Annotated in this window: 54 protein-coding genes, 1 pseudogene and 1 riboswitch (1 of these 56 cut by a window edge); of the genes and pseudogenes, 37 read left to right on the plus strand and 18 right to left on the minus strand. The window is 70.2% G+C overall.

Annotation, left to right across the window (positions count from 1 at the left end; genetic code table 11):
- Positions 1–106: 106 nt before the first annotated feature.
- The 8 genes from ACFVH2_RS10790 (at position 107) to purB (ending at position 10,985) form a co-directional block, all read left to right on the plus strand.
- The gene (locus ACFVH2_RS10790) at positions 107–1,351 is read left to right on the plus strand and encodes a glycosyltransferase (protein ID WP_378425610.1); all 1,245 of its coding nucleotides are present in this window, start codon (positions 107–109) and stop codon (positions 1,349–1,351) included.
- Positions 1,348–3,552 carry a glycosyltransferase family 39 protein gene (locus ACFVH2_RS10795; RefSeq protein WP_378425608.1) on the plus strand — a complete coding sequence of 735 codons (2,205 nt, stop codon included), beginning with the start codon at positions 1,348–1,350 and terminating at the stop codon, positions 3,550–3,552. Before ACFVH2_RS10790 ends, ACFVH2_RS10795 begins: the two co-directional genes overlap by 4 nt.
- Before the next feature lie 10 nt (positions 3,553–3,562).
- Positions 3,563–4,816, plus strand: a complete 1,254-nt coding sequence (gene purD, locus ACFVH2_RS10800) for a phosphoribosylamine--glycine ligase (protein ID WP_378425606.1) — start codon at positions 3,563–3,565, stop codon at positions 4,814–4,816.
- A 295-nt stretch (positions 4,817–5,111) separates the two neighbouring features.
- On the plus strand, positions 5,112–5,627 hold the full coding sequence (locus ACFVH2_RS10805; RefSeq protein WP_378425604.1) for an OsmC family protein: 516 nt from the start codon (positions 5,112–5,114) through the stop codon (positions 5,625–5,627).
- A gap of 577 nt (positions 5,628–6,204) precedes the next feature.
- Positions 6,205–7,554, plus strand: a complete 1,350-nt coding sequence (locus tag ACFVH2_RS10810) for a GMC oxidoreductase (protein WP_378425720.1) — start codon at positions 6,205–6,207, stop codon at positions 7,552–7,554.
- A gap of 135 nt (positions 7,555–7,689) precedes the next feature.
- Positions 7,690–8,850: a pyridoxal phosphate-dependent aminotransferase gene (locus ACFVH2_RS10815; protein WP_378425602.1), complete on the plus strand. Its 1,161-nt coding sequence runs from the start codon at positions 7,690–7,692 to the stop codon at positions 8,848–8,850.
- 59 nt (positions 8,851–8,909) lie between these two features.
- Positions 8,910–9,521 carry a TetR/AcrR family transcriptional regulator gene (locus tag ACFVH2_RS10820; RefSeq protein ID WP_378425601.1) on the plus strand — a complete coding sequence of 204 codons (612 nt, stop codon included), beginning with the start codon at positions 8,910–8,912 and terminating at the stop codon, positions 9,519–9,521.
- Positions 9,522–9,563: 42 nt separating this feature from the next.
- Positions 9,564–10,985 (plus strand): adenylosuccinate lyase, encoded by a 1,422-nt coding sequence (gene purB / locus ACFVH2_RS10825; RefSeq protein ID WP_378425599.1) that lies wholly within the window; start codon positions 9,564–9,566, stop codon positions 10,983–10,985.
- A gap of 104 nt (positions 10,986–11,089) precedes the next feature.
- Here purB and ACFVH2_RS10830 read toward each other — a convergent pair whose 3' ends face one another.
- From ACFVH2_RS10830 to ACFVH2_RS10845, 4 genes are all read right to left on the minus strand, one after another.
- Positions 11,090–11,530: an SRPBCC domain-containing protein gene (locus tag ACFVH2_RS10830; protein ID WP_378425597.1), complete on the minus strand. Its 441-nt coding sequence runs from the start codon at positions 11,528–11,530 to the stop codon at positions 11,090–11,092.
- 87 nt (positions 11,531–11,617) lie between these two features.
- Complete coding sequence (locus tag ACFVH2_RS10835; RefSeq protein ID WP_378425595.1) at positions 11,618–11,956, minus strand: ArsR/SmtB family transcription factor; 339 nt, start codon at positions 11,954–11,956, stop codon at positions 11,618–11,620.
- The gene (locus ACFVH2_RS10840) at positions 11,953–12,417 is read right to left on the minus strand and encodes an SRPBCC domain-containing protein (protein WP_378425593.1); all 465 of its coding nucleotides are present in this window, start codon (positions 12,415–12,417) and stop codon (positions 11,953–11,955) included. The genes ACFVH2_RS10835 and ACFVH2_RS10840 overlap by 4 nt, the downstream gene beginning before the upstream one ends.
- A 162-nt stretch (positions 12,418–12,579) precedes the next feature.
- The gene (locus ACFVH2_RS10845) at positions 12,580–13,005 is read right to left on the minus strand and encodes a MarR family winged helix-turn-helix transcriptional regulator (RefSeq protein WP_378425591.1); all 426 of its coding nucleotides are present in this window, start codon (positions 13,003–13,005) and stop codon (positions 12,580–12,582) included.
- Between the two features lie 174 nt (positions 13,006–13,179).
- Here ACFVH2_RS10845 and ACFVH2_RS10850 point away from each other — a divergent pair, with 174 nt between their 5' ends.
- Genes ACFVH2_RS10850 through ACFVH2_RS10860 form a run of 3 tightly spaced genes read left to right on the plus strand, consistent with a single transcriptional unit; the run spans position 13,180 to position 16,928 of the window.
- Complete coding sequence (locus tag ACFVH2_RS10850; RefSeq protein ID WP_378425589.1) at positions 13,180–14,295, plus strand: agmatine/peptidylarginine deiminase; 1,116 nt, start codon at positions 13,180–13,182, stop codon at positions 14,293–14,295.
- A gap of 43 nt (positions 14,296–14,338) precedes the next feature.
- Positions 14,339–14,923, plus strand: a complete 585-nt coding sequence (locus ACFVH2_RS10855; RefSeq protein ID WP_378425587.1) for a TetR/AcrR family transcriptional regulator — start codon at positions 14,339–14,341, stop codon at positions 14,921–14,923.
- 58 nt (positions 14,924–14,981) lie between these two features.
- Positions 14,982–16,928 (plus strand): ABC transporter ATP-binding protein, encoded by a 1,947-nt coding sequence (locus tag ACFVH2_RS10860; RefSeq protein ID WP_378425585.1) that lies wholly within the window; start codon positions 14,982–14,984, stop codon positions 16,926–16,928.
- Here ACFVH2_RS10860 and ACFVH2_RS10865 read toward each other — a convergent pair.
- A pseudogene (locus ACFVH2_RS10865) lies at positions 16,845–18,251 on the minus strand (FAD-dependent oxidoreductase); the annotation flags it as partial. The gene ACFVH2_RS10860 and the pseudogene ACFVH2_RS10865 overlap by 84 nt on opposite strands.
- A 109-nt stretch (positions 18,252–18,360) precedes the next feature.
- On the opposite strand from ACFVH2_RS10865, the gene ACFVH2_RS10870 reads away from it, so the two are divergent.
- Both ACFVH2_RS10870 and ACFVH2_RS10875 read left to right on the plus strand, forming a co-directional pair.
- Entirely contained in the window at positions 18,361–18,813 is a 453-nt protein-coding gene (locus ACFVH2_RS10870) for an HIT family protein (protein ID WP_378425584.1), read from the plus strand.
- An 8-nt stretch (positions 18,814–18,821) separates the two neighbouring features.
- Positions 18,822–19,832 carry a 1-aminocyclopropane-1-carboxylate deaminase/D-cysteine desulfhydrase gene (locus ACFVH2_RS10875; protein ID WP_378425582.1) on the plus strand — a complete coding sequence of 337 codons (1,011 nt, stop codon included), beginning with the start codon at positions 18,822–18,824 and terminating at the stop codon, positions 19,830–19,832.
- Between the two features lie 24 nt (positions 19,833–19,856).
- Here ACFVH2_RS10875 and ACFVH2_RS10880 read toward each other — a convergent pair whose 3' ends face one another.
- The 6 genes from ACFVH2_RS10880 to ACFVH2_RS10905 all read right to left on the minus strand — a co-directional run bounded on the left by ACFVH2_RS10880 (position 19,857) and on the right by ACFVH2_RS10905 (position 25,309).
- Complete coding sequence (locus tag ACFVH2_RS10880; protein ID WP_378425580.1) at positions 19,857–21,275, minus strand: aldehyde dehydrogenase family protein; 1,419 nt, start codon at positions 21,273–21,275, stop codon at positions 19,857–19,859.
- Between the two features lie 147 nt (positions 21,276–21,422).
- The gene (locus tag ACFVH2_RS10885; protein WP_378425578.1) at positions 21,423–21,719 is read right to left on the minus strand and encodes a SelT/SelW/SelH family protein; all 297 of its coding nucleotides are present in this window, start codon (positions 21,717–21,719) and stop codon (positions 21,423–21,425) included.
- Entirely contained in the window at positions 21,716–22,456 is a 741-nt protein-coding gene (locus ACFVH2_RS10890) for a ferredoxin (RefSeq protein ID WP_378425576.1), read from the minus strand. Before ACFVH2_RS10890 ends, ACFVH2_RS10885 begins: the two co-directional genes overlap by 4 nt.
- Positions 22,453–23,265, minus strand: a complete 813-nt coding sequence (locus tag ACFVH2_RS10895; RefSeq protein WP_378425574.1) for an ABC transporter ATP-binding protein — start codon at positions 23,263–23,265, stop codon at positions 22,453–22,455. Before ACFVH2_RS10895 ends, ACFVH2_RS10890 begins: the two co-directional genes overlap by 4 nt.
- Positions 23,262–24,320 (minus strand): FecCD family ABC transporter permease, encoded by a 1,059-nt coding sequence (locus tag ACFVH2_RS10900; RefSeq protein ID WP_378425572.1) that lies wholly within the window; start codon positions 24,318–24,320, stop codon positions 23,262–23,264. The genes ACFVH2_RS10895 and ACFVH2_RS10900 overlap by 4 nt, the downstream gene beginning before the upstream one ends.
- A complete protein-coding gene (locus tag ACFVH2_RS10905; RefSeq protein WP_378425571.1) occupies positions 24,317–25,309 on the minus strand; it encodes an ABC transporter substrate-binding protein in 993 nt (330 codons plus the stop codon). Before ACFVH2_RS10905 ends, ACFVH2_RS10900 begins: the two co-directional genes overlap by 4 nt.
- A gap of 30 nt (positions 25,310–25,339) precedes the next feature.
- A riboswitch (cobalamin riboswitch) is annotated at positions 25,340–25,524 on the minus strand.
- A gap of 68 nt (positions 25,525–25,592) precedes the next feature.
- On the opposite strand from ACFVH2_RS10905, the gene ACFVH2_RS10910 reads away from it, so the two are divergent.
- Positions 25,593–26,474, plus strand: coding sequence for a phosphoribosylaminoimidazolesuccinocarboxamide synthase (locus tag ACFVH2_RS10910; RefSeq protein ID WP_378425569.1), 882 nt, complete (start codon positions 25,593–25,595; stop codon positions 26,472–26,474).
- Positions 26,475–26,511: 37 nt separating this feature from the next.
- The gene (locus ACFVH2_RS10915) at positions 26,512–28,668 is read left to right on the plus strand and encodes a S9 family peptidase (RefSeq protein WP_378425567.1); all 2,157 of its coding nucleotides are present in this window, start codon (positions 26,512–26,514) and stop codon (positions 28,666–28,668) included.
- 78 nt (positions 28,669–28,746) lie between these two features.
- Here the strand turns inward: ACFVH2_RS10915 and ACFVH2_RS10920 are convergent, their stop codons facing one another.
- A complete protein-coding gene (locus ACFVH2_RS10920; protein WP_378425566.1) occupies positions 28,747–29,367 on the minus strand; it encodes a TetR/AcrR family transcriptional regulator in 621 nt (206 codons plus the stop codon).
- A gap of 90 nt (positions 29,368–29,457) precedes the next feature.
- On the opposite strand from ACFVH2_RS10920, the gene ACFVH2_RS10925 reads away from it, so the two are divergent.
- Genes ACFVH2_RS10925 through ACFVH2_RS10935 form a run of 3 tightly spaced genes read left to right on the plus strand, consistent with a single transcriptional unit; the run spans position 29,458 to position 32,334 of the window.
- Positions 29,458–30,240 (plus strand): SDR family oxidoreductase, encoded by a 783-nt coding sequence (locus ACFVH2_RS10925; protein ID WP_378425564.1) that lies wholly within the window; start codon positions 29,458–29,460, stop codon positions 30,238–30,240.
- 46 nt (positions 30,241–30,286) lie between these two features.
- The gene (locus ACFVH2_RS10930; protein WP_378425562.1) at positions 30,287–31,354 is read left to right on the plus strand and encodes a dihydrodipicolinate reductase; all 1,068 of its coding nucleotides are present in this window, start codon (positions 30,287–30,289) and stop codon (positions 31,352–31,354) included.
- Positions 31,351–32,334 carry an NAD-dependent epimerase/dehydratase family protein gene (locus tag ACFVH2_RS10935; RefSeq protein WP_378425560.1) on the plus strand — a complete coding sequence of 328 codons (984 nt, stop codon included), beginning with the start codon at positions 31,351–31,353 and terminating at the stop codon, positions 32,332–32,334. The genes ACFVH2_RS10930 and ACFVH2_RS10935 overlap by 4 nt, the downstream gene beginning before the upstream one ends.
- Here the strand turns inward: ACFVH2_RS10935 and ACFVH2_RS10940 are convergent.
- Together ACFVH2_RS10940 and ACFVH2_RS10945 are read right to left on the minus strand one after the other, a co-directional pair.
- The gene (locus ACFVH2_RS10940) at positions 32,319–33,008 is read right to left on the minus strand and encodes a response regulator (RefSeq protein WP_378425558.1); all 690 of its coding nucleotides are present in this window, start codon (positions 33,006–33,008) and stop codon (positions 32,319–32,321) included. The two genes, ACFVH2_RS10935 and ACFVH2_RS10940, sit on opposite strands and share 16 nt — an antisense overlap.
- Positions 33,005–34,573: an ATP-binding protein gene (locus tag ACFVH2_RS10945; RefSeq protein WP_378425557.1), complete on the minus strand. Its 1,569-nt coding sequence runs from the start codon at positions 34,571–34,573 to the stop codon at positions 33,005–33,007. The genes ACFVH2_RS10940 and ACFVH2_RS10945 overlap by 4 nt, the downstream gene beginning before the upstream one ends.
- Before the next feature lie 124 nt (positions 34,574–34,697).
- On the opposite strand from ACFVH2_RS10945, the gene ACFVH2_RS10950 reads away from it, so the two are divergent.
- Positions 34,698–36,116, plus strand: a complete 1,419-nt coding sequence (locus tag ACFVH2_RS10950; protein ID WP_378425555.1) for a cation:dicarboxylate symporter family transporter — start codon at positions 34,698–34,700, stop codon at positions 36,114–36,116.
- Positions 36,113–36,607, plus strand: coding sequence for a glutathione peroxidase (locus ACFVH2_RS10955; RefSeq protein WP_378425553.1), 495 nt, complete (start codon positions 36,113–36,115; stop codon positions 36,605–36,607). Before ACFVH2_RS10950 ends, ACFVH2_RS10955 begins: the two co-directional genes overlap by 4 nt.
- Positions 36,608–36,661: 54 nt before the next feature.
- Here the strand turns inward: ACFVH2_RS10955 and ACFVH2_RS10960 are convergent, their stop codons facing one another.
- Positions 36,662–37,228, minus strand: coding sequence for a TetR/AcrR family transcriptional regulator (locus ACFVH2_RS10960; RefSeq protein ID WP_378425551.1), 567 nt, complete (start codon positions 37,226–37,228; stop codon positions 36,662–36,664).
- Between the two features lie 80 nt (positions 37,229–37,308).
- On the opposite strand from ACFVH2_RS10960, the gene ACFVH2_RS10965 reads away from it, so the two are divergent.
- The 3 genes from ACFVH2_RS10965 to ACFVH2_RS10975 all read left to right on the plus strand — a co-directional run bounded on the left by ACFVH2_RS10965 (position 37,309) and on the right by ACFVH2_RS10975 (position 38,964).
- Entirely contained in the window at positions 37,309–37,677 is a 369-nt protein-coding gene (locus ACFVH2_RS10965; protein WP_378475702.1) for a DUF4267 domain-containing protein, read from the plus strand.
- A 68-nt stretch (positions 37,678–37,745) separates the two neighbouring features.
- Positions 37,746–38,174, plus strand: coding sequence for a cupin domain-containing protein (locus tag ACFVH2_RS10970; RefSeq protein WP_378425718.1), 429 nt, complete (start codon positions 37,746–37,748; stop codon positions 38,172–38,174).
- 88 nt (positions 38,175–38,262) lie between these two features.
- Positions 38,263–38,964, plus strand: a complete 702-nt coding sequence (locus tag ACFVH2_RS10975; RefSeq protein WP_378425548.1) for a DUF2334 domain-containing protein — start codon at positions 38,263–38,265, stop codon at positions 38,962–38,964.
- A 12-nt stretch (positions 38,965–38,976) separates the two neighbouring features.
- Here ACFVH2_RS10975 and ACFVH2_RS10980 read toward each other — a convergent pair whose 3' ends face one another.
- Positions 38,977–39,624 carry an MBL fold metallo-hydrolase gene (locus tag ACFVH2_RS10980; RefSeq protein ID WP_378425546.1) on the minus strand — a complete coding sequence of 216 codons (648 nt, stop codon included), beginning with the start codon at positions 39,622–39,624 and terminating at the stop codon, positions 38,977–38,979.
- A gap of 210 nt (positions 39,625–39,834) precedes the next feature.
- On the opposite strand from ACFVH2_RS10980, the gene purS reads away from it, so the two are divergent.
- From purS to ACFVH2_RS11005, 5 genes are all read left to right on the plus strand, one after another.
- Positions 39,835–40,074 carry a phosphoribosylformylglycinamidine synthase subunit PurS gene (gene purS / locus ACFVH2_RS10985; protein WP_142096470.1) on the plus strand — a complete coding sequence of 80 codons (240 nt, stop codon included), beginning with the start codon at positions 39,835–39,837 and terminating at the stop codon, positions 40,072–40,074.
- Positions 40,071–40,748 (plus strand): phosphoribosylformylglycinamidine synthase subunit PurQ, encoded by a 678-nt coding sequence (gene purQ / locus ACFVH2_RS10990; RefSeq protein WP_378425543.1) that lies wholly within the window; start codon positions 40,071–40,073, stop codon positions 40,746–40,748. Before purS ends, purQ begins: the two co-directional genes overlap by 4 nt.
- 70 nt (positions 40,749–40,818) lie before the next feature.
- Entirely contained in the window at positions 40,819–41,901 is a 1,083-nt protein-coding gene (locus ACFVH2_RS10995; RefSeq protein WP_378425541.1) for a dihydrodipicolinate reductase, read from the plus strand.
- A 51-nt stretch (positions 41,902–41,952) separates the two neighbouring features.
- Positions 41,953–43,050 carry a dihydrodipicolinate reductase gene (locus tag ACFVH2_RS11000; protein ID WP_378425540.1) on the plus strand — a complete coding sequence of 366 codons (1,098 nt, stop codon included), beginning with the start codon at positions 41,953–41,955 and terminating at the stop codon, positions 43,048–43,050.
- Positions 43,051–43,068: 18 nt separating this feature from the next.
- Positions 43,069–43,551 (plus strand): carboxymuconolactone decarboxylase family protein, encoded by a 483-nt coding sequence (locus ACFVH2_RS11005; RefSeq protein ID WP_378425538.1) that lies wholly within the window; start codon positions 43,069–43,071, stop codon positions 43,549–43,551.
- 3 nt (positions 43,552–43,554) lie between these two features.
- Here ACFVH2_RS11005 and ACFVH2_RS11010 read toward each other — a convergent pair whose 3' ends face one another.
- Both ACFVH2_RS11010 and ACFVH2_RS11015 read right to left on the minus strand, forming a co-directional pair.
- Entirely contained in the window at positions 43,555–44,274 is a 720-nt protein-coding gene (locus tag ACFVH2_RS11010) for a DUF1361 domain-containing protein (RefSeq protein WP_378425536.1), read from the minus strand.
- Positions 44,275–44,309: 35 nt separating this feature from the next.
- A complete protein-coding gene (locus ACFVH2_RS11015; protein ID WP_378425534.1) occupies positions 44,310–45,269 on the minus strand; it encodes a Dyp-type peroxidase in 960 nt (319 codons plus the stop codon).
- Positions 45,270–45,359: 90 nt separating this feature from the next.
- Here ACFVH2_RS11015 and ACFVH2_RS11020 point away from each other — a divergent pair, with 90 nt between their 5' ends.
- From ACFVH2_RS11020 to purF, 9 genes are all read left to right on the plus strand, one after another.
- Positions 45,360–45,713 (plus strand): VOC family protein, encoded by a 354-nt coding sequence (locus ACFVH2_RS11020; protein WP_378425532.1) that lies wholly within the window; start codon positions 45,360–45,362, stop codon positions 45,711–45,713.
- Positions 45,714–45,774: 61 nt separating this feature from the next.
- Entirely contained in the window at positions 45,775–47,061 is a 1,287-nt protein-coding gene (locus tag ACFVH2_RS11025) for a M18 family aminopeptidase (protein ID WP_378425530.1), read from the plus strand.
- A 185-nt stretch (positions 47,062–47,246) separates the two neighbouring features.
- A complete protein-coding gene (locus tag ACFVH2_RS11030; RefSeq protein ID WP_378425528.1) occupies positions 47,247–48,614 on the plus strand; it encodes a DUF4185 domain-containing protein in 1,368 nt (455 codons plus the stop codon).
- Positions 48,615–48,792: 178 nt separating this feature from the next.
- On the plus strand, positions 48,793–51,072 hold the full coding sequence (purL, locus tag ACFVH2_RS11035; protein WP_378425526.1) for a phosphoribosylformylglycinamidine synthase subunit PurL: 2,280 nt from the start codon (positions 48,793–48,795) through the stop codon (positions 51,070–51,072).
- A gap of 72 nt (positions 51,073–51,144) precedes the next feature.
- Entirely contained in the window at positions 51,145–52,884 is a 1,740-nt protein-coding gene (locus ACFVH2_RS11040; RefSeq protein WP_378425716.1) for an alpha/beta hydrolase, read from the plus strand.
- An 83-nt stretch (positions 52,885–52,967) separates the two neighbouring features.
- The gene (locus ACFVH2_RS11045; protein ID WP_378475703.1) at positions 52,968–53,558 is read left to right on the plus strand and encodes a GNAT family N-acetyltransferase; all 591 of its coding nucleotides are present in this window, start codon (positions 52,968–52,970) and stop codon (positions 53,556–53,558) included.
- A gap of 50 nt (positions 53,559–53,608) precedes the next feature.
- On the plus strand, positions 53,609–54,280 hold the full coding sequence (locus ACFVH2_RS11050; RefSeq protein WP_378425522.1) for a CPBP family intramembrane glutamic endopeptidase: 672 nt from the start codon (positions 53,609–53,611) through the stop codon (positions 54,278–54,280).
- The gene (locus tag ACFVH2_RS11055) at positions 54,277–54,663 is read left to right on the plus strand and encodes a sterol carrier family protein (protein WP_378425520.1); all 387 of its coding nucleotides are present in this window, start codon (positions 54,277–54,279) and stop codon (positions 54,661–54,663) included. The genes ACFVH2_RS11050 and ACFVH2_RS11055 overlap by 4 nt, the downstream gene beginning before the upstream one ends.
- Positions 54,664–54,769: 106 nt before the next feature.
- On the plus strand, positions 54,770–56,300 hold the 5' portion of the coding sequence (gene purF / locus ACFVH2_RS11060; protein ID WP_378425518.1) for an amidophosphoribosyltransferase. The gene runs 77 nt beyond the window's last position; 1,531 of the gene's 1,608 nt are visible here — the first part of the coding sequence; it begins with the start codon at positions 54,770–54,772; the stop codon falls past the right edge of the window.

Genomic DNA, 56,300 nt, shown 5'->3' on the forward strand with positions numbered 1-56,300 from the left:
CTTACGGAGGCCCGGGCATCCGTAAGCGCACCACTGCGCGGAGCGCACAGGAAGTTGCCAGCTGCACTCCAGTCAGGCCCCAGGTTCCGCCGACAGGGTGATCCTCATGACGAACTCGCTTGTCGGCGGCGCTGTCGGACGCCCCGAAACCGCGGTGTCCCGCGACGTGGCGACCCTGACACTGGACGTGGTGATCCCGGTGTACAACGAGGAGCGGGACCTCGAGCGCTGCGTGCGCAGGCTGCGCGAGTACCTGGACGGATCCGTTCCCTATCCGAGCAGGATCACCGTCGCGGACAACGCCAGCACCGACACCACGCTCGCGGTCGCGAATCGGCTGGCGGAGGAGCTCGACTCCGTCCGGGTGGTGCACCTCGACGAGAAGGGGCGCGGCCGGGCCCTGCGCGCCGTGTGGAGTGCCTCGGACGCGGAGGTCGTCGCGTACATGGACGTCGACCTGTCCACCGACCTCAATGCGCTGCTGCCGCTGGTGGCGCCGCTGGTGTCGGGGCACTCCGACGTCGCGATCGGCTCGCGGCTCACGCGTTCCTCGCGGGTGGTGCGCGGCCCGAAGCGGGAGGTGATCTCCCGCTGCTACAACCTCATCCTGCGCGGCGCGCTGCGGGCGAAGTTCTCCGACGCCCAGTGCGGATTCAAGGCGATGCGCACCGACGTCGCCCGTCAGCTGCTGCCGCTGGTGCAGGACACCGGCTGGTTCTTCGACACCGAACTCCTGGTGCTCGCCGAGCGGGTCGGCCTGCGGATCCACGAGGTGCCGGTGGACTGGGTCGACGACCCCGACAGCACGGTCGACATCGTCGCGACCGCGGTCGCCGACCTGAAGGGCGTGCTGCGGGTGGGCCGCGCGCTGGCGACCGGCTCGCTGCCGGTCGCCGCGCTGCGCACCAGCCTCGGCCGGGAACCGCTGGTGCCGGGGGTGCCGCACGGCATGGTCGGCCAGCTGGTCCGGTTCGCGGTGATCGGCGTGGCGTCCACGGTCGCGTACGCGCTGCTGTACCTGCTGATGCACCCGCTGTTCGGAGCACAGGCCGCGAACTTCGTCGCGCTGCTCGTGACCGCGATCTTCAACACGGCGGCGAACCGGGCTTTCACGTTCGGCGTCCGCGGGCCGGAGGGCGCGGCCAAGCATCAGCTGCAGGGCCTCGCGGTGTTCGCGTTCGGCCTCTTGCTGACCAGCGGGTCGCTGTTCGTCCTGCACGCGACTCGGCCCGACGCCTCCAAGCATCTCGAGCTGGCCGTGCTGGTGATCGCCAATCTCGTTGCCACGCTGACCCGTTTCATCGCCCTGCGATGGGTGTTCCGTAATCACGACAAGGGAGTCGCACTGTGACCACGGCCGAGATCGACACCGACGCAGCGCATCCTGCCGCGCCGGCCACTCCGATCGAGGGCGACGCGCCGAAGCGCCGCGACTGGGAGCCCTGGGCGGTCGCAGTCCTACTGATCGGGACCGCGGTGGCGTACCTGTGGGGTCTCGGTGCGTCCGGCTGGGCCAACTCGTTCTATTCCGCTGCAGTGCAGGCTGGTTCGGTGTCGTGGAAGGCCTTCTTCTTCGGCTCGTCGGACGCCGCGAACTCGATCACCGTGGACAAGCCGCCCGCCTCGCTCTGGCTGATGTCGCTGTCGGTGCGGGCCTTCGGACTGAGCTCGTGGGCGATCCTGGTGCCGCAGGCGCTGATGGGTGTCGCGTCCGTCGCCCTGCTGTGGGCGACGGTTCGCCGGCACTTCGGTGCGGCCGCCGGACTGCTCGCGGGCCTGGTGCTGGCGTTGACGCCGGTGGCCGTGCTGATGTTCCGCTTCAACAACCCCGACGCACTGCTGGTGCTGCTGACCCTCGCGGCGGCGTGGGCGCTCTTGCGCGGCGTCGAGGACGGGCGGACCCGTTGGCTGGTGCTGACCGGCGTCTTCGTCGGCTTGGGCTTCCTCACCAAGCAACTCCAGGTGATGCTGGTGGTGCCGCCGCTCGCGCTGACCTACCTGCTGTTCGGGCCGCCGCGGCTCGGCAAGCGGATCGCCCAACTGTTCGCGGCCCTGGCCGCGATGGTCGTCGCGGCGGGCTGGTGGCTGCTGGCCGTGGAACTGTGGCCCGCGAACTCGCGGCCGTGGATCGGTGGCTCGCAGGAGAACTCGATTCTCGAGCTCACGCTCGGCTACAACGGCCTCGGCCGGCTCAACGGCAACGAGCGCGGCAGCGTCGGGGGCGGCGGCCGTTCCTTCGGTGCGCTGGCGGACGCGACCGCGGGCGGGGCCAACCCCGGTGCCGCGATGCCCGGCGGCCTGCCGCCGATGCCCGGCGGCCTGCCGCCGATGCCCGGCGGCCTGCCGCCCGGCGGACCCGGCGGGGGCGGCATGTGGGGGAGCACCGGCATCACCCGCATGTTCGAGCCCGCGCAGGGCGGGCAGATCGCCTGGCTGATCCCGGCGGCCCTGATCCTCGGGATTCTCGGAATCATCCTGCGCGGCAGACTGACCCGTATCGACGTCCCGCGCGCGTCCCTGGTGCTCTTCGGTTCGTGGCTGCTCACCTCGGGCCTGGTGTTCAGCTTCATGGCCGGGATCTTCCACTCCTACTACACGGTGGCGCTGGCCCCGCAGATCGGCGCCCTCGTCGGTGCCGGCGCGGTGCTCGCGTGGCGCAGCCGGGGTACTGGGTGGGTGCGTGTGGTCTCGGCGCTGACCATGCTCGTGACTGCGTGGTGGTCGTGGGAGCTGTTGGGTCGCAGCCCGGCGTTCCTGCCGTGGCTGCGCTGGGCGGTGCTGGTGGTCGGTGTGGTCGCGGCGGTCGCGCTGCTGCTTCCCCGGCTGACCGGCCGGCTGGCGGCGGCGTCGGTGCTGGCGGTGACGGTGGCGGCGCTGGCCGGTCCGACGGCATACGCGGTCGACACCGTCGGCACCCCGCATGCCGGCGCGTTGAACACGGCCGGCCCGGCGGTCAACGGCGGCGGCTTCGGAGGGTTCGGTGGCCGGGGCGGGATCGAGGCCATGCTCGAGAGCGGCCGGATCCCTGCAAGCATGTTCCCGGGTGGCGAGGTCCCGAGCGCCGCGCAGCTGAGCGAGATGTTCGCCGGCGCCGGTCCCGGTGCGGGTGGGCGTGGCATGGGCGGGCACGGCGCGGGCTTCGGCGGCGAGGGCGGCTTCGGCGGCGCGGCGGGCAACCTGCTGCGGGGCAGCGAGCCGGGACCGGAACTGACCGCGCTGCTCACGTCCGGCGCGGACCGCTACACCTGGGTCGCCGCGGCCATCGGGTCCAACAGTGCGTCCGGGTACCAGCTGGCCACCGAGAAGCCGGTGATGCCGATCGGCGGCTTCAACGGCAGCGATCCCTCGCCCACGTTGGCGCAGTTCCAGCAGTACGTCGACGCGGGCAAGATCCACTACTTCATCGCCGGCGGCGGGATGGGCGGCGGCATGGGAGGGGCGGGTACGGCCTCCTCGATCAGCACGTGGGTGTCGGAGCACTTCACCTCCAGCAACGTCGGCGGGGTCACCTTGTACGACCTGACCGCGCCGCGGGTGCAGGCCGGAACGTAGTCTGAGGCCCGTGCGCGTACTCGTTATCGGCTCCGGTGCCCGTGAACATGCCCTGCTCCTCGCCCTCGGCCGCGACCCGGGCGTGACGGCGACGATCTGCGCCCCCGGCAACGCCGGGACCGCGAAGATCGCCGAGCAGCATCCCGTCGACGTCGCGTCCGGCGAGGCCGTCGTCGCGCTCGCCCAGCAGGTCGAGGCCGACCTGGTGGTGATCGGCCCCGAGGTGCCGCTGGTGCTCGGCGTCGCCGACGCGGTGCGCGCCGCCGGGATCGCCTGCTTCGGACCGTCCGCGGACGCGGCCCGGATCGAGGGGTCGAAGGCGTTCGCCAAGGACGTCATGGCCGCGGCCGGGGTGCGCACCGCGCACAGCGAGGTCGTCGACAACCCGGCCAGGCTGGACGAGGCCCTCGACCGCTTCGGCCCCAACTGGGTGGTCAAGGACGACGGCCTGGCCGCAGGCAAGGGCGTGGTCGTGACCACCGACCGCGGCGCCGCCCGCGAGCACGCCGCCGAGCTGCTCGAATCCGGTCACCCGGTGCTGCTCGAGTCGTTCCTGGACGGGCCCGAGGTGTCGCTGTTCTGCCTCGTCGACGGCGAGACCGTGGTCCCGTTGCTGCCCGCCCAGGACCACAAGCGGGTCGGCGACGGCGACACGGGCCCGAACACCGGCGGCATGGGCGCCTACACGCCGCTGCCCTGGCTGCCCGCCGAGACGGTGACCGCAATCGTCGACGACGTGGTCAAGCCGGTCGCCGCCGAGCTGGTCCGCCGCGGCAGCGCCTTCTCCGGCCTGCTCTACGCGGGCCTCGCGATCGGCAAGGAGGGGCCGGCGGTCGTCGAGTTCAACTGCCGCTTCGGCGATCCGGAGACGCAGGCGGTGCTCGCGCTGCTCGAGTCCCCGCTCGGGGAGCTGCTGGGCGCCACCGCGACCGGGACCCTGGCCGAGGTCGCGGCGCCCCGCTGGGCAGACGGCTCTGCGGTCACCGTGGTGCTGGCCGCCGAGAACTACCCGGGCACCCCGCGCGCCGGGGACAAGATCACCGGCGCCGACGCGGACGGCGTCCTGCACGCCGGGACCGCGCTCGACGCCGACGGGGCGCTGGTCTCCGCCGGTGGCCGCGTGCTCAGCGTCGTCGGCACCGGGGCGGACCTGACCGCAGCCCGCGCCGACGCGTACGCCACCCTCGACGCGATCCGGTTGCCCGGCGGGCATTTCCGCACCGACATCGGGCTCGGTGCCGTCGAGGGACGCATCAGTATCTGACGGCCGGTCGCACTTGGCTCTCGACGCCCCCGTCGCCGTTCGGCGGCGGGGGCGTCGTCGTTCGCACGGGTGGCCGTGATTTCCCCTGAAATGGCAGGAAACAGCACCCTGCCGCTAACGTCGGTCGCGTGACGACAACCGGCGCCTATCGGACGGGCACGCTGCTGACCCGGCGTCGCCACGTCGATTTCGCGCACGTGTGCACGTGCGGTTGTCCCGCCTCCTGATCGAACCTGCCCCGGCCCGAGCATCCGCTCACGCCGGTCCTAACCCACCCAGATCAGGGGACTTCGTCATGACCACCATCTCCGCTTCCCACCTGAGTTCCGTCGTCGCGGCCAACCGTGATGCGATCACGAAGGACGTCGCGAAGGCCCAGGTCGTCTTCACGGCGGCCGCGCGAGCCCACGACGCCGTCGCGAGCACGGTCGACCTCGGCAGGTTCAGCATCGAGGTGGACGAACCCGCCGCGCTCGGCGGTGCGGGCAGCGCCGCCAATCCGGTCGAGTACTACCTCGCTTCGCTGCTGTCGTGCCAGGTGGTGACCTACCGGGTGTGGGCCGACAAGCTCGGCATCGCGCTCGACGACATCTCGGCCCGAGCCGAGGGCGACCTGGACGTCCGCGGCTTCTTCGGATTCGACGATTCGGTTCGTCCCGGTTTCGGGGAGGTCCGGGTGGTGGTCACGCTCACCGGATCCGAGCCCCGCGAGCGGTATCTCGAACTTCAGGAGTTGGTGGACGCGCACTGCCCCGTGCTGGACCTGACGAGGAATCCGGTGCCGGTGCGCACCGTCGTCGAAACCGACTGAGCTCGAGCGCGACCACTCCGCGTCGCCGATCGACGGTCGACAGGCCGGTCGATCGGCGACAGGGTCGGGCCCGTGACGGCGCCGGGCGTCATGTGGGAATTCGCGGACGGGGGAAGGAAGGTACCGGGGAAAGCACTGTCGCACAGCGTTTTCGGCCCCATCGGTGTCGGTTGAACGATATACGCTACCTACCCGTCAGTATTCGAAACAATCTCCGTCGGGCGCCGGTATAACGATTTCGACTTTATCGGCTGTTGACTGAGAGGTTCCGTTGAGCGAATACCGAGCGTCACGAGGATCGGCCGCATCACCCGCACATCTGTCCCGCCGAAGGTTCCTGGCGGCCACGGGAATTGCGGCAGGGGCGGTCGCCCTGTCCTCATCGTGGGTCACCGCGGCGGCCGCGCCGCGGCGCGCCCTCAACACCGGGGACCGGGTCCCCGCGCTGGTGATCGGCAGTGGCTACGGCGGCGCCGTAGCGGCGCTGCGCCTGACCCAGGCCGGCATCGACGTCAACATCGTGGAGATGGGCAAGGCCTGGACCACCCCGGGTTCCGACGGCCAGATCTTCTCCCCGATGCTCAAGCCGGACGGCCGCTCGTACTGGCTGAGAAACCGCACCGCGCAACCGGTCGGGTACTTCTCGGGCGGGTCGGTGGACAAGGACATCGCGAAGTACGTCGGCGTGCTCGACGCGGAGAACATGGGTGGAATCACCGTCTACCAGGGTCGCGGGGTCGGTGGCGGGTCGCTGGTGAACGGCGGCATGGCCGTGGTTCCCAAGCGGGGCTACTTCGAGGAGATCCTGCCGTCGGTGGACTCCAACGAGATGTACAACACCTTCTTCCCGAAGGCGAACGCCGGACTCGGCGTCAACAACATCGACGAAACCTGGTTCAACTCAACCGATTACTACAAGTTTGCCCGGGTCGGGCGGAAGACCGCCGAGCGCTCGGGCTTCAAGACCACCTTCGTGCCCAACGTCTACGACTTCAACTACATGAAGCAGGAGGACGCCGGGTCGGTCACCAAGTCGGCGCTCGCCGGCGAGGTGATCTACGGCAACAACGCAGGCAAGAAGTCGCTCGACAAGACCTATCTCGCGCAGGCCTCGGCGACCGGCAAGCTCACCATCACCACCCTGCATCGCGTCACGAAGGTCTCGCCCGCGGCGACGGGCGGCGGGTACACGGTGGAGATGGAGCAGATCGACGAGCAGGGCAACGTCGTCGGCGCCAAGACGGTCACCGCGGACAAGGTGTTCTTCGCGGCGGGCAGCGTCGGCACCAGCAAGCTGCTGGTCGCGATGAAGGCGCAGGGGCTGCTGCCGAACCTGTCCGGCGCGGTCGGCCAGGGCTGGGGCAACAACGGCAACATCATGGTCGGCCGGGCGAACCAGGGCTGGGACCCGACCGGCGCCAAGCAGTCGTCGATCCCGGCCATGGGCATCGACAACTGGGCCGACACCGCGGGCCCGGTGTTCGCGGAGATCGCCCCGTTCCCGGCCGGTACCGAACTGTGGGTCAGCCTCTACCTGGCGATCACCAAGAACCCGCAACGCGCGCAGTTCCAGTTCAACTCGGGCTCGGGCAAGGTCGACCTGTCCTGGCAGACGTCGCAGAACCAGCCGGGCATCGACATGGCCAAGCGGGTCTTCGACAAGATCAACCAGAAGGAAGGCACCATCTACCGCACCGACCTCTTCGGTGTGTACAAGACGTGGGGCGACGGGCTCACCTACCACCCGCTCGGCGGGTGCATCCTCAACCAGGCCACCGACAACTACGGTCGCCTGCCGGAGTATCCGGGCCTGTACGTGATGGACGGTTCGCTCGTGCCGGGCAACGTCGGCGTCAACCCGTTCGTCACGATCACCGCGCTGGCCGAGCGGAACATGGCGAACATCGTCGCCAACGACCTGCACTAGAACGACTTGCACTAGGTCCGCCCCGCGCGATGGATTGAATGGGGGTTCAGTGGCCGGATCTCGGTTCGGCACGGCCACTGAACCCCCATTCAACGTGTGGTGGGGGCGAGGGTCGGGGAAGGCTAGCCTGGGTTGGTGCGAGCAGAGTCCCAGAGATCCAAGGTTCCGCCCTTCCACGTGATGGACGTGTGGGCGGCGGCCGCCGAGCGGGCGCGAACCCACGGCGACGTGCTGACGCTGGCCGCGGGGCAACCGTCGACGCCTGCGCCCGCGCCGGTGCTGCGGGCCACCCACGAGGCGGTCGACGCCCATCTGCTCGGCTACACCGAGAGTCTCGGGATCCTGCCGCTGCGCGAGACGATCGCCCGGTACCACTCGGCGCGCTCCGGAATCACGGTCGACCCGGAGGACGTCGTGGTGACCACCGGCTCGTCCGGCGCGTTCACCCTGGTGTTCCTCGCGGCCTTCGACGTCGGGGACACGGTGGTCGTGGCGCGGCCCGGGTACCCGGCCTACCGCAACACCCTGACCGCGCTGGGCTGCCGGGTGGTCGAACTCGACTGCGGCCCGCAGACCCGCTACCAGCCGACGGTCGCGATGCTCGAGGCGCTCGACAGCCCGCCCGCCGGACTGATCGTGGCCAGCCCGGCGAACCCGACCGGCACCGTCATCGACCGCCACGAGCTGGCGGCGCTGGCACGCTGGTGCGCCGAGCACGACACGTTGCTGATCTCCGACGAGATCTACCACGGCATCGAATTCGGTGACACCGCAACGGCATGCGCGTGGGAGACCTCCACCGAGTCGGTCGTGGTCGGCTCGGTGTCCAAGTACTTCTCGATGACGGGCTGGCGGCTCGGCTGGATGCTGGTGCCGTCCGGGCTGCGGCGCGCGCTGCAGAGGCTGGCGTCGAACATGACGGTGTGCCCGCCGGCCGTCTCGCAGTACGCGGCGCTCGCCGCGTTCACCGACGAGTCGCTCGCCGAACTCGACGGGCACGTGCGCCGCTACGCGGTGAACCGGGACGTGCTGCTGTCGGGACTGCCGCGGCTCGGGATCACCGAGCTCGCCCCCGCCGACGGCGCGTTCTACGTGTACGCGGACATCGGTCATCTCACCGACGACTCGACTGCCTGGTGCGCGGAACTGCTCCGCGAGACCGGTGTCGCGGTCGCCCCGGGCATCGACTTCGACACCGTGCACGGCGACCGGACGATGCGACTCTCGTTCGCGGGGGCGACCGCGGACATCGAGGAGGCGTTGACGCGCCTGGGTCGCAGCCGGATGCTCGGATAGTTAACCGGTGTTCATCAATTCGGCGCGGGGAGTCTCCGCTCGCTGGCAGGATGGGGCCGGTGACTGAAGCGGCGACCCCCAAGGGTGAGAGGCGCCGTGTCGCGCTTGTCGAAGCGGCCTCCGACCTCCTGCTCGAGGGTGGGTTCGACGCCGTCCGGCACCGGGCGGTCGCGGCACGGGCGAACCTGCCGCTCGCGTCGACGACCTACTACTTCCAGTCCCTCGACGACCTGAACGCGGCGGCGGCCGAACTGTGCGGGTTGCGCGAGCTCGACGTGATGCGATCCCGGATCGCCGAAGTGTCCCAACGCAATCGGGGTGTCGAAGCGACCGTCGAGCTGATCGTCGACATGCTTGTCGGGGTGTTCGAGGACGGCCCGGGCGGGCGCGAGCAACTGGTCAACCGGTACGAGAGGTTCGTCGCGTTCGCGCGGCATCCCGAGCTGCGCGAGGTCCAGTTGCGGCTGCGCGCCCAACTCGACGACCTGCTCGTCGACGTGCTGCGGCGGTCCGGACGTGAGGTCCGGAAGGACCAGTTGCGCCGTCTCGTGTGCGTCGTCGACGGCGCCGTGGTGGGGGCGTTGAGCGGCTCCGACCCCGACCCCAAGGCCCTCGCCCGGGACATGCTGCTCCAGGTGATCGACGTCGTGGCGCCGCCCGCCTCGGCGTAGCCCTCGATCGCGTCCGCGGCGATGGCCGTAAACTGGGCATCCGTGAGCCGCATCCCCAACGTCCTTGCCAATCGATACGCCAGCCCCGAGCTGACGGCGCTGTGGTCGCCCGAGCACAAGATCGTGCTCGAGCGACAGCTGTGGCTGGCGGTGCTGCGGGCCCAGGCCGCGCTCGGGATCGACGTCCCCGAGGCGGCGCTCGCCGACTACGAGCGGGTGATCGAGAACGTCGACCTGGAGTCGATCGCCGCCCGCGAGCGGGTCACCCGGCACGACGTCAAGGCCCGCATCGAGGAGTTCAACGCCCTCGCCGGCCACGAGCACGTGCACAAGGGCATGACCAGCCGCGACCTCACCGAGAACGTCGAGCAGCTGCAGATCTTCCGGTCGCTCGAGCACGTGCACGCGCACGGCGTCGCGGTCGCCGCGCGGCTGGGGGAGAAGGCCGCCGAGTACTCCTCGCTGGTGATGGCCGGCCGCAGCCACAACGTCGCCGCGCAGGCCACCACCCTCGGCAAGCGGTTCGCCTCCGCCGCCGACGAGCTGCTGGTGGCGCTGACCCGGCTGCGCGAGCTGATCGACCGCTACCCGCTGCGCGGCATCAAGGGACCGATGGGCACCGCGCAGGACATGCTGGACCTGCTCGACGGTGACACCGAGAAGCTCGAGTTCCTCGAGGCGAAGGTTGCCGAGCACCTCGGCTTCGCGCACGTGCTCACCAGCGTCGGCCAGGTGTACCCGCGTTCGCTCGACCACGACGTGCTCTCCGCGCTGGTCCAGGTCGGCGCCGGGCCGTCCTCGTTCGCGCACACCATCCGCCTGATGGCGGGCCACGAGCTGGTCACCGAGGGCTTCCAGCCCGGCCAGGTCGGCTCGTCGGCCATGCCGCACAAGATGAACACCCGATCCTGCGAGCGCGTCAACGGCCTGCAGGTCGTGCTGCGCGGCTACGCGTCGATGGCGGCCGAGCTGGCCGGCGCGCAGTGGAACGAGGGCGACGTGTTCTGCTCGGTGGTGCGTCGTGTCGCGCTTCCCGACGCCTTCTTCGCGATCGACGGGCAGATCGAGACCTTCCTGACCGTGCTCGACGAGTTCGGTGCGTACCCGGCCGTGATCGAGAAGGAACTCACCCGCTACCTGCCGTTCCTGGCGACCACCCGGATGCTGATGGCAGCCGTGCGCGCGGGCACCGGACGCGAGACCGCCCACGAGGTCATCAAGGAGCACGCGGTCGCCGTGGCGCTGGCGATGCGCGAGGACGGTCGCGAGCCCGACCTGCTCGACCGTCTCGCCGCCGACGACCGGTTCCCGCTCGATCGCGCGCAATTGGACGCCGCACTGGCCGACAAGTCCGCGTTCATCGGCGCCGCCGAGGCGCAGGTCGACGCCGTCGTGCGTCGGGTGGGGCTGCTCGTCGAGCAGTACCCCGAGGCGGCGAAGTACGCGCCGTCGCCGATTCTCTAGCCGCGGAGTCGACCGGATTCGTGGAGATCGCCGACGAGGACCGGGCCACGCTGGTGCGTGACCCGGTCCTCGTCGGCGCGGTCGGGGACCGCTCGAATCGGCGTCTAGTGCCAGTTGCTGATCTTGACGTCGTGTGGCGCGGGCTCGCCCTTGCCGGTTTCGACCAGCTTCTTGAGGCTCATCAGGAACGTCGCCCACTTGGTGCTGCAGTGGTACATGAACTCCACCGGCTCCCTCCAGCCTTCGTGCCGGAAAAGCACGATCGTGAAGCCGTCCTCCTGTTTCAGGTCGAACCGAATCTGCGTGCCGAGCCACTCCTCTGGGCCGTCGATGACCTCCCAGAGCACGCGCTCGGCGGGTTGAGCCTCCAGTACCTTCATGTCGAACCCGCCGGGCTCGAAGCGGAACCGGATGACTCCTCCGACATCGCCGTCCCCGTCCGTGCCTTCCGTCCACCAGCTCGCCAGCCCGTCGATCGTGGTGAGGGCCGCGTAGACGGCCTCGGGAGTCGATGTGACTCCGATCCTGTGCAGGATGTCCACCATCTCGATACCTCTTTCCAGTGCAGGCGTCCGCATTCGGGCGCGTTTTGTCGGCGCCGCCACGGACGTGACGACGTTCGTTCGGGGGTGTCAGCGCTCCTGGCTGCGCTGGATCGCCTCGGCGATCCGCTTGATGCGTTGCAGGCGGGCGTCCCAGGTGGCCCCGACGGAGGACAGCTGCGCGACCGCGCGGGCGAGCTGGGCCTGGTCGACCTGGTAGAGGCGCTCGCGCCCGGACGGGGTGACGTGGACCAGGCCGACCCGGTCGAGTACGCCGAGATGTTTGGCGACCGCCTGCCGCGTGACCGGCAGTTGCTCGCTCAGCGTGGTCGCCGTCCCGCTGCCGCCGCTCAACAAGAGGTCGAGCATCCGTCGCCGGATCGGGTCCCCGACCGCCGACCAGAGGTCGTCGTCGACGGCGGCACTCACGGCGTCGACACCAGCCGTGCGACGTACGTGACCAGGCGGGGCAGGAAGTGTTCCCAGCCGGTGACGTGCTCGCGGTACGCCTCCTCGAGTACTGCTGCCTCCCAGCCTCTCTCACGGAATCCCGCCTCGGTGAACCGCAGCAGCGTGCCCGCGCCCGACGGGACGAGATCGAAGGTCACCAGGAGCGAGTTGGTCGACGTGGCGGTCGCACCCTCGTCGTAGACCCAGCGGAAGGAGAACCGCCGGGGCGGTTCGGCTTCCATCACCGTGAGTGAGACGACCTTCGCGTCCGGCGTGGTTCTGTCGCCGAACGAGATGACCCCGGTGGCGCCGGGCACCGGCTCGAGTTCTGCCTCGTCCGGCCACCACTCCCGCAGGTGTTCGGGCGCGCTGATGACCTCGTAGACCACCTCGGGCGCGGCTTCGACGTGGATCTCCCGCTCGATGCTGCCGTACTCCATTCCGTTCCCCCATCCTCTAGCAACCTTTGGTTGCATATGACGGTAGGGCATCCGTCAGGGATGTGCAACCAAAGGTTGCTAGACGTGCTCGTCGAGGAGGAGTTGGTCGAGAAATGCGGTGGTCGTCGACCAGTGCATGGTCGTGTCCGGGGCTCGGACGAATCAGGCCTGCTGCAGTTTGTCGAGGATTCGGCGCAGTTCGGCTCGCTCGCGGTCGTCGAGGCGGGCGAAGAAGTCGTCGGCGTCCGCGTCCCGGGCGGCGTCGAGCTTGGCGATGACGTGACGCCCCTCGTCGGTCAGGCGCGCGCACACCGCGCGCCGGTCGCCGGCATCGGGTAGCCGCTCGGCCAGGCCGCGCTGTTCCAGTCGGTCGACCACCTCGGTCGCCGAGCGCGGTGCGATCCGCAGCTCCTTGGCGACGTCGCCGAGTCGCGGGGCCGCCGTGGCGTCGCGCCCGATCACGCGGAGCGCGCGGTACTCGTGCGGCGACAGCTGCCACGGTTCGAGCGCGACGAGCCAGCGCCTGCGCAGCGCCCGGGCGGTCGACATCACCAGATCGCGCAGCGGGGCGGGCGGTCCCTCGGTCATGGTCGCGGAGCCTATCTGCACTCGCCTCATTGTGAGGAAACCCCAGCACAAGCCGGACGCCAACGAGTCGGCATGAACTCGGTCACTCGTTCGCCTACCACCTTGACTGAATTTTCAGTCAGGATACGATCTGGTCGTACGGTTACGGGCACGAGCAGGGAGAACGACATAGTGATGAGACGACAATTCCTGCGGGCGAGCCTGGCCACGGTCGGCGGACTGCTCGCCGCGGGTTGCTCCGACCCCGAGCTGTTCCGCGGCGGCAGCAGCGGCGGGGAGGACGATCCGCGCACGTGGCACATGCCGGAAGAGGGGGATCCGCATCGGCGGACCTGGATGGCGTTCGGTGCGAGCGAGGCGATCTGGGGCGCCGCCCTGCTGCCTGAGGTTCGCCGCAACCTGGCGACGATCGCGCAGGCGATCGCCCAGTTCGAGCCCGTCTCGATGCTGGTGCGCCCGGAGGAACTCGACCTGGCACGTGGCCTGGTCGGCCCGACCGTCGAACTCGTCGAGGCCCCTCTCGACGACCTCTGGATGCGCGACACGGGCCCCGTGTTCGTGAAGGGCAACGGCACCAGGGCCGGAGTCAATTTCAACTTCAACGGTTGGGGTGAGAAACAGGACTTCGATCGGGACGCGGGGGTGGCGGACCTCGTCTGCGCCCGCGCCGGTGTCGAGTCGCTACCCAGCGACCTGATTCTCGAGGGCGGCGGCATCGAGGTCGACGGCGACGGGACCGCGATCATCACCGAGAGTTGCGTGCTCAACGACAACCGCAACCCCGGATGGTCGAAGGCCGACGTCGAGGCCGAGCTGGGCGCGCTGCTAGGGCTCGAGAAGATCATCTGGCTGCCCGGCATCAAGGGCAAGGACATCACCGACGGTCACACCGACTTCTACGCACGGTTCGCGCGACCCGGCGTGGTCGTCGCCGGGTTCGATCCCGATCCGGAGTCGTTCGACCACGACGTCACGGCCCGCCACCTCGAGATCCTCGAGCAGGCCACCGACGCGAAGGGTCGCCCGCTCGAGGTCGTCGTGCTCGACGCGCCGGGTTCGGTCAGGCCGGCATTCGAGTCGGACGACTTCGCGGCGGGCTACATCAACTTCTACGTCTGCAACGGCGCGGTGATCGCCCCCGAGTTCGGCGACCCCGAAACCGACCGAGCTGCCCAGAGGGAACTCGAACGACTCTTCCCCGGCCGCCGCGTCGTGCAGATCAATATCGATGCCATCGCCGCGGGTGGCGGCGGCATCCACTGCACCACACAGCAGGAACCCGCGGACTAGGACCCGCAGTCCTGTAGTTCCGGCGTCCGTAGAGTGAGGATTCGTGTCAGACCGTCAAACTCAGATCCTGGAAGCAGCCGTTCGCGTGATTGCCCAGTCCGGCGTCCGCGGGCTTCGGGTCGAGAAGCTCGCCGCCGAGGCGGGGGTGTCGACTTCCCTTGTCTACTACCACTTCCGGGACCGGGCCGGCGTGCTCCGCAGTGCACTCGAGCACGTCAACGAGCGCGCCGAGCGCTATACCGAGGACGCCCTCGAGTCGGCGGACCCGCGGACGCAGCTCGAACAGATGCTCCTGCTGGAGATTCAGAACACGCCCGCGGTCCGGGAGAACAGCATTGCCTGGGGCGAGCTCCGGGCCAGCGCCGTCTTCTCGGACGACCTCCGGGACTCGTTGTGCGCGACCACCCGGTCGTGGGTCGGTGACGTCGTGACCCTCATCGGGGAGGCGCAGGCGGCGGGACTGGTGGACACGGCCGTCGTGCCCCTCGACGCAGGCGAGCGACTGACCGCCCTGGTGGAGGGATTGAGCGAGCGCTGGCTCAGTGGGTCCATCACCGTGGAGCGGGCCCGACAACTCCTCGCCGGGGCGATCGCGGTCGAGCTCGGGCCACGACCCTCCTTGACATAAGCCTCATTGTGAGGGAACCTCAGTAAGTCATACCCCGACACACTGAGAGGGGTGGTTGATGACCGGCCCCCACTACGGCGGACCCGGATCGGGTCCCCGCCCGCGCAAGATCGATCCCGCGGACCGTGCCCAACTCGCCGAACAGCCCGTCCGACTGCGCCGGATCGGCGCGCTGTTCGCGCCCTACCGCTGGCAGGTCGCCGCGGTCGTCGCGCTGATCGTGGCGTCCTCGCTGATCTCCCTGGCCAACCCGTTCCTCGTCCGCGCGGTGATCGACCGCGCCATCCCCGCGCAGGACGTCCCGCTGCTCGGGTGGACAGTCCTCGGCATGCTCGCCGTGACGGTCGCCGTCTCCGTCGTCGGCGTGGTGCAGACGTGGATCTCCACCACCGTCGGCCAGCGCATCATGCACGGCCTGCGCACCGACGTCTTCGCGCACCTGCACCGGCAGTCGCTGGGCTTCTTCACCCGCACCCGGGGCGGCGAGATCCAGTCCCGGCTCACCAACGACATCGGCGGCATGCAGACCGTCGTCACCTCGACCGCCACCTCGATCGCGTCCAACCTCACCACCGTGGTGGGCACCGCGGTCGCGATGGCCGTGCTCAGCTGGCGGCTGTCGCTGCTCTCGCTGATCGTGCTCCCGCCCGCGATCTGGCTGACCCGCAAGGTCGCCCGGATGCGCCGGGCCATCACCGCCGAGCGTCAGCGGACCCTCGCCGACATGCAGACCCAGATCGAGGAGTCGCTCTCCATCAGCGGCATCCAGCTGGGGAAGACGCTCGGCGCAGGTCCGGCCATGTCGCAACGCTTTTCGGATACCTCGCTCGTCCTGACGGACCTCGAGGTCCGCTCGGACCTGTCCGGCCGTTGGCGGATGGCCACGATGAGCATCGTGTTCGCCGCCATCCCGGCACTGCTCTACCTGGCCGCCGGCCTGCCCGCGACCTCGGGCGGCATGACCATCGGCACCCTGGTCGCGTTCACGGGACTGCAGGGCGCCCTCTTCCGTCCGCTGATGGGACTGCTGGACGTCGGTGTGTCCGTGACGAGTTCGCTGGCGCTGTTCAGTCGCATCTTCGAGTACCTGGACCTGCCGGTCGAGATCGACGACCCGCGGCACCCGGTCCCGATGCCCCGCGCAACGGTCGCGGGCGCGGTCCGCTTCGAGGGCGTCGGCTTCCGCTACGAGAACGCGGACCGCAACGCCCTGGTCGGCGTCACGATCGACGTGCCGGCCGGGTCCTCGCTGGCGCTGGTCGGCGAGACCGGTTCGGGCAAGACCACCCTCGCCTCGCTGGTGGCCCGACTGCACGACCCCACCGCGGGCCGCGTGACGATCGACGGCGTCGACCTGCGCGAGATCCGGCTCGCGGAGCTGTCCGAACTCGTCGGCGTCGTCTCGCAGGAGACGTACCTGCTGCACGCGACGATCCGGGAGAACCTGCGGCACGCGCGACCGGACGCGAGCGACGCGGAGATCGAGTCCGCCGCGCGGGCCGCACAGGTGCACGAGCTGATCGAGTCCCTGCCCGAGGGCTACGACACCATGGTCGGTGCCCGCGGACATCGCTTCTCGGGCGGCGAGAAGCAGCGCATCGCGATCGCCCGAACACTGTTGCGCGATCCCCGGATCCTGGTGCTCGACGAGGCCACCAGCGCCCTCGACAACGAGACCGAGCGAGCCGTGCAGACCGCGCTCGACGTGGTGAGCCGCGGCCGGACCACGATCACCATCGCGCACCGGCTCTCGACGATCCGCGACGCCGACCAGATCGTGGTGCTCGACCGGGGCCGGGCCGCCGAGCGCGGCAGCCACGAGGAACTGCGCGCGCTCGGCGGTCGCTATGCCGCGCTACTCGCTCGCGGCGGCGACGCCCGCGCGGCGGCCGAAGAAGGTGCCGTCGCCGAGCGAGGTGCCGCTGATGTAGCCCCACGAGTGCAGGCCCGACGTCGCGCGCCCGGCCGCGAAGAGGCCGGGGATCGCGTCGCCGTCGAGGTCTAGGACGCGGCCGTCGACGGTGGTGTGCAGGCCGCCGATGGTGAACACCTCCGCGCCGCCGCGGCCGGCCTCGCCGTACTCGGGCGGGGCGATGCCGCGCTGCACGTCGATCGCCGCGAACGGCGACGCCAGGGGCCGCAGCCAGCGCTCGGCCTTGTGGAAGTACGGGTCCTTGCCCTCGACGGCGAACCGGTTGTACTCGCCGACCGTGGTCTGCAGCGCCCCCGGCGGCATGCCGATGTCGTGTTCGAGTTCCTCGAGGGTCTCGGCGACGAAATGTGGTTGCACACCCCAGCGTTCGTGTTCGGGCACCTCCTCGTAGGCCTGCTCGTCGAGAATCACCCACACCTTCAGCCCGTGCTTGTAGAGGGCTGCCTGTCCGACCAGTCCGGGATAGACGTCCTCGTTGATGAACCGCTGACCGACGCTGTTGACGATCATGCCGCGCACCATCATTCCGGGGATCAGCGAGATGCCGACCTGACCGGCGGACATGTGCTTGACCGCCGCACCGACGGCCTGCGCCATCACGATGCCGCGGCCGTCGTCGCCGCCGTCGGAGTTCACGCCCAGACCCACCAGTTGCGGGGCGTGCTGGGCGACCATCTCGGCGTTGTCGGCGAAACCGCCGGTGGTCAGCACGACGCCGCGGCGGGCCCGGTAGGTGACGGTCTCGTTGAAGTGGCGCGCGACGACACCGACGACCCGGCCCGCGTCGACGATCAGGCGCAGCGCCGAGGTGTCGGTGTGCACCGCGACCTCGGTCTTCGCGACCGCCTCGCTCAGCACCGCCATCAGCACCTTGCCGCCGAACCCCTCCGACGTGACGCGGTGCCCGCGCGGTGCGGGCGTCGCGAGATCGCTGAAGGGGTAGGAGTTCTCACCCATCCACATCAGGCCGTCGTCGGTCGGCGGCACCCAGGTCGGGGAGTCCCACAGGGACGGCTTGAACGGCACGCCGTGGTCGACCAGCCACTGGTAGTGCTCCACGCTGCCCCGGCTGTAGAGGCCGACCTTCTCCTTGTCGGCATCCGGGCCGAGCGCGGCGAGGAGGAACTTCTCCATGTCCTCGGGGGTGTCGGAGAATCCGCACGCCTCCTGGACGGGGGTGCCGCCGCCGAGGTACATCTCGCCACCGGACAGCGCCGACGACCCGCCGCCACCGCTGGCCTTCTCCAGCACGATCACCTCGGCGCCCGCGGCGGCGGACTCGAGGGCCGCGGCCGCGCCCGCGCAGCCGTAGCCGACGACGAGGACGTCCGTCTCGTGGTCGAAGTGTTCGACGTCCCCCGCGTCGAGGGGTCCCACCGGATTACGCGCACTCATTCGCAACTCCCGTCCACTGTTGGTGGGCACACGCTAGGGTTCGTCCGGGGGCGTCGAGAAGGGTCGAGTCCGGCCACCGGGACGATCCGAGGCGCTATCATCAAAACCCATGAGCCACTGCATCTTCTGTGCCATCATCGCGCGCGAGGCGGAGGCGAGCATCGTGTACGAGGACGAGCACACCGTGGCGTTCATGGACATTCGCCCGTTCACTCCCGGGCACCTGCTGGTGGTCCCGCGGCGACACGCGGTGGGTCTCGCGCAGTTGGACCCCCAGGACGGTGGCCGGATCTTCGCCGTCGGTCAGCGACTGGCGGCCGCGTTGCGGGAAGACGGCACCGATCCCACCGGACTGCCCGCCGACGGTCCGCGCGCGGACGGCGTGAACCTCTTTCTCGCCGACGGCGCGGTCGCCGGTCAGGAGGTCTTCCACGTGCACCTGCACGTCATCCCGCGCACCCCCGGAGACGGATTCGGCCTGCGCGGCCGTCCCGTAGCCGCGCGCCGGCCGGACCTCGACTACCTGGCCGGTGCGCTCCGCCGACGGCTCGACACGGTCTAGGGGAGCACATGGACCAGACCGGCACGCCCGCGCTGCACCGGCTCTTCCCGGAGCTCGCGGCGACCACCCCGTTCCTGCGCCTCGGTGCCGCGCCGACCCCGATCACCCATCTCGACGGGCTCGGCGCCGGGAACCGGTTGTGGTGCAAGGACGAGGGTGCCTACGGATCGGGCGGCTGGGGTGGAAACAAGGTCCGCAAGCTGGAGTGGATCCTGCCCGACGTCCGCGCCCGCGGGTCCCGGCAGATCCTCAGCGTCGGCGGCCAGGGCACCAACTGGGGACTGGCCACGGCCCTGTACGCGCGCGAGCAGGGCATCGACACCGCGCTGGCGCTCGTCGACCAGCCCATGGACGAGCACGTGCGCGCCCAACTCGACCGCCTGCGGCGATCCGGGGCGACGCTGCACTTCACCCGGACCAAGGCGCGAACGATCGTGGCGGCGCCCTGGTTGTTCGCGCGGCACCTGCACGGCCGGCACCTGCCGTACTACCTTCCCGCGGGCGGGTCCTCGCCCGTCGGGACCCTCGGATACGTCGAGGTCGCGCTCGAACTCGCGGCCCAGGTCGGGTCCGGCGCGATGCCCGAGCCGGCGTACGTGGTGACCGCGGTGGGCTCGGGTGGCACCGCCGCCGGCCTGCTGCTGGGCCTGCGGCTGGCGGGACTGCGAACCCGGGTGGTCGGCGTCGTCGTCAACGACACCCTGCCGTTGGCCGAGCGCGACCTGGTCGGGCTCGCGCGCCGCACGCATCGACTGCTGGTCGAGCGAGGCGCCGCGGTCGGGCCGGTCGAGTTCGAGCCGGGCGCGCTCGTGGTGGCGGGGGAGTGGCTCGGACCCGGATACGGGCACGCGACCCCGGAGGGCGCGGCGGCGCAGCGGGTCGGGGCCGAGCACGGGATCACCCTCGATCCCGTCTACACGGCGAAGGCGTTCGCCGCGGCGCTCGAGATGGACGCCGACGGCCGGCTCGGCGACGGGCCCGTCCTCGTGCTCGACACGTACGGCCCGCGGCCGGACTGACGCGCAGCCGTCGCTGTCGGTCTCTCAGCCGCGGTACAACCTGCGGATCATCTTCATCGCCCGGTCGTTGTAGGGCGGGTAGGCGAACCGGGGATCGGGCTTGAACGGCTTGAGCAGCACTGCCTTTCGGTTGCTGAGCGTCTCGAACCCCCACTTGCCGTTGTAGGAACCCGTGCCGCTGGCCCCCACGCCGCCGAAAGGCAAGTGGGGTGCCAGGTAGTGCACCACCAGGTGGTTGACCACGGCGCCGCCTGAGCTGACTTCGGACAGCACCCGTCTGCGAGTCCGCGCCGACTTCGTGAAGGCATAGGCCGCCAGGGGCTTCGGCCGCGCGTTGACGAACGCGATCGCCTCGTCCAGCGAGTCGACGGCGAGCACCGGCAGGATCGGCCCGAAGACTTCCTCCTGCATGATCGGTTCCTCGGGATTCGGGTCCACCAGCACGGTGGGCTCGATGGTCAGTGCCGCCCGATCGGTGCCGCCCCCGAGCGCCACGGTGGCCTCGGTGCTCGCGAGATACCCGGCCAACCGGTCGAACTGGCGCTCGTTGATGATGCGCAGGCCCCGTACAGGCTCCGTCGATCGGAACTCGTTGATGCTGTGGACTATTTGCTCGACCAGCTCGTCGCGGACGGTGCGGTCGACAAGCACGTAGTCCGCCGCGGTGCAGGTCTGACCCGAGTTCAGCACCTTCGTCCACGCGATGCGTCGGGCGGTGACGGCGAGGTCCGCGTCCCGCGTGACGATCGCCGGGCTCTTGCCGCCGAGTTCGAGGGTCACGGGGGTCAGTTGCGCCGCGGCGCCGCACATGACCTTCTTGCCGATCTCGGTGCCTCCGGTGAAGAACGCGTGGTCGAAGCCCTGCGCGAGCAAAGCCTGGGTGGTGTGCCCGTCGCCCTCGACCACGGCGACGGCCTCAACGTCGAGGTACTCGGGGACAAGGCGGGCCAAGAGGCGAGACGTCGCCGGCGTCAGTTCGGACGGCTTGATCACGGCGCAGTTCCCGGCGGCCAGCGCCGCGATCAACGGGTTCAGGGCGAGGGCGAACGGGTAGTTCCACGGTGAGATGACGAGCACCAGTCCGAGCGGCTCGTACTGGACCCATCCCAGTGCGGGCATCTGGTTGAGCGGCAGGGGCTGCGGTCGGCGACGCATCCACCACCGGACCTGCTTTCGCGCGTGGACCGCCTCGGCCTTGACGTTGGAGATGTCGTCGAGCCACGAATCGAAGGCGTCGCGGCCGAGATCCTCGGCGAGCGCGCGGGTGATCTCGTCCTCGCGTTCGTCCAGCATTCGTTCGATGCCGCGCAGTTGTTCGATCCGCCACTGCGCCGATCTGGTTCGTCCGCTCGCGTAGGCATCTCGTAGCCTGGCGACGACGCCGGCTATTCCTTCTGTGGTATCCGAATCGATTGCGCCGGTGTCTGTCCGATCGGCGGTCATGGCGGCATCAGCTCCGTCGTGTGGGGCACGGTTGTGTCACACGACCGAATGCGCGCCTGGCTCGGCCGTGCGATCGGGTGCAGATTCACCCCCACATGCCTGCAGTCAACACTGGTCGCTCGTCGAGCGGCCGTCAAGACCCCGAGCTCAGTCGTTGCGTGTGCGGTCTGCATGGCCCAGATCGCGGCCCGGCGCGACCGCGTCACGCACCAGCTTCTTGAGCGTCACGATGTCGGGAAAACCACTGTCCCGCTTTCGATCCCACACGATTTCGTGGCCCGCGGTGACCTGGAAGATGCCGCCCGTACCGGGAACCAGTGCCACCTCGCCGAGTTCGGTGCCGAACGTGTTGAGCAGCTCCTGCGCCATCCAGCCGGCGCGCAGCAGCCAGTTGCACTGCGTGCAGTAGGTGATCGTGACGCGGGGCGACGCGGGGGCGGTCATGGCTCCAGGATCGCAGACCCGCGCCGGGCGCCGTGCCATTCGGTGACCGGCCGCCCGGCCACCAGGTGCTGATCGACGAGCCGGTCGACGCGGCCGGCGTGCAACCCGGCGTACCAGGCGTTGTCGGGGTGGACCACCACGACCGGCGCCTGGGAGCACGGGAACAGGCAGCCGGTCTGGGTGACGAGGACGTCGTCGTCACCCAGTCCGCGCGCCTCGAGCGCCTCGTCGAGGGCCTGCGCGGTCTCCGGGCCGCCCCGGGCCGAACAGCGCGGACCGCGGCACACCAGCACGTGCCGACCGAAACCCGGGACCTCGTCCCAGGCGGGGGAGGTGAGCGGTGCGGTGGTGGTCCGGGCAGGGGTGGTGGGGCCCGAGATCGCGGCGTCGAGCAGGCGTGCGTAGGCGTCGATGTCCGACAGCGGCGGCGCCAGCCGGACCTCCGGGGCGCCGGGTCCGCGTTCGCGCAGCCAGTGCCCGATCACGCGACGGAACCACGCGTCGATCTTGCGGTCCAGCACGGTCTGGGCGCTGACGACGACGATCTCGGTGGCGCCCGCGTCCGCGGCCTCGTCGAGCACCCCGGTGACACCGGGACCCGAACCCCCGAGCACCGCCATCCGGAAGACGTTGTCCGGGTGGCGGTTCCGCAGTGTCGCGAGCGCCCCGACCACCTGGTCGCGTGGATCGTCGCCGCGGTCGGTGGGGGCGGTGACGATCACCCAGCGCGTGCTCACGAGAGGTTCCTTTCGAGGCTTGCGTCGACGATGCCGCAGAGCACCACCATCGGCCGCCCGGTTCGGGGATGGGGTTGGACGAGGGCGTCGATCCCGTAGACGTCGGCCAGCAGGTCGGCGGTGAGCACCGACTCGGTCGGTCCCTCGGCGGCGACGCGTCCACCGCGCAGCACCACCAGGTGATCGCAGTACATCGCGGCGAGGTTGAGGTCGTGCATCGCCGCCACGGTCGTCAGGCCACGGACCCGGATCAGGTCGAGCAGCTCGACGGACGCCGACACGTCCAGGTGGTTGGTGGGCTCGTCGAGCAGCAGCACGCACGGTTTCTGCGCGAAGGCGCGCGCGAGCTGTGTCTTCTGTCTCTCGCCGCCGGACAGGCTCTGCCACAACCGGTGTCGCAGGTGGGTGATCCCGGCCATCGCGAGGCTCTCGGTGACCGCGCCGGCCGCGCCGACGGCGGCCGGTCGGGCCCAGCCGCCACGACGCGGGATCACGCCGAGTTCGACGATCTGCTCGACCGTCAGTTCCAGCTCGGTGGCCGAATGCTGTTCCACCAGGGCGACGGTCCGGGCGAAGTCGCGCCGGTGCATCTCGGTCGCGGGTCTGTCGTCGATCACGACGCGCCCGCTGTCGGGACGCGCGAGCCGGGCGATCGCCGAGAGCAGCGACGTCTTGCCGGAACCGTTGGGGCCGATCAGTCCGGTGACGCGCCCGGCCGGTGCCACACACGTCACGGCGTCGAGGATCGTCGTGCCGCCCTGCGACCAGGTCACCGCCTCGACCCGGATCTCCGGCGAGTGATGGCTCACGTCCGGGCCCCCCGTCGGCGGAGCAGCCACACGAACGCCGGAACGCCGACGACGGCGGTGACGATGCTGATCGGTAGTTCGCGTCCCGGCAGCACACTGCGCGCGGCGACGTCGGCCCACACCAGCAGCAGCGCGCCCAGCAGGGCCACCACCGGGAGCAGGCGCGCGTGCAGCGGCCCGACCAGCATCCGCGCCGCGTGCGGCACCACGAGCCCGACGAAGCCGATCACCCCGGCCTGCGCGACCAGCGCCGCCGTGCACAGCGACGCCGCCGCGTACAGCACCCACCGCGACCGTTCGACGTGGGTGCCCAGGCTCGCGGCGGCGCGTTCCCCGAAGGCGAACGAGTCGAGCACCCGGCTGTGGGCGAGCACGACCGCGACGGTCACCGCCAGGACGATCAGAATGCCGACCAGCCCCGACCACCGCACGCCGGCGACTGAGCCGAGCGTCCACGTCAGGACCCGGTGCGCGGCGTCCCGGTCGCCGAGCAGCACCAGCGCCGACGTGAGGGCAGCGGCGAACTGTCCCACCGCGATCCCGGCGAGGACGAGTCGACCGGGCAGCAGCGCGCCGGACCGCGACGTCGCGATCACGAACACCAGCAGCAGGCTGCCGAGGGCGCCAAGGAAGGCGGCCGAGGAGACCGCGCCGAAACCGAAGGCGCCCAACGTGCTCACCTCGGTGGTGAGGGCCAGGACCGCGCCCAGCGACGCGCCCCCGGACATGCCGAGCAGGTACGGGTCGGCCAGCGGGTTGCCGGTGAGCGACTGCAACACCGCCCCGCACAGCGCCAGGCCCGCGCCGATCGCCGCGGCCGCGAGCACCCGCGGCATCCGAAGATCGACGACGATGTGCGTGGTCAGCAGGTCGGTTCCCGTCCCGATGCCGAGACGCCCGGCGATCGCCTCGACGACGGTGCCGAACGACAGGTCGGCCGCGCCGATCACGACCCCGGCCGCGCAGCTGGCGACGAGCAGCACGGCCAGGATCGCCGTCCAGCCGGTGGCCGTCGTCGCGGCCACCCGGGCGGGCACCCGGGTCCGCACGCTCATGCGTGGCCGCCGCCCAGTTGCTCGGCGACCAGTGCCGCGCCCTCGATCAGCCGCGGACCGGGCGTGCTCGCCGAGAACGGCACCACGACGAAGGCGTTGTCACGCACGGCCTTCAGGTCTCGCAACGCGGGATCGTTGCGGAGGTAGTTCTTCTTCTCCTCGGCGGTGTCCCACGATGCGTCGGCGAGCACGATGACGTCCGGGTTCGCGGCCAGGACCGTCTCCCAGCTGCCGTCGGCCCAGGCCGCGTCGGTCGCGGCGAAGACGTTCGTGCCGCCGACCGCGTCGATGATCAGCTGCGGGCCGCCCCGATTGCCACCGACAAAGGGCGTGGTGGTCTTGCTGTCGTACCAGAGGATCGTCCTGCCCCGCGCCGCTGCGTGCGACTCGACGCCGGCGAGCGTCTCCCGCATCCCGGCGACCACCGCCTCGGCCTCGCCCTCGTGGCCGAACAGGGTGCCGTAGTCGGTGATCTCCGTCGCGATCGAATCCCAGGTGACCGGGGGCCGCTTCGACTTGTCCTTGCAGCCGAACGGCGAGACGTAGGTGGCGATGCCGAGCTCGTCGAACGACTCCTGCGAGCCGACGGCCTTGTCGTCGAAGGCGCTCGAGTACGACGCCGTCACCAGGTCGGGCTTCGCCTCGAGCAGTGCCTCGCGGCTCGGGTAGTCCTTCTCGTCGAGCACCGGGACCTGTGCGTAGGCGGCCTGCCACTGCGGCGCGACGGTGTCGTCGAGGTAGGCGGTGCCGGCCATCCGGGCCTGCGCGCCGATCGAGAGCGCGGTCTCGGTGGCGCCCTGGTTGAGGGTGACGGCGCGGTCGGCGGGCCCGCGGAGGGTGACCGTGCGCCCGCAGTTCTGCAGCGACACCGTCGCGGCCGCATCGGTGTCGGAGGGGCTGGTGGACGCGCCGCACGCGGCCACCGCGAACGCCGCGACCGTCGACGCCGCTACCGCGCCGAGGACTCGGGGGGAGAAAAGGGTACGCAAAGCGACCCGCCTTCCATGACTCGTGGAAAACGTGCAGGTATGCGTCACGGCCGGTCTCCTGGCTCGGCAGGATCAGCCGCCGACCACGCCTTCCCGGACTCGAACGTCCAGTGGCCGGGGCCGAACCCCTGGTAGTCGACGTACCTGCTCACAGTGGCGAGTACCGCGCCGGCTTCGCACCGGACTTCCCGAACACCGCGACAACGGTTGCAGGATAGACCAACGCCCGCGGCGGGCGATCGCCCACGAGTGGCCGGGGGAGTGACCCGATAGGGTTGGCCACGTGCGCCCCTCACTCTCCGACTACGCCCACCTGGCCGGCGGCAAGGTCCGTGACCTCTACACGATCGACGACGAGCACCTGCTGCTCGTCGCCAGTGACCGGATCTCCGCCTACGACCACATCCTGAGCACTCCGATTCCCGACAAGGGACGCGTGCTCACCGCGATGAGCGTCTTCTTCTTCGAGGAGCTCGGCGGGCACAACCACCTCGCGGGCGCGCCCGACGACGAGCGCATCCCCGAGGAGGTGCTCGGTCGCGCACTGGTGGTCAAGAAGCTGGACATGGTGCCGGTCGAGTGCGTGGCCCGCGGCTACCTCACCGGCTCGGGGCTGTCGGACTACCAGCGGACCGGTGCGGTGTGCGGCGTCGAGCTGCCCGCCGGGCTGGTCGAGGCCAGCAAGCTGCCGGACCCGATCTTCACCCCCGCCACCAAGGCGGCGCTCGGCGATCACGACGAGAACGTGGACTTCGCGACGGTCGTGGACCAGCTGGGCACGGACCTGGCGGTCAAGCTGCGCGAGGACACCCTCGACATCTACTTCCGGGCCGCCAGCTTCGCCGCGGACCGGGGAATCATCTTGGCCGACACCAAGTTCGAATTCGGCCTCGACGCCGAGGGCAACCTGGTGCTCGCCGACGAGGTGCTCACCCCCGACTCGTCCCGGTACTGGCCCGCGGACGGCTACGAGCCGGGCCGGGTGCAGCCGAGCTTCGACAAGCAGTTCGTCCGGAACTGGCTGACCGGGCCCGAGTCGGGCTGGGACCGGGCCTCGGACACGCCACCGCCGCCGCTGCCGCCGGAGATCGTCGAGGCGACCCGCAGCAGGTACATCGAGGCCTACGAGCGGATCTCCGGGTTGTCCTTCGCCGACTGGGTGTAGCCGTCACGCGGGGCCGGGGTGCGCATAGGGTGGCGGCATGAGTTCGCCTGTCACCCCGGTCCCCGCCACGGCGGTCGCGCCGGTCGCGAAGAAGGTCCCGCACGAGCGCACCCACCACGGCGACACCTTCGTCGACAACTACGAGTGGTTGCGGGTCAAGGACGACCCGGAGGTCGTCGCCTACCTGGAGGCGGAGAACGCGTACACCGAGGCGCGGACCGCGCACCTCGCCCCGCTGCGGGAGTCGATCTTCCAGGAGATCAAGTCGCGCACGCAGGAGACCGACCTGTCGGTGCCGTCCCGGATGGGACAGTGGTGGTACTACTCGCGCAGCTACGAGGGCAAGCAGTACGGCGTGCAGTGCCGCTGCCCGATCGCGGGCCCGGACGACTGGACCCCGCCCGAGCTGTCCGCCGACACCGAGATCGCGGGCGAGCAGGTGCTGCTCGACGCCAACGAGCTCGCGCAGGGGCACGACTTCTTCTCGCTCGGCGCGTTCTCCGTCACCCTCGACGGCACCCTGCTCGCCTACTCCGTCGACACCGCGGGCGACGAGCGGTACACCCTGCGGTTCAAGGACCTGGTCACCGGCGACGAGTTGCCCGACGTGATCCCCGGCACCGCCCCCGGCGCGACCTGGTCGGTGGACAACCAGCACGTCTTCTACATGACCGTGGACGAGGCCTGGCGCCCCGACACGGTGTGGCGGCACCGGCTCGGTACCGCGCAGGCCGACGACGTGAAGGTGTTCCACGAGCCGGACGAGCGGTTCTGGGTGGGCTTCGGATCCACCCGCAGCGAGAAGTACCTGATGATCTGGATCGGGTCGAAGGTCACCTCCGAGATCCTCTGCCTCGAGTCCGACGACCCCGAGGGCGAGTTCCGCGTGGTGCTGCCGCGGGTGGACGGCGTCGAGTACAGCGTCGAGCACGCGGTCGTCGCGGGCGAGGACCGGTTCCTGATCCTGCACAACGGCGACGTCGACGGCGTCAAGGCGGACAACTTCACGCTGGTCGATGCCCCGGTCGCCGACCCGACCGATCAGCGCACCCTGCTCGCGCACCGCGAGGACGTGCGACTGGAGGAGGTCGAGGCGTTCGCGGGGCACCTGGTGCTGAGCTATCGCCGCGAGGCGCTGACCCGGGTGGCGGTGTGGCCGCTGCGCGCCGAGGGCTACGGCGACCTGCACGAACTCGAGTTCGGCGAGGAGCTGTACTCGGTGGGTGTCGGCAGCAACCCCGAGTGGTCGGGACCGCTGCTCCGGCTCGGGTTCACCTCGTTCATCACCCCGAGCCGCGTCTACGACTACGACGTGGCCACCGGTGCGCTGCTGCTGCGCAAGGCGCAGCCGGTGCTCGGCGGCTACGATCCCGCGGACTACGAACAGCACCGGGACTGGGCGACCGCGGCGGACGGTACCCAGATCCCCATCTCGATCGTCCGGCGCCGGACGGACGCGGCGGCGGGGGATGCCCCGGCGGGCCCGGCGCCGTTGCTGCTGTACGGCTACGGCTCCTACGAGTCCAGCATGGACCCGGGCTTCTCGGTGGCACGGCTCTCGCTGCTCGACCGCGGCATGGTGTTCGTGGTCGCGCACGTGCGCGGCGGCGGTGAGATGGGCAGGCACTGGTACGACAACGGGAAGATGCTGACGAAGAAGAACACCTTCACCGACTTCGTCGCCTGCGCACGGCATCTCGTGGCCACGGGCCGCACCACGCCCGCGCAGATCGTCGCCGACGGCGGCAGCGCCGGCGGCCTGCTGATGGGTGCGGTGGCCAACATGGCGCCGGAGCTGTTCGCGGGCATCCTCGCCAACGTGCCGTTCGTGGACCCGCTGACCTCGATCCTCGACCCGTCCCTCCCGCTGACCGTCATCGAGTGGGACGAGTGGGGAAACCCGTTGGCGGACAAGGACGTCTACGAGTACATGAGGTCCTACAGCCCGTACGAGAACGTCACGGCCCAGGACTACCCGGCGATCCTCGCGATCACCAGCATCAACGACACCCGGGTGCTCTACGTCGAGCCGGCCAAGTGGGTCGCGGCGTTGCGCGCCACGAAGACGGGCGACGCGCCGCTGCTGCTCAAGACCGAGATGAGCGCCGGGCACGGCGGCGTCAGCGGCCGGTACGAGAAGTGGAAAGAGGTCGCGTTCGAGTACGCCTGGGTGCTCGACACCGTCGGCGTGTGAGCATGCGGCTTCGCCGCAGTGGAGTGGAAACGGAGCCCCTGGACTCCGTAAGCGCACCACTGCGGCGAAGCCGCATTTCTAGTCCGCCGGCGGCGGGCCCGCCACGCCGACCGTGAGGATGCCGGGCATCCGGTCGGCGAGGCCGGCCGCGTCCTCGTCCGCGATCAGCAGTCGCAGCATCATGGCGCCGCCGACGATGAAGAGCATGGTGGCCTGCGCGTCCAGCGCCGCGCCGCCCTCGGCGCCGTCGCGTGCCAGGGTGTCGGCGAGCATGCCGATGCCCGGGCCACCGAAGTCCGTCCACAGCGTGGTCAGCAGGTCCTCGCGATCCCGGAACGCGGCCAGCAGGCCCGGCAGCGCGGCCTTGACCTCGGGCCGGCCGAACAGTTCGAGCGAGTAGGCGCACGACCGCCGGATCCACTCCGCCGGGTCAGCCGCGTCGGCGACCGGGGTGGCGTCGTCCACCCATCCGAAGATCGCCTCGAAGACCAGATGCGTCTTCGAGGGCCACCGTCGGTACAGGGCCGGCTTCCCGACGCCGGCCCGCTCGGCGATCGCGACCATCGTGGTTTGGTCCCAGCCCACCTCGGCCAGCAACTCGCGCGCGGCGGCGAGTGCGGCCCCGTCGATCGCCGGGTTCCGCGGCCGGCCGCGCCTGCGCTCGATCGCGGTATCCGTCGTCTCTTCGCCAGAAGTCATTGTCTGCAGCCTAACGCGGTGCTACTTTGCAAAAATCGTAACGCGAAGTTACGTAATGACACGCGTCACACCTGTGGAGAAAGGCCGACAATGGCGGAGCTGCTGGAGGGCAAGACGGTCGTCGTCTCGGGGGTCGGCAACGGCCTCGGCCGGGAGATCGCGCTGGCCGCGTTCCGGGACGGCGCGAATGTCGTGCTCGGTGCCCGGACCGAGTCGAACCTGAAGTCGGTGGCAGACGAGGTCGACCCCACCGGGGAGCGGGTGGCGTACGCGGTGACCGACATCCTCGACAAGGAGGCGTGCGCAGGGCTCGTCCGTACGGCAGCGGACCGCTTCGGTGGCGTCGACGCGCTGGTGAACGTGGCGGCGAAGGAGGACGTCTTCGGCGGACTCGAGGGGGCCGACCTCGAAGCGTGGAAGGCGATGCTCGACGCCAACGTGATCGGCACCCTCACGCTCACCCAGGCCGCGCTGCCCGAGCTGAAGAAGCGGGGCGGGTCCGTGGTGCTGATCGGTTCGCAGGCGATGTTCCACCCCCAGCTCCCGCAGTCCGCCTACGCGACCTCGAAGGGCGCCCTGCACGCGGCGATGTGGTCGCTGGCAAAGGAACTCGGCCCGTACAAGATCAGGGTGAACACCGTCGTGCCCACGTGGATGTGGGGACCGCCGATCGAGCTGTACGTCGCGCTGTCCGCCAAGCAGCGAGACGTCCCCGAGGAGACGGTGATCGGCGAGATCACCGCGAACATGCCGCTCGGCGAGATGCCCGCCGATGACGACGTGGCCAACTCGGTGGTCTTCTTCGCCTCCGACCGAGCCCGGATGCTGACGGGCCAGACGCTCTTCGTGAACGCGGGCGAGTACTTCCGCTGATAGTCGGAACCTGTTGACGCACATCGAACTTCGAGAGGCAGTACGCATGAAGCACAAGGTCATCGTCTGGGGCACCGGCGTCGTCGGCAAGCTCGTCATCCGTGAGCTGATCGACCATCCCGCCTTCGAGCTGGTCGGCGTCATCGTGCACGACCCGGCCAAGGACGGCGTCGACGTCGGCGCCCTGATCGGGGTGGACCCGGTCGGCCTCGCCGCGACGACGGACTGGGCGACGGCTCTCACGGTCGACGCGGACGCGGTCGCCTACTTCGGCCCGACCGCCGAGTACGCGGTCCAGAACATCGACAACATGACGGCGGCGCTGCGGTCCGGCAAGCACGTCGTGTCCACCTCCATGACACCGCTGGTGTACCCCGAGCCGTGCCCGCCGGAGATGAAGGTCGCGCTCGAGCAGGCCTGTCAGGAGAGCGGAAAGTCTTGTTTCACAACGGGAATCGATCCGGGATTCGCCAACGACCTGTTCCCGATGACCCTGATGGGCGTCTGCGGGCGGGTGGACAGCGTGCGGGTGCAGGAGCTGCTGGACTACGCCACCTACGAGGGTGACTACGGCCCGACGATGGGTATCGGCGCTCCGATCGAGCAGGCGGCGGTGCTCGAGATCCCGGAGGTGCTGATCTTCGCGTGGGGCCACACCATCCCGATGATCGCCGATGCGGTGGGGGTGAAACTGGACCGGATCGACACCGTCTACGAGAAGTGGGCGGCCACCGAGCCGATCGAGTACAAGTTCGGCGTCATCGAGCCCGGCCAGTGTGCCGCGGTGCGATTCGAGATCCGCGGCTGGGTGGGCGACGAGGCGAAGATCGTCATCGAGCACGTCAACCGGATCACCAACGACGCGGCCACGCACTGGCCCCGGGCCACCTCGGTGGACAACGACGTGTACCGCGTGATCATCAAGGGCAGCCCGAACATCACTCAGGAGACCGTGTTCCGCGGTGAGCTGGACGACAACCCGATCACCGGCGGCTGCCTGGCGACCGGGATGCGCGCGATCAACGCCATCCCGTACCTCGGCGACGCCAAGCCCGGTCTGCTGTCCGCGCTCGACCTGCCGCTGATTCCCGGCCGGGGCACCATCCGGTCATGAGGCTGCTGCTGACCGGCGGGTTCGGGAACATCGGCTCGCACGTGCTGGCCGAGCTGCAGCGACGCGGCCACCAGGTCCGGTGCCTGTCCCTTGGCACCCCGGAGGACAGGCGACGGGCCCGCGGCGTCGACGGCGTCGACGTGGTGTGGGGCGACATCCGGGACCCGGCGACGGTGACCTCCGCGGTGGCCGGGGTCGAAGCGGTGCTGCACCTGGCGGCGGTGATCCCGCCCGCGAGCGAGGACGACCCGGAGTACGCCCGCCAGGTCAACGTGGACGGCACCCGCGCGGTGGTCCGGGCATGCACCGCGCAGGCCCGGCCGCCGAAGTTGGTGTTCGCGTCCACGTTCGACGTGCACGGCCACACCCTGCACCGCGATCCGCCGCGTCGGGTCGACGATCCGACCGTACCGACCGACGCCTACACCGCGCACAAGATTGCGGGCGAGGAGATGGTCCGGGCGTCGGGCCTCGACTGGTTCATTCCGCGCCTCGCGGACGTCCCGATCATCGGGATCCGTCCGGCGGAGCCGATCATGTTCGAGATCGGGCTGGACAACCGGATCGAGGTCCTGCATCCCGCCGACGCGGCGGTCGCGGTCGCGAACGCGCTGGACACGCCCCAGGTGTGGGGCCGGGTCCTGTTCCTCGGCGGGGGACCTGCCTGTCAGCTCACCTATCGCGAGTACCTGACCCGGATGCTGGGCGCGATGAGCCTGGACATGTTGCCGGACAACGCGTTCAGTGGCAAGCCGTACGCGACCGACTGGCTGGACACCGCGGAGAGCCAACGGCTGCTGGCCTACCAGTCGCGCGGCGTCGACGACATCGTCGCCGACATCGCGGCGACCCTGGGGTGGCGCCGCTACCTCACACCGCTGGCCCGGCCGCTCGCCCGGCGGGCCATGCTGCGGTTGAGCCCGTACGCGGGCGCGACCGGGGTCGCCGGCGGCACCGCGGCGCGTCAACGCCAGACGTAGCGCACCTGCGGCCTGCCGGCGCGACCGTACTCGGAGTGTCGGTCCACCAACCCGTCCTCCGCCAACCGCTCGAGGTAGCGCCACGCGGTCACCCGGGACACCCCGGCCGCGGCCGCCGCCTGGGAGGCGCTCAGCCCCGTGTCCGACTCGCGTACGGCCGACGAGATCTGCTCCAGCGTCTGCGGTGCAACACCTTTCGGTGTGGACGCCCGCTCGTCGAAACTCCGCAGGACGGCCATCGCTCGGTCCACGTCCCGCTGGCTGACGGCCTTCTCGCCGCTGGGCAGCGCACGCCGGAACTCGAGGTATCGCTCGAGCTTGTCCCGGAATGCGGCGAAGGTGAACGGCTTGAGCAGGTACAGCGCCACCCCCTGCGCCACGGCCGCGCGCACCATCGACAGGTCGCGGGCCGAGGTGATCGCGATGATGTCGGGCGTGGGCCGCAGCCTGCCGAGCGCGGCCGCCACGTCGAGGCCGCTGCCGTCCGGTAGTCCGAGGTCGAGCAGGATCAGGTCGATCGGCTCGTCGGTGGCGCTCGCGGCGCCGACGGCTCGCATCGCGGCGGCGCCGGTGTGCACCACGGAGTGCACGGTGAAACCGGGCACTCGACCGACGTAGGCGCGGTGTGCCTCGGCGATGAGCGGTTCGTCCTCGACGACCAGCACCCGGATCACGCGGCGCCTCCTGCGGGGATGTGGACGAGAACCACCGAACCGTAGGACATCTCGGTGTCGATACTGCCGTGGTGCCGAGTGACCACCTGCATCACGAGTGCCAGGCCGAGGCCCTGGTGGTCCGACTTCGTCGAGTAGCCCCGCGCGGTGGCCCGCTCCAGTGCCTCCGGCGACATCCCCGGTCCGCTGTCCGCGACCCGGACGTCGAGCCCGCCGTCGCCGGAACGCACGGTGACCTCCACCCACGGCCGCTCGTCGCCGGCGTCGGTGCCGGCCGCGTCGATGGCGTTGTCGACGAGATTGCCGACGAGCGTGACGAGTTCGCGTGCCGTGAGCGGGTCCGCGGTGGCCAGGGCGCTGTCGTCGGTGACCGTGAGGTCGATACCCCGTTCGGCGGCCTGATTGACCTTGCCGAGCAGCAGGGCGGCCAACGCCGGTTCCTGGAGGGAGGTGGTCAGCCGGTCCACCAGGTGCTGCGAGAAGGCGAGTTCGGCGGTGGCGAAGGAGACGGCCTCCTCGGTGTGGCCGAGTTCGACCAGGGTGATCACGGTGTGCAGTCGGTTCGCCGACTCGTGTGACTGGGCCCGGAGCGAATCGGTGAACTGCCGCATCGAGTCCAGCTCTCCGGTGACGTTCCGCAGTTCGGTGTGATCGCGCAGGGTGGTCACCACGGCGATCTCGCGGCCCTCGAAGAGCACCGGGTCCTGGTTGACCAGCAGGACCCGATCGCCGGCGAGGTGGACCTCGTCCTTGACCGGTCGCGGCCCGAGCGCCCGCAGCGACTCCGGCAATCGGGCACGGGTGACGGGTCCGTCCGGCAGCGTCAGCAGCCGTCGGGCCTCGTCGTTGACCACCTCGGCGGTGTCCGAGCCAGACCGGAACACCAGCAGACCCTCGCCGATCGAGTGCAGCACCGCGTCGTGATGCTCGTAGAGGGTGCGCAACTCGTCCGGGCCGAGTCCGAGGGTCTGCCGGCGCAACCGTCGGCTCAGCAACAGCGCGCCCGCGCTGGCGAGCGCGAGGGCGCCCGCGCTCACCGCGAGGACCGCGGGCAGCCCCCGCAGGAACTGGTCGCTGATCCGCTCCCTGGTCACCCCGGCCGCCACCAGCCCCACGACCCTTCCGTCGGCGTACACGGGAGCCACCGCCCGGATCGACGGGCCGAGCGAGCCGGTGTACGTCTCGGTGAAGGTCTCGCCGGCGAGCGCGCGGTCGATGCTGCCGCTGAACGGCTGCCCGATCAGTGCGGGATTGGTGTGCGTGTACCTGGTCCGGTCCGGCGCCATCACGACGATGAAGTCGGTGCCGGTGGCCTGCCGGATCCGCTCGGTCTGCGGCTGCAACGCCGCACTGGGGTCGGGGGACACGAGTGCCGCCGCGGTCGAGTCGGCCCCGGCGAAGGTCTCGGCGACCGCGACGACCTCGCGCTCGGTGGCCGCGTCGGCGTCGCGCCGCTCGTCGAGAACCGTCAAGACGCTGCCGGCCAGTACGACCGCGGCCAGCACCAGAAGCTGCAGCGCCAGCACCTGGCGCGCGAGACTCGGCCGCCGTGGAGACCTGTTCACCCGTGAAGTCCTCTCGTGAACGAAATGCACGCAAACGTGACTGTCGCCGGATTGCGTTAAACCATTCTTCCCGAGGTGAAGTGATGCGGGTCACTTCCGAGAGCGGCAGTCAAGAGGACCAGAGATGACCAACGACACCGAGCGGGACGCTACCCCCGCGCAGCCGGCGGCGCGCAAGCGCGACCGTACCCACTGGCTCTACCTGGGGGTGATCGCCGCGGTCGTCGCCGGCGTGCTCGTGGGCTGGCTCGCGCCCGAGGCGGGCAAGGCACTCGGGGTGCTGGGCACCCTGTTCATCAGCCTGATCAAGATGATGATCAGCCCGGTCATCTTCTGCACGATCGTGTTGGGCATCGGGTCGGTGAAGGCCGCCGCGAGCGTCGGCAAGGTCGGTGGTCTGGCACTGGCCTACTTCGTCGGCATGTCCACGGTCGCCCTCGGCATCGGGCTGGTCGTCGGCAACCTGCTCGACCCGGGCAGCGGGCTGCACCTGAGCGAGGCGACGTCCGCGGCGGGTGCGGATCTCGCAGAGAAGGCGCACGGCGCGGGCGGCGCGATGGACTTCATCGCCGGGATCGTCCCGACCTCGCTGCTGTCCTCGCTCACGGTCGGCAGCGTCCTGCAGACGCTGTTCGTGGCTCTGCTGGTCGGGTTCGGGCTGCAGGCGATGGGCAAGCAGGGCGAGCCGATCCTTCGTGGGGTCGGACACGTGCAGAAGCTGGTGTTCCGGATACTGGCGATGATCCTGTGGCTCGCGCCCATCGGCGCCTTCGGGGCGATCGCGAACGTGGTCGGCCAGACCGGCCTCGGGGCCGTGACCGCGCTCGGCACCCTGATGCTCGGCTTCTACGTCACCTGCGCGATCTTCGTGTTCGTCGTGCTCGGCCTGATCCTGCGCGTGGTGTCCGGGTTCTCGATCTTCAAGCTGGTCCGCTACCTGGCGCGGGAGTACCTGTTGATATTCGCGACCTCCTCCTCGGAGTCGGCCCTGCCGCGGCTCATCGCCAAGATGGAGCACGTCGGGGTGCAGCGCGCCACCGTCGGCATCGTGGTGCCCACCGGGTACTCCTTCAATCTCGACGGCACCGCGATCTACCTGACGATGGCCTCGATCTTCATCGCCGACGCCATGGGCCAGCCACTCTCGATCTCCGAGCAGCTGTCCCTGCTGGCGTTCATGATGATCGCGTCGAAGGGCGCGGCGGGCGTGAGCGGCGCCGGCCTGGCCACCCTCGCGGGTGGCCTGCAGAGCCACCGGCCGGAGCTGCTCGACGGCGTCGGGCTGATCGTCGGCATCGACCGGTTCATGTCCGAGGCCCGCGCGGTCACCAACTTCTCCGGCAATGCGGTGGCCACCCTGCTGATCGGGACCTGGACGCGCACGGTGGACGCGTCGAGGGTGCGGTCGGTGCTCGACGGGAAGCTGCCGTTCGACGAGTCGACGATGGTCGACGATCACCTGCCCGAGGACGATCACGCCGTCCCGGCAGATGGGCCGGACGCCCGGGCGGAGCAGCGCGTCGCAGTACCGTTGGCCTCATGACGAACCCCGTGAAGATCGAGATCGACACCCTCGGTGGCGAGCCCACCACGCTGGACGCCCTGGCGGGCGGCAACGCGATCCTGCTGGTCAACGTGGCCTCCAAGTGCGGGCTCACCCCGCAGTACGCGGCACTCGAGCAGCTGGCGAAGGACTACGCGGACCGCGGCCTGACCGTGATCGGTGTGCCGTGCAACCAGTTCATGGGCCAGGAGCCGGGCACCGCCGAGGAGATCCAGACGTTCTGCTCGACCACCTACGGCATCACCTTCCCGTTGACGGAGAAGGTCGACGTCAACGGCGACGGCCGGCACCCGATCTACGCGGAGCTCACCCAGACCGCCGACGTCGAGGGCACCGCCGGCGACGTGCAGTGGAACTTCGAGAAGTTCCTCATCGCCGCCGACGGCACCGTCGCCAACCGGTTCCGCCCGACCACGGTTCCGGACGCCCCCGAGGTCCTCGCCGCCATCGAGGCCGTGCTGCCGAAGTAGCAACGCAACCGAACAAAGGCGGCCACGCACCTGGTGCGTGGCCGCCTTTCGTGCTCATCCGAACAGTGCGGCGAGCTCGGCGATGCGCGCTGCCTCGTTGTCCGGGTCGAGGCGCTCCCCGCGCGTGAGCACGCACATTCCGTGCAGCGCACTCCAGAAGACCTCCGCCCTGGTCCCGGCCTCGCCGGTCGTCTCGCCTCCGAGCGCCGAAGACAGCACCTCGAATCCCGTACGCAGTTCCGGTGGGGTCGATTCGTGGGCGAATCGAACCCCGAGCCGCATCGAGAACATGGCCTCGTACGTCGCGGGATTGTCCGAGGCGAATTCCAAGTAGGCGCGGATGAAAGCCGTCAGCCGTCCCACATCGTCGACGCCCTCGAGCGCCCGGCCCATGGTCAGGGTGAAATCCCGGAATCCCGTCAGCGCGACCGCGCTGACGATGCCGTCTCTGCCCTCCGGGAAATGCCCGTAGAGCACCGGAGGGCTGTACTCGATCTCATCGGCCAGGCGCCGCGTGGTCACGGCGGGCCACCCCTCGTTCTCGGCGATGCTCCGGGCGCATTCGACGATCTTGCGCTCGCGGTCCTGTCGCTCCCTTTCCTTGCGTTCCCGAACACCCATGCCGAAACTCTATCACCGATAGACTTCCATCCATCACTAAGTTAACGTTGGTAGAAATTCTACAAACGAAAGGTATGGCAATGCTGAACTGGATCGGACTCGTCATCAGCTGGATCGGTGCGCTCGGGATCATCGCGATCGGTGTGGCCTACCTCGGAAAGAACGAGAAGAACGCGGCCGGCTTCGGCCTGCCGGCCAGCCCGGCGCCAGAGGCGCGCGGCTGGTGGCAGGTCAAGGGCGTCCGCGACATCGGCTCGGGCCTGCTGGTGATCGTCTTCAGCTTCGTCGCACGCGACCAGCTCGCCCTCCTGATGCTGCTGCTCGCCGTCATCCCCCTCGGCGACATGTGGGTCGTGATGTCCAACGGCGGCGACCGCAAGGCCGCGTACGGAATCCACGGGGCCACCGCGGTCGCGATGATCGCCGCCGCCGCGTTGCTCGCCGCATGAGCGGCACGGAGCGGGCGGTCTCGGCACGGGCGGGCCAGGCCGAGGTCGTGGGGAACGACCGGGCGTCGATGCATCTGCTGTACGACGCCTCGGACACGGCGGGCGCACTCAGCTCGCTCGAGGTCCAGCTCGGGGTCGGGGCGGACGGCGCCGCCCCGCACTTCCACACCAGATCCTCGGAGCTGTTCCACGTCCTCGACGGCGAACTGCGCGTCATGGCCGGCGACGAGATCGTGACCGTGACGGCGGGCGGATCCCTCGTGGTGCCCAAGCTCATGCCCCATGCGTTCGGTGCGACGCCGGACTCCGCGGCCCGGGTACTGATCGTCCTGACCCCTGGGGTGCAACGGTTCGAGTACTTCCGGCTGCTCGCGAGGATCCAGGCCGGGGAGGCATCGGTGGAGGAGCTCGCGCCCGCCCAGGACAAATACGACAACCACTTCGTCGATGCGCCGCAGTGGTGGCGGGACCGCAACGGGGTTCGCGGCCAGGGGTAGACGACCGCCCCGGGGTCGCGGGGCGGTCCTCGCCGAGCGCTCATCCGGATGTCAGCGGCCGTACACCTTGGGATGCGAGCCTGGACACATGGCAGGACAGCTGATCGTGTCGGTGTCGGGGATCAGGGACGAGACCAGGGAGCGGGTCGCGGAGTTCGCGGCCGAACTGGACGGTCGCCGCGTGCCGCTGTCGCTGCTGGTCGCGCCGAGACTCAAGGACAAGTACCGCCTGGTCCGCGACGAGCCGACGCAGGAATGGCTGCGGTCGCGGCTGGCCGGTGGTGACGCCGTGGTGCTGCACGGCTACGACCAGGCCGCGACCAAGAAGCGCCGCGCCGAGTTCGCCGCGCTGCCCGCGCACGAGGCCACGCTGCGACTGCTCGCCGCCGACCGGGTGATGGAGGAGACGGGACTGCGGACCCGGCTGTTCGCCGCGCCGCGGTGGCAGGCCTCGCCCGGCGCGGTGTCCGCGCTGCCGCGCACCGGCTTCCGGCTGCTCGCCGGTGCGACCGGCATCCACGACCTCGAACGCGGCACCGTCACCCGGGCCCGCGTGCTCGGGATCGGCGACGGCCACCGGGCCGAGCCGTGGCGGTGCCGGGCGCTGGTGCTCGGCGCGGGCCGCACCGCCCGCCGTGGCGGCCTGGTCCGGCTGGCCGTCACCGCCAAGCAGCTAGCGCAGCCGGGACCGCGACAGGCCCTCCTCGACGCCGTCGACCTGGCGCTGCACCACGACGCTCGACCCGCCGTCTACCGCTGGGACCGGCGCGTCGGACACGCCGTCGCCTGACGCACGGGCGCGTCAGCGGACCTCGAGCGAGTCCTCCTCGGGCAGCACCCGGAACTCGGTGCCCTCGGCTGCCATGTCGGCGTAACGGCCGTAGAAGATGCCGGTCGCCTGGTCGGCGAGGATCGCCTGGTGGATCGGTACCGCGACCCGCGGCGCGACGGCCCGCAGGTAGTCGATCGCCTCCGAGATCTTCAGCCACGGGGCCGCCGACGGCAGGGCCAGCACCCCGACCTGCTGCTCGGGCACGAACAGGGAGTCGCCGGGATGCATCAGCTGGGCCGGCTGGTCCGCCGTGCCGAGCAGGTAGGCGGTGTTGTCGATCACCGGAAGGTCGGGGTGGATCACGGCGTGCGCGCCGCCGGTCCCGGTCACGTGCAGTGCCCCGACGTCGAACTCGTCGCCCGCGTGCACCGCCGTCCAGCCGTCGCCGAACAGTGCGGCGGTCTGCGGGTCGGCGTACAGCGCGGCGCCGGGATTTGCCTCCACCAGGGCGGGCAGCCGGGCGGTGTCGGCGTGGTCGGGATGCTGGTGGGTGATCAGAATGGCGTCCAGTCCGGTGATGCCCTCGAAGCCGTGTGAGAAGTTGCCGGGGTCGAACAGAACCGTCGAGCCGTTGATCTCGGCGAGCAGGCAGGAGTGGCCGAAATGGGTCAGTCGCATGCAGTCGAGTATGCGCCGGTTCAGCGCGACGGGACGGTCCTCGCGCATCGAGTGAACGGAGCGTTCACTCGATCTGTTCGAGTGAACGCTTCCGTTCACTCGGTCGGGGGAGTCAGTCGGTGGGGGAGGCGGACAGGCGGACCGGTAAACTGCCAGTTGCCCGGCGTGATTCTCCCGGGCGATACCGGAGCACCAAGCGAGGAGCAGCACGTGGCCCGTGTCGTAGTCGAAGTCATGCCCAAGGCCGAGATTCTCGATCCGCAGGGGCAGGCCATCGTCGGGGCCTTGTCCCGGCTGGGCTTCGCCGGCGTGTCCGACGTCCGCCAGGGGAAGCGATTCGAGCTCGAGATCGACGGCAGCGTCGAGGACGCCGAGCTGGAGAAGATCGCCGAAGGCCTGCTCGCGAACACCGTGATCGAGGACTGGACCGTGAGGCGCGTCGACGCATGAGCGCGCGCATCGGAGTCATCACCTTCCCCGGCACCCTCGACGACGTCGACGCCGCACGCGCGGTGACCTTGGCGGGCGGCGAGGCCGTCAGCCTCTGGCACGGCGACGCCGACCTCAAGGGCGTGGACGGGGTCATCGTCCCCGGCGGCTTCTCCTACGGCGATTACCTGCGCTGCGGCGCGATCGCCCGGTTCGCCCCCGTGATGGGCAAGGTCGTCGAGGCGGCCAAGGGCGGCATGCCGGTGCTCGGCATCTGCAACGGCTTCCAGGTGCTCTGCGAGGCCGGGCTGCTGCCCGGCGCGCTGACCCGCAACGAGGGCCTGCACTTCATCTGCCGCGACCAGTGGCTCACGGTGGAGTCCACGTCCACCGCGTGGACCGCCCGCTACGAGGCCGGCGCCGAGATCCTGATCCCGCTCAAGTCCGGCGAGGGGCGCTACCAGGCCTCCGAGCGGGTGCTCGACGAGCTCGAGGGGGAGGGGCGCGTGGTCTTCCGCTACGCGGGCGACAACCCCAACGGCTCGCAGCGGTCCATCGCGGGCATCGCGTCCGCGAACGGTCGCGTCGTCGGCCTGATGCCGCACCCCGAGCACGCGACCGAGTCGCTGACCGGACCGAGCGACGACGGCCTCGGCATGTTCTACTCCGCGCTCGACGCCGTCCTCACCGCCTGAGGGAACACGCGTTGATTCGCCGCGAGGGCGGACCGGGTTTTCCGGTCCGCCCTTTTGCTACCGTCCGCCCATGATCTCGACGATCGTGTGGGGCACGGGGAACATCGGGCGCGCAGCCATCCGCGCGGTCGACGCGCACCCCGGCCTGGAGCTGACCGCCGTGCTCGTGCGCGAGCCGGAGCAGGTCGGCCGCGACGCGGGCGAACTCGGTGGCCTGGACCGGACTCTCGGCGTCCCCGCCACCGACGACGTCGCCGCGGTGCTCGACACCAGGCCCCGCGCGGTGGTGTTCGCCCCGTCCGGCAACACCCGCTCGGCCGGCGCCCTGGACGAGGTCTGCGCGGCGTTGCGCGCCGGCGCGGTCGTCGTGACCGAGCCGATCCATCCGCTCTACGACAGCCGCGACGACCGGCACGAGGTGCGCGCGCCGATCCGCGCTGCGATCGAGGAGGGCGGCGGCTCGTTGTTCGTCACCTCCGCCGACCCCGACTGGGCGAGCGGGGTGTTGCCGCTGCTGCTCGGCGGTCTCGGCAGCACTGTCGACGTGATCCGCTGCCAGGAGATCGTCGACTACTCCGGCTACTCGGAGCCCGGGTCGGTGCGCCGCCTCGTCGGCATGGGCGAGCCCCTCGACTACCTGCCGCCGCTCCTGGCGCCGCGGATGCCGACCACGGTGTGGGGTGGTCAGGTGCGGATGCTGGCGCGCGCGCTCGGCGTGGAACTCGACGAGATCCGCGAGACCGTCTCGCGGCGCGCGCTGGAGGTCACCGTCGAGACCGACACCATGGGCAAGTTCGAGGCAGGCGGGCAGGGCGCCTTGCGGTTCGAGGTGCAGGGCATCGTCGGCGGGCAGCCGCGCATCGTGATCGAGCACGTCAATCGGATCGACCCGACCTGCGCACCGGACTGGCCGACCCTGCCCGAGGACGTCGCGAGCACGTACCGGATCGTCGTCGAGGGCGACCACCGGGTCGAGACGACGGTCCGCCCGGCGGTCGGCAGCGGAGAACCGGCGGCGGGTCGTGTACAGACGGCGGTCGGCAGGCTCGTCGGCGCCATCGCCTGGCTGGTGGACAGGGATCCGGGACTGTACGACGCGCTCGACGTCCCGCTCCGGCCCGGAGCGCGCGAGGCGCGCCCCGTCACCGCCTGAGTCGTCCGAATTCCCCACGAGAACGTATTTCAATTCGGTACCGTCCGTCCCATGATTTCCGTGGTCGTCTGGGGCACCGGCAACGTCGGGCGTGCGGCCATTCGTGCCGTCGACGCGCACCCCGAGCTCGAGCTCGTGAACGTGCTGGTGCACAACCCCGAGAAGGTCGGTCGCGACGCGGGCGAGCTGGCCGGACTCGGCCGAGACCTGGGCGTCGCGGCGACCGACGACATCGAGGCCGTGCTCGCGGCCGGCCCCGGCGCGGTGGTGTACGCGGCCTCCGGCGACATCCGGCCCGACGACGCCCTCGCCGACATCTGCCGGGCCGTACGCGCCGGCGTCGTCGTCGTCAGCCCTGCCCTGTACCCCCTCTACGACCATCGCAACGCGCCGGCGGAACTGCGGGAGCCGGTGCTCGCCGCGATCGCCGAGGGCGGCGGCTCGCTGTTCGCCTCCGGCGTCGACCCCGGCTGGGGCAACGACGTGCTGCCGCTGCTGCTCAGCGGGCTCGGCAGCACCGTCGACGTGATCCGCTGCCAGGAGATCTTCGACTACTCCACCTACGACCAGCCGGACTCGGTCCGGTACCTGGTCGGCATGGGCCAGCCGATGGACTACCTGCCGCCGATGATCGCACCGTCGATCCCGACCATGGTGTGGGGCGGCCAGGTGCGGATGATGGCGCGGGCGCTCGGTGTCGAGCTCGACGAGATCCGCGAGACCCTGGACCGGCGGGCGCTCGACAGCACCGTCACCACCGCGACGATGGGCGCGTTCGAGGCGGGCACCCAGGGCGCGGTGCGGTTCGAGGTGCAGGGCATCGTCGACGGTGAGCCGCGCATCGTCATCGAACACGTCACCCGCATCCACCCGACATGTGCGACGGACTGGCCGATGCCCCCGGACGGCGACGGGGCCCACCGGGTGATCATCGAGGGACGTCCGCGTATCGAGGTCACCGTGGAATGCACCGACGAGGGTGGCAGCCGATCCGCGGGCGGCAACGCCACCGCCGTCGGCCGCCTCGTCAGTGCCGTCGACTGGCTCGTCGACGCGGAACCCGGACTGTACGACGCGCTCGACGTCCCGCTGCGCCCCGCCGTGGGCAAGTTGGGACGATCCGCGGTCACCGCCCCAGCACACCCGTAGGAACGAAAGGACCACGTCATGCTCATCGACATTCCCGGGGACAAGGATCCGATCGGGTACGTGTGGGGCGAGATGGTCCCCGGCATCGGGGTCCCGGCCTCCCGGTTCTCGCTGTCGGTGTACGAACACTCGACCATCGACCTGCGCGCCTTCGAGGCCGCCCGGCTGAGGATCGCGCAGATCAACGGCTGCATCATCTGTCAGGACTGGCGCACGGAACGGGACGGGCAGAAGGTCGAGGACGGATTCGACGACGCGGTCGAGAACTGGCGCACCACAGAGGTTTTCGACGACCGCACCCGCCTCGCCGCCGAGTACGCGGAGCGCTACGCACTCGACCACCACGGTCTCGACGACGAGTTCTGGACCCGGATGTTCGCGCAGTACACCCAGGCCGAGGTGGTCGAACTGTCGATGAGCATCGGGGCGTGGCTGGCATTCGGCCGGCTCAATCACGTGCTCGGACTCGACAGCGTCTGCGCGCTCCCGACCGCGGACTGAGCGCTAGGCGTCCACCAGGTCGGGGCTGTCGGCGACCGCGGCGAGCAACGGCCCGGCGATCAGCCCGTAGATCAGGGCCAGGAACACGGTGTGGGTGAGGCAGAACAGCAGGAAATTCGCGACCGCCGCGCGGGAGTCGAAGTGCTCGCGGACCTTGGTCCACATCCGGCGCGGGGAGCGCACGTCCCAACTGTTCAGTCGCAGGTACCGGCCCAGGTAGATGCCCACCGACACCAGCGCGATTATCACGACGGGGACAGCCCGCACCGGCGCGCTGCGCAGCGCGGCGTTCGAGTCGCCGAACAGCGCCAGGGTGAAGGTGATCTGGGCGGCCAGCACCCCGAGCACGGTGTTCACCACCCCGGACATCGCGAAGGTGAGCACGGCGATGATGTCGTACCAGAGCGGGACGTCCTCGTCCTCGCGCCGGTGGTTCTGGTTGAGCTCGGTGATCAGGTAGCCGGAGTTGGGCAGCGCGAGCAGCCACACCGCGAATCCGACCACGCCGACCACGATTCCGAGCGTGCGCGAGGTGAGGCCGACGGTCACCACCAGCACCGCGGTGACCGCGAGGAAGAGCACGAGCGGCAGCACCGACAGCCCGAAGTTCTTCACCATCGGCCGGTACACCGGCACCCGGTAGGCCCACGAACGCAGGTAGATCAGCAGCAGGGCATAGGCGTTGAGCCCGACGGCGAACATGACCAGCGGTCCGAGCGACATGGCCCGAACCTATCGCGTGGGCGATCGGGCCGCGGTCACCGCGGCGGGGCGGGCAGGTCCTCGAAGAAGTCGGCGCTCGGCGTGAAGAACGCCGATCCGGTGACCGGAACCGAGAAGTCCAGCAGGCGGTCGTAATTGCCGCGCGGGCTTCCGACGAACATGTTCTCGAGCATGCGTTCGGTGATGTCCGGTGTGCGGCAGTAGCCGATGAAGTAGGTGCCCATCTCCCCGTCGCCGACCCTGCCGTACGGCATGTTCGCTCGCAGGATCTCGAGCGACCTGCCCTCCTCGTCCTTGATCGCGTTGAGGGCGACGTGCGAGTTGGCGGGCTTGACGTCGTCGCTCATCTCGATGTCCTCGAGCTTGGTGCGCCCGACGACCCGTTCCTGCTCGGGGACCGGCAGCGCCTCCCACGCCGTCATGTCGTGGACGTAGCGCTGCACGTGCACGTACGAGCCGCCGGCGAAGGCGGGATCCTCCGCGCCCACCGTCACGGCGGCGACGGCCTTTGTGCCGGAAGGGTTCTCGGTGCCGTCCACGAATCCGATCAGATCTCGGTTCTCGAAGTACTGGAAGCCGTGCACCTCGTCGACGACCGTGGCCGCCCCCGCGAGGCGCTTGGTGATCTGGTGTGCCAGTTCGAAACACGCGTCGGTGCTCATCGCGCGAATGTGGAAGAGCAGGTCGCCCGGAGTGGACGGGGCCTGGTGCTTCGCGCCGCGTAGCGGCGGGAACGGGTGCAACTGCGCCGGGCGCGGCCCGGCGAACAGGCGGTCCCAGGCCACCGAGCCGATGCTGACGATCAGTTCCAGGCCCGCGCCGGGCACCCGTAGCCCGACCGACCGACGCAGGCCCGCGGCGTCCGCGAGCAGCGAGCGGGTGATCGCCTCGCCCCCGGCGTCGACGGTCGCGACGAGGAAGATCGCGGCGGGCGAGAGCGGGCTCGCGACCGTCTGTGGCTCGGGAGTCGTTGCTGGTCGGGCGGATTCGGTCATGCTGAGAACGCTAGCGGACGGCTCCGACACCCGAGCGAGGCCGCGGCGTCTGGCCCGGAACGTGTCGGGGTCCGGCGGTAGCGTGCGGTCATGACACTGACCCTGGGCATGATCACCTTCGACAGCGCCGACCCCGGAACGCTCGCCACCTGGTGGGCGGAGCAGACCGGGGGCCGGATCGAGACGGACAACGACGGCTGGTTCTACATGGTCGGCGTGCCGGGCGCGCCGTACAAACTCGCCTTCCAGAAGGTGCCGGATCCCACGCCGGGCAAGAACCGCGTGCATCTGGACCTGTCGGCACCGGACCTCGACGCCGAGGTCGCGCGTCTGGTCGCCGCCGGCGCGAGCGAGTACGAGCGGCACGACATGGACGGGTTCCGCTGGGTGACGTTGACCGACCCGGACGGCAACCGGTTCTGCGTGTCGCACGGACCGCACTGAGCGGAGGGTCGAGCTGACCGGCTCTACCCTCCGTCCCGGGTGACGGTCATAGGATCGGTGCATGCCTTCGCTGACCGACGCCACCGCAACCGGGCTCTGCTCCTTCGTCGACGCGTCACCGTCGCCGTTCCACGTGTGCGAGACGGTCGCGACCGAACTGACGACCGAGGGGTTCGTGCGGTTGCGCGAGACCCAGGGCTGGCCGTCTGCGCCCGGACGCTACTTCCTGGTGCGCGGCGGCTCCCTGGTCGCGTGGAGCACGGAGGGGTCGGGGCACGAGGCGGCGCCGTTCCGGATCGTCGGCGGGCACACCGACAGTCCGAACCTGCGGGTCAAGCAGCACCCGGATCTCGAGTCCGCCGGCTGGCAGCTCGTGGGCCTCGAACCGTACGGCGGCGCCTGGCTGAACTCGTGGCTCGACCGCGACCTCGGCGTCTCCGGTCGGCTGAGTGTGCGCGACGGAAACGGATTGCAGCAGAAGCTGATCCGGGTCGACCGCCCCATCCTCCGGGTGCCGCAGCTGGCCATTCACCTGTCCGACGATCGCAAGGCGGTCCAGCTCGACCCGCAGCGGCACGTCAACGCGATCTGGGGCCTGGGCAACTCGCCGCGCAGCTTCCTCGGCTTCCTCGCCGAGGAGGTGGACGTCGACCCGGGCGCGGTGCTCGGCTGGGAGTTGATGACACACGACCTCGCGCCGAGCGCGGTGGTCGGTCTGCACGACGAACTGGTCAGCGCGCCCCGGCTCGACAACCAGGGCACCTGCTACGCGGGCTCGCGCGCGTTGCTCGCCGCGGTCGAGGAACCCGGCGAGGCGATCCCGGTCCTGGCCCTGTTCGACCACGAGGAGGTCGGGTCGATGTCCGACCGGGGAGCCTTCTCCGACCTGCTCAACTCGGTGCTCGAGCGAATCGTGTTGGCGCGCGGCGGCGGTCGCGAGGACTTTCTGCGGGCCATGGCCGGATCGGTGTGCGCGTCCGGGGACATGGCGCACGCGACTCACCCCAACTACCCGGACCGGCACGAGCCGTCGCACCGGATCGAACTGGGAGGCGGACCGGTGCTCAAGGTGAACCAGAACCTGCGCTACGCCACCGACGCCGTCGGTGCCGGCGCCTTCGCGCTCGCCTGCGATCGGGCGGGGGTGCCACTGCAGCGCTACGTGCACCGCGCCGACCTGCCGTGCGGGTCCACCATCGGTCCGATCACCGCGTCGCGGACGGGGTTGTCCACCGTCGACGTCGGCGCCGCACAGTTGGCGATGCACTCGGCGCGGGAACTGATGGGGGCCTCGGACGTCCCGGCCTACGCCGACGCACTCGCGGCGTTCCTCACGCCCGCCGAGTAGCGCTCTCGCCGCTGGTTGTCGACCGAACGGCGGATTGTTCCACGTCGCGGAGTGGCAGCATCATGGCGCCAGGACGATCCGGACATTGATAACAATTGCCCCATCAGTCACGGCAGTAACTGGTTCCGCGTGGTTGGCTGTGGCCCGGGGGGATACCCGGCGGGGGCCGGGTCGTCCTCGGCTCGATGTTGGCCCCGGGGAAAGGAAGCCCGACTGTGCTCTCGACGAAGCGATCGTGGTCCGCGGTTCTCTCTGCAACGGTGGTGGCAGTCGCGGTCTCCGCGACGATGACCTCGCCCGCCTCCGCGGCAGGCGGACCCTGTGGGCAGGACGGTTCCGGTTCCGGCTCGGGCAGCTCCGGCAGCGCCACCGGCTCGATCGGGAAGGCGCTGCCGTGGATCACCGGCGCACCCGACGGCGCCCTGCCGCGGCTCTCGGGCAACACCAAGGCGATCGAGATGGTCACCGGACCGGGCAGCCCGAACAAGACCATCGAGCGGTTCAGCGTCTCGGGCACCGATCTCGGCATCATGTGGGACAACGGGCGTCCCGGTGCCGAACACGGTGTCCTCATGGCGTTCGGTGACACCGTCGGCGAGTGCGGCGTGGACGACGACGACTGGCGCAGCAACGTGCTGTTCCGCAGTTCCGACACCAAGCTCGACGATGGGATGCGGATCGACAGTTCGCCGCTGGACGGCCCGAACCACTCGAAGGAGATCATCCCGGGCTTCGCGATTCCCGGTGAGTTCACGACCATCCCGACCGCGGGCATCGCGGTGGGCGGGGTGCAGTACGTGCGCTTCATGTCCGTCCGGAGCTGGGACACCCCAGGCGAGTGGACCGTCAACTACTCGGCCATCGCGGTCTCGCACGACAACGGCGAGAACTGGGCCCTGGATCCGGCGACGGTGCGTGTCAACATCCCCAACGCCGGCATCCCCGGCATCCCCAACGTGCCCGCGGTGGCACCCGGCAACAGCGACTTCCAGCAGAGTGCGTTCGTCCACGGCAAGGACGGGTTCGTCTACGAGTTCGGCACCCAGTCCGGCCGCAGCGGCGGCGCGCGCCTGGCCCGGGTGCCGGCCGCCCAGATCCTGGACCTGAACGCGTACCGCTACTGGGACGGCTCGGCCTGGGTTCCGGAGATCGCGCGCGCGGTGCCGGTGATCAAGGCGCCGATCAGCGAGCTGTCCGTGCAGTGGAACGACTACCTCGGCAAGTACGTGGCGATGTCGACGGACGTGTCCGGGCTGGTGATCCGGCAGGCAGACAGCCTCGAGGGACCGTGGTCGGGCAAGCAGATCGTGGTGAGCGCCGTGCTGCTGCCGGGGCTCTACGGCGGGTTGATGCACCCGTGGACGAGCGGGCAGTACCTCGAGTACGCCCTCACGACGTGGGACCGCTACAACGTCATCTACATGCGCACCGACATGAGCGGGCTGAAGATGGCGGCGACGGATCAGGTCGACCGCCCGGACCCCGCCGCGACCGGCGAGGCGAAGCTGCTCGGCGTCGACGTCCCCGAGGGCGGCGAAATCATCGACGGATAGCGCTGACACGGCACCCGGTTCGGTCGGCGTCGGGCCGAACCGGGTGCTCTGTCTGTGCGACCTCGCCTGCCACGACCTGCCCGTGCGGCCGCACGTCGGTCCGCCCGGCTAGACTTTGCCCTGGCAGCGCCCCGCCGGTCTGCCGATCAGACTCCCCAGGGAAGGGACCCCGTTTCCAGTGTCCTCGCAGGTCGATACCGTCACCAACGCCGCCGCGACCCCGGACGTCGCCCAGCCCTTCAAGGAACTGGGTCTCAAGGACGACGAGTACGCCCGCATCCGGGAGATCCTCGGCCGTCGCCCCACCGATGCCGAGCTGGCCATGTACTCAGTCATGTGGAGCGAGCACTGCTCCTACAAGTCCTCCAAGGTCCACCTGAGGTACTTCGGCGAGACCACCACCGACGAGATGCGTTCGTCGATGCTCGCGGGTATCGGTGAGAACGCGGGCGTCGTCGACATCGGCGACGGCTGGGCGGTGACCTTCAAGGTCGAGTCGCACAACCACCCGTCGTACATCGAGCCGTACCAGGGCGCCGCGACCGGCGTCGGCGGCATCGTCCGCGACATCATGGCCATGGGCGCCCGACCGATCGCGGTCATGGACCAGCTGCGGTTCGGTGCGGCCGACCACCCCGACACCCGTCGCGTCGTCGACGGCGTCGTCCGTGGCGTCGGCGGCTACGGCAACTCCCTCGGCCTGCCCAACGTCGGCGGCGAGACCGTGTTCGACGCCTCCTACCAGGGCAACCCGCTCGTCAACGCGCTGTGCGCGGGCGCGATGCGCGTCGAGGACCTGCACCTGGCGTTCGCGTCCGGCGTCGGCAACAAGATCATCCTGTTCGGTGCCCGCACCGGCCTCGACGGCATCGGCGGCGTGTCCGTGCTCGCGTCCGAGACCTTCGACGAGAGCTCGGGCGGCCGGCCCAAGAAGCTGCCCGCCGTGCAGGTGGGCGACCCGTTCACGGAGAAGGTGCTCATCGAGTGCTGCCTCGACCTGTACCGCGAGAAGCTGGTCGTCGGCATCCAGGACCTCGGCGGCGCCGGGCTGTCCTGCGCGACCTCCGAGCTGGCCGCGGCCGGTGACGGCGGCATGCACATCAACCTCGAACGCGTCCCCATGCGTGCCACCGGCATGACCGCCGCCGAGGTGCTCTCCAGCGAGTCGCAGGAACGCATGTGCGCGGTCGTGACCCCCGAGAACGTCGACGCGTTCATGGCCGTCTGCAAGAAGTGGGACGTCCTCGCCACCGTCATCGGTGAGGTCACCGACGGCGAGCACCTGGTCATCGACTGGCACGGCGAGACCGTCGTCGACGCGCCCGCACGGACCATCGCGCACGAGGGCCCCGTCTACGAGCGCCCCATCCAGCGTCCCGACAGCCAGGACGCGCTGATCGCCGACACCACCGCGAACCTGAAGCGCCCCGAGACCGCGGACGAGCTGCGCGCCACCCTGCTGAAGATGATCGGTTCGCCGCAGCTGTGCAGCCGCAAGTGGATCACCGAGCAGTACGACCGCTACGTGCGCGGCAACACCGTCCTCGCCGAGCACGCCGACTCCGGCGTGGTCCGCGTCGACGAGCAGACCGGCCGCGGCATCGCCCTGGCCACCGACGCCTCCGGCCGCTACACCGCGCTGGATCCGTACACCGGCGCACAGCTCGCGCTCGCCGAGGCGTTCCGCAACGTCGCGGTCACCGGTGCCACCCCGAAGGCCGTCTCCAACTGCCTCAACTTCGGATCCCCCGAGGACCCGGGCGTGATGTGGCAGTTCCAGCAGGCCGTGCGTGGCCTCGCGGACGGCTGCGCGAAGCTCGGCATCCCGGTCACCGGCGGCAACGTCAGCTTCTACAACCAGACCGGCGCCACCGCGATCCTGCCGACCCCGGTGGTCGCCGTGCTCGGCGTCATCGACGACGTGCACCGCCGCATCCCGACCGGACTCGGCCTCGAGCCCGGCGAGACGCTGATCCTGCTGGGCGAGACCCACGACGAGTTCGACGGCTCGATCTGGGCGCAGGTCGAACACGACCACCTCGGCGGCGTGCCCCCGAAGGTCGACCTCGACCGTGAGCAGCTGCTGGCGGACATCCTGCTCGCCGGCTCCCGCGACGGCCTGATCTCCGCCGCCCACGACCTGTCCGAGGGCGGCCTCGCGCAGGCCGTCGTCGAGGCCGCGCTGGCGGGCGAGACCGGCTGCCGGATCCTGCTCCCCGAGGGTGCGGACCCGTTCGTCACGCTGTTCTCCGAGTCCGCGGGGCGCGTGCTGGTCGCGGTGCCGCGCACCGAGGAGACCCGGTTCACCGGCATGTGCAGCGCCCGCAACCTGCCGTGGACGCGGATCGGTGTCGTCGACGAGGGGTCCGACTCCATCGAGGTCCAGGGCCAGTTCTCGGTCACCCTGGCGGAACTGCGGACGACCCACGAGGGCACCCTCCCGGCCCTGTTCGGGTAGCCGTTGACAGGTACCGAGGAGGCACAGGACCCCGGGACGGCGCGGGCGGTACCCGCGCAGTCCGGGGTTCTCGTGTCCTCGGGCCGGATCGGGGACACGAGAGCCGACCGCCTCGCGGACCGGCATCCCTTCGTCGCCTGGGCGTGGGGGCTGCTGCGACTCGACTTCACCGGTATCGCCTTCGCGGCCCTGTTCTTCTGCTGGTCGCTCACCCCGTCCCTGCTGCCGCGCGACTGGCTGTTCCAGGGGCTGATCGGCGGCATCAGCGCGGCCATCGGGTACGGCGTCGGCACCGCGATCGGATGGGCGGTGTACCGCTTCTACCTCGCGAAACGGTCGTGGTGGCCGCTGCCGCTCCGGTACATGCAGGCACTGAAGGTCGCCGTGGTCGTTGGCGCGATCCTGGCCGTCGTGGTGATGCTGGTGTACGCGGCGGACTGGCAGCGCGAACTGTCGGCGCTGATGAACGCCGAGGGCACCACCACCACCGGCTACATCCGGACCGGCGGACTGAGCATGCTCGTCGGGGCCGCGATCATCTCGGTGTGGCGGGTACTGCGCGACCTCGGCCGGTTGGTGGCCCGCTACCTCATCCGCTGGCTGCGGATGCCCCGGCAGGCGGCGCTTCCGCTCGGCTTCGCGCTCGTCGCGATCCTCACTTACGCCCTGGTCACCGGCGTGCTGGTCAAGGAGCTCTACGCCTTCGCGAACTACGCCTTCAGTTCCCAGAACGACACGACGCGTGCGGGAGTGGTCCAGCCCGAGTCGCCCGAGAAGTCCGGCAGCCCGGCCTCGTTGGTGTCCTGGGACTCCCTCGGCTACGAGGGGCGCAACTTCGTCTCCCGCGGACTCGACGCGCAACAGCTGAGTCAGGCCAACGGCACCCCGGCCAAGGAACCGATCCGCGTCTACGTCGGCCTCGACAGCGCCCCGACCGTCGAGGAGCGGATGGACCTACTGGTCGACGAGCTCGAACGCGCCGGCGCGTTCGAGCGCAAGGTGCTGGTGATCATCCCGACCACCGGCACCGGCTGGGTGAACCCGACCGCGGCGCAGGCGATGGAACTGGTGCACAACGGCGACTCGGCGCTGGTCGCCGCGCAGTACTCGTACCTGCCCAGCTGGATCTCCTTCCTCGCGGACCGGGAGAAGGCGGCCGAGGCCGGCAAACGACTGATCGACACCGTGCACGAGCGCTGGCTGACCAAGCCGCCGCAGACCCGACCCAAGCTCTACGTCTACGGCGAGAGCCTCGGCGTCCAGTCGGGGGAGGGGGCCTTCGACGGCCTCGCCGACATTCGCAACACGGTCGACGGTGTGCTGTGGGTGGGCCCGCCGAACTCGAATGTGCTCTGGCGTCAGCTGGTTTCGCGGCGAGACCCAGGCAGCTCCGAGGTCGAGCCGGTGTACTCCGACGGGTTGGTCGTGCGATTCGCCGACGACGCCGCGGATATCGCGAAGCCACCGGGACCGTGGTGGCCGCCGCGGGTGCTCTACATCCAGCACCCCTCCGACCCGGTGGTGTGGTGGTCGACGGACCTGCTCTTCGAGCGCCCCGACTGGCTGTCCGAGGCGCCCGGCGACGACCGGTTGCCGCAGATGCGGTGGTTCCCGTTCGTCACCTTCTGGCAGGTCTCGGCGGACCTTGCCAACGCGGCCGGGGTGCCGAACGGGCACGGCCACAACTACGGCACCACCGTCCTCGACGGGTGGGTGGCGATCGCGGCGCCGGACGGGTGGACGAGTGCCGACACCGAGCGGGTCCGCGCGACGCTGGTCGCGATCGCGGACACCCAGGGCCCGGAGAAGTGATCCCGGTCCCCGCCTGAGCGAACACCGGGGAGCGGCGGGTGCCGGCGGTACGCTGCAGCATCGAATTCACGAGGGGGACGATGATGGATTTCTGGAGTGAAACGCCCACGCTGCAGGGCGAATTCGTGGTGCTGCGCCCGACCACGATGGCGGACGTCGAGGGACTGGCCCGGGCGCACGACGATCCCGAGACGTTGCGCTACTTCCCGTACGGGATCGAGTCGGAGCCGCCGTCGGCGGCCTCCGTCGAGCATGCGCTGCGGTCCGGGCGGCAGACGCTCACGCAGCTGGACGCCTCGACCGGGGACATCGTCGGCACGACCTCGATCTACAACATGAGCGAACTGCACGGCCGGGTCACGGTGGGGTACACCTGGCTCTCCTCCAGGGTGCGGGGTACCGCGATCAACCCGGAGTCGAAACTGCTTCTGCTCGAGCATGTCTTCGGCGTTCTCCGGGCGCGACGGGCGGAGTTGAACGTCGACGACCGGAACCTGCGTTCGCGTGCCGCGGTCACCTCGATCGGTGCGACCGAGGAGGGTGCGCTGCGTTCCCACGCGCGCCGACGCGACGGCACCTGGCGGACCACGATGGTCTACGCGGTGACCGCCGACGAATGGCCACAGGTGCGGGAGGGGCTGGGTGCACAGGTCGCGCGCCGATCGGCGAAGTGACCTCTGGTTGTTCGTGACGTGAGCACGGTCGTTCCGGGATCATTCAGTCGATGAGATCGAGTGCACGGTCCCGTTCGGTCGAGGTCCGACGGACGGCCGCCGCGGTCGGCTGCGCGGTCGGTCTGGTCGGCTGGAACAACGTCGTGCTGCCGCGGTTCGGTTTCGGTGCCCGCGGTCGGGCCGCGGCGAACGCCGTGGCCGCGGTCGGGCTGAGCGGCGCCGCGGTGGCGGCCGGACTGTCCGCGGACGAGTTGGGCTGGCGGAAGCCGGGGGCGGGACTGCGGTGGGGTGCGGCGTCGGCCACGATCCCGCTGCTGGTGTACCCGGCGATGGTGGCGACGCCGGCGATCCGGTCCCGGATGGCAGCGGGGGCTCGGCGGGCCGACCTCGCGGAGTGGGTGTTCGTGCACATCCCCTTCGGTACCGTGCTGGCCGAGGAGCTCGCGTTCCGGTCGGTGCTCTACGCGTTGCTGCGTCGGGCCTTTCCGAGAGGGGCCACCGTGTTCGGGGCGGTCACTTTCGGGCTCTGGCACGTCCGCCCGGCGCGCGATGCGGGTGACTCGGTTGCGGGCACAGTCGCCCTGACATCGGCAGCGTCGCTGCTGTTCGAGCTGCTGCGCAGCCGCAGCGGCAGCGTGATCGCGCCGGCGCTGCTGCACTTGTCGGTGAACGCAGGCGGGGCCGCGGCCGCGGAGCTGGCGGCCGGTAGGTTGGCCCGGTGACACCGCGACGCAAGATCGATCCAGCCGAGCTGCGGGCCGCGCTGCTCGCGGTCCGGGACTGGCTCGCCGACGAGACCGCACCGAAGCCGGCACGGGCCGAGTTGGCCGCGGCGGTCCGGCTCAGTGCCCGGACACTCGAGAACGTCGCGCCGGGCTCGTCGGTGGAGGTCCGGGTCCCGCCGTTCGTCGCGGTGCAGTGCGTGGCCGGGCCGCGTCACACCCGTGGCACCCCGCCGAACGTCGTCGAGACCGATCCGCGCACCTGGTTGCTGCTGGTGACCGGGGCTCGGACCTTCGACGACGCGGGCAGTGCGGGGGAGCTCACCGCATCCGGGACGAGGGCGCCGGAGATCGCGCACTGGCTGCCGCTGCTGCGCCTGTGACCGAACGGGCACGGCCGACCGCCACGGACACCGGTGGTCGGAGCACCTCGAAGGGGGCCGTAGACTGGTCGTGCCCCCCACACCCATCCCCAAGGGAGCAACCCCGGTGACTTCAGCCGAATTGTCGGTCAACAGTCCGAATCTCCTCGCTGCGGCCCCCGACACGGGCCTGTCCGACCAGGACGAGCAGCCGCCCCGCGAGGAGTGTGGCGTCTTCGGCGTCTGGGCTCCCGGCGAGGATGTGGCGAAACTCACGTACTACGGCCTGTACGCGCTACAGCACCGCGGCCAGGAGGCGGCGGGCATCGCCGTCGCCGACGGCTCGCAGGTCCTCGTCTTCAAGGACCTCGGCCTGGTCAGTCAGGTGTTCGACGAGCAGACCCTCGGAGCGATGCCGGGCCACGTCGCGGTCGGGCACTGTCGCTACTCCACGACCGGCTCGACGACGTGGGAGAACGCGCAGCCGATCTTCCGCACCACCGCGGCGGGCACGGGCATCGCGCTCGGCCACAACGGCAACCTGGTGAACACCGCCGAACTCGCCGAGCGGGCCCGCGAGTACGGCCTGATCAACGACAAGCGTCCGGGCGGCGCCACCTCCGACTCCGACATCGTCGGCGCGCTGCTCGCGCACGTCGCGGCCGACCGCACGATCGAGCAGGCCGCGATGGACCTGTTGCCGACCCTGCGCGGGGCGTTCTGCCTGACCTTCATGGACGAGCACACCCTCTACGCGGCGCGTGACCCGCACGGCGTCCGCCCGCTGTGCCTGGGCCGCCTCGACCGCGGTTGGGTGGTCGCCAGCGAGACTGCCGCACTCGACATCGTCGGCGCCTCGTTCGTCCGCGAGATCGAACCGGGTGAGCTGCTGGCCATCGACGCCGACGGTGTGCGGTCGTCCCGCTTCGCCGCGCCCACCCCGAAGGGCTGCGTCTTCGAGTACGTCTACCTCGCCCGCCCCGATTCCACGATCAGCGGTCGTTCGGTGCACGCCACCCGCGTCGAGATCGGTCGTCGGCTGGCCAAGGAACATCCGGTCGACGGCGATCTGGTGATCCCGGTTCCCGAGTCCGGCACCCCGGCCGCGGTCGGCTACGCGCAGGGCTCGGGAATCCCCTACGGCCAGGGTCTGATGAAGAACGCCTACGTCGGCCGCACCTTCATCCAGCCGTCGCAGACCATCCGTCAGCTCGGCATCCGGCTCAAGCTCAACCCGCTCAAGGAGGTCATCCGCGGCAAGCGACTGATCGTCGTGGACGACTCCATCGTCCGCGGCAACACTCAGCGCGCGCTGATCCGGATGCTCCGCGAGGCAGGTGCGCTCGAGATCCACGTGCGGATCGCCTCGCCGCCGGTCAAGTGGCCCTGCTTCTACGGCATCGACTTCGCCTCGCCCGCGGAGCTGATCGCCAACGGGGCCGGGGCCAGCGAGCCCGGCGGGGTGACCGGCCACAGCATGGACGAGATGCTCGAGGGGGTGCGCCGGTCGATCGGTGCGGACACCCTTGGATACGTCTCCATCGACGGCATGATCGCCGCGACCGAGCAGCCGGCCTCGCGCCTGTGCTCGGCGTGCTTCGACGGCAACTACCCGATCGCGCTGCCCAGCGAGAACTCGATCGGCAAGAACGTGCTCG

This window comes from Rhodococcus sp. NPDC127527 (genome assembly GCF_042672245.1).
Lineage (GTDB): Bacteria > Actinomycetota > Actinomycetes > Mycobacteriales > Mycobacteriaceae > Rhodococcus_G.

Bases quoted from the DNA above. Each gene is read 5' to 3' on its own strand.
- ACFVH2_RS10955 (WP_378425553.1), top strand. From the start codon at position 36,113: ATGACGAACCCCGTGAAGATCGAGATCGACACCCTCGGTGGCGAGCCC.
- ACFVH2_RS11045 (WP_378475703.1), top strand. From the start codon at position 52,968: ATGGATTTCTGGAGTGAAACGCCCACGCTGCAGGGCGAATTCGTGGTG.
- ACFVH2_RS11050 (WP_378425522.1), top strand. From the start codon at position 53,609: ATGAGATCGAGTGCACGGTCCCGTTCGGTCGAGGTCCGACGGACGGCC.
- ACFVH2_RS10880 (WP_378425580.1), bottom strand. From the start codon at position 21,275: ATGACCGCCGATCGGACAGACACCGGCGCAATCGATTCGGATACCACA.
- ACFVH2_RS10885 (WP_378425578.1), bottom strand. From the start codon at position 21,719: ATGACCGCCCCCGCGTCGCCCCGCGTCACGATCACCTACTGCACGCAG.
- ACFVH2_RS10870 (WP_378425584.1), top strand. From the start codon at position 18,361: ATGAGCCACTGCATCTTCTGTGCCATCATCGCGCGCGAGGCGGAGGCG.
- ACFVH2_RS10805 (WP_378425604.1), top strand. From the start codon at position 5,112: ATGACCACCATCTCCGCTTCCCACCTGAGTTCCGTCGTCGCGGCCAAC.
- ACFVH2_RS10950 (WP_378425555.1), top strand. From the start codon at position 34,698: ATGACCAACGACACCGAGCGGGACGCTACCCCCGCGCAGCCGGCGGCG.
- ACFVH2_RS10810 (WP_378425720.1), top strand. From the start codon at position 6,205: ATGCTCAAGCCGGACGGCCGCTCGTACTGGCTGAGAAACCGCACCGCG.
- ACFVH2_RS10970 (WP_378425718.1), top strand. From the start codon at position 37,746: ATGCATCTGCTGTACGACGCCTCGGACACGGCGGGCGCACTCAGCTCG.
- ACFVH2_RS10980 (WP_378425546.1), bottom strand. From the start codon at position 39,624: ATGCGACTGACCCATTTCGGCCACTCCTGCCTGCTCGCCGAGATCAAC.
- ACFVH2_RS10920 (WP_378425566.1), bottom strand. From the start codon at position 29,367: ATGACTTCTGGCGAAGAGACGACGGATACCGCGATCGAGCGCAGGCGC.
- ACFVH2_RS10830 (WP_378425597.1), bottom strand. From the start codon at position 11,530: ATGGTGGACATCCTGCACAGGATCGGAGTCACATCGACTCCCGAGGCC.
- ACFVH2_RS11015 (WP_378425534.1), bottom strand. From the start codon at position 45,269: ATGACCGAATCCGCCCGACCAGCAACGACTCCCGAGCCACAGACGGTC.
- ACFVH2_RS10995 (WP_378425541.1), top strand. From the start codon at position 40,819: ATGATCTCGACGATCGTGTGGGGCACGGGGAACATCGGGCGCGCAGCC.
- ACFVH2_RS10975 (WP_378425548.1), top strand. From the start codon at position 38,263: ATGGCAGGACAGCTGATCGTGTCGGTGTCGGGGATCAGGGACGAGACC.
- ACFVH2_RS11005 (WP_378425538.1), top strand. From the start codon at position 43,069: ATGCTCATCGACATTCCCGGGGACAAGGATCCGATCGGGTACGTGTGG.
- ACFVH2_RS10860 (WP_378425585.1), top strand. From the start codon at position 14,982: ATGACCGGCCCCCACTACGGCGGACCCGGATCGGGTCCCCGCCCGCGC.
- ACFVH2_RS10960 (WP_378425551.1), bottom strand. From the start codon at position 37,228: ATGGGTGTTCGGGAACGCAAGGAAAGGGAGCGACAGGACCGCGAGCGC.
- ACFVH2_RS11020 (WP_378425532.1), top strand. From the start codon at position 45,360: ATGACACTGACCCTGGGCATGATCACCTTCGACAGCGCCGACCCCGGA.
- ACFVH2_RS10840 (WP_378425593.1), bottom strand. From the start codon at position 12,417: ATGGAGTACGGCAGCATCGAGCGGGAGATCCACGTCGAAGCCGCGCCC.
- ACFVH2_RS10965 (WP_378475702.1), top strand. From the start codon at position 37,309: ATGCTGAACTGGATCGGACTCGTCATCAGCTGGATCGGTGCGCTCGGG.
- ACFVH2_RS10935 (WP_378425560.1), top strand. From the start codon at position 31,351: ATGAGGCTGCTGCTGACCGGCGGGTTCGGGAACATCGGCTCGCACGTG.
- ACFVH2_RS10845 (WP_378425591.1), bottom strand. From the start codon at position 13,005: ATGACCGAGGGACCGCCCGCCCCGCTGCGCGATCTGGTGATGTCGACC.
- ACFVH2_RS11000 (WP_378425540.1), top strand. From the start codon at position 41,953: ATGATTTCCGTGGTCGTCTGGGGCACCGGCAACGTCGGGCGTGCGGCC.
- ACFVH2_RS11030 (WP_378425528.1), top strand. From the start codon at position 47,247: ATGTTGGCCCCGGGGAAAGGAAGCCCGACTGTGCTCTCGACGAAGCGA.
- ACFVH2_RS10850 (WP_378425589.1), top strand. From the start codon at position 13,180: ATGAGACGACAATTCCTGCGGGCGAGCCTGGCCACGGTCGGCGGACTG.
- ACFVH2_RS10930 (WP_378425562.1), top strand. From the start codon at position 30,287: ATGAAGCACAAGGTCATCGTCTGGGGCACCGGCGTCGTCGGCAAGCTC.
- ACFVH2_RS11025 (WP_378425530.1), top strand. From the start codon at position 45,775: ATGCCTTCGCTGACCGACGCCACCGCAACCGGGCTCTGCTCCTTCGTC.
- ACFVH2_RS10925 (WP_378425564.1), top strand. From the start codon at position 29,458: ATGGCGGAGCTGCTGGAGGGCAAGACGGTCGTCGTCTCGGGGGTCGGC.
- ACFVH2_RS11010 (WP_378425536.1), bottom strand. From the start codon at position 44,274: ATGTCGCTCGGACCGCTGGTCATGTTCGCCGTCGGGCTCAACGCCTAT.
- ACFVH2_RS10790 (WP_378425610.1), top strand. From the start codon at position 107: ATGACGAACTCGCTTGTCGGCGGCGCTGTCGGACGCCCCGAAACCGCG.
- ACFVH2_RS10915 (WP_378425567.1), top strand. From the start codon at position 26,512: ATGAGTTCGCCTGTCACCCCGGTCCCCGCCACGGCGGTCGCGCCGGTC.
- ACFVH2_RS10875 (WP_378425582.1), top strand. From the start codon at position 18,822: ATGGACCAGACCGGCACGCCCGCGCTGCACCGGCTCTTCCCGGAGCTC.
- purQ (WP_378425543.1), top strand. From the start codon at position 40,071: ATGAGCGCGCGCATCGGAGTCATCACCTTCCCCGGCACCCTCGACGAC.
- ACFVH2_RS10900 (WP_378425572.1), bottom strand. From the start codon at position 24,320: ATGAGCGTGCGGACCCGGGTGCCCGCCCGGGTGGCCGCGACGACGGCC.